Annotated in this window: 40 protein-coding genes (1 of these 40 running past the window's edge); 19 read left to right on the top strand and 21 right to left on the bottom strand. The window is 53.9% G+C overall.

Features of this window, described 5'->3' with window-relative positions; genetic code table 11:
* The 6 genes from Q4551_RS13110 to ccoN all read right to left on the bottom strand — a co-directional run.
* Positions 1 to 464, bottom strand: the 5' portion of a protein-coding gene (locus Q4551_RS13110; RefSeq protein WP_303434294.1) for a FixH family protein. 37 nt of this gene lie to the left of the window's left edge; the window shows 464 of its 501 coding nt (coding positions 1-464); its start codon is at positions 462 to 464; the stop codon falls past the left edge of the window.
* Positions 465 to 712: 248 nt separating this feature from the next.
* Positions 713 to 2,119: a cytochrome c oxidase accessory protein CcoG gene (gene ccoG / locus Q4551_RS13105; RefSeq protein ID WP_303434293.1), complete on the bottom strand. Its 1,407-nt coding sequence runs from the start codon at positions 2,117 to 2,119 to the stop codon at positions 713 to 715.
* A 219-nt stretch (positions 2,120 to 2,338) separates the two neighbouring features.
* Entirely contained in the window at positions 2,339 to 3,259 is a 921-nt protein-coding gene (gene ccoP, locus Q4551_RS13100) for a cytochrome-c oxidase, cbb3-type subunit III (RefSeq protein ID WP_303434292.1), read from the bottom strand.
* A 2-nt stretch (positions 3,260 to 3,261) separates the two neighbouring features.
* Positions 3,262 to 3,441 (bottom strand): cbb3-type cytochrome c oxidase subunit 3, encoded by a 180-nt coding sequence (locus tag Q4551_RS13095; RefSeq protein WP_303434291.1) that lies wholly within the window; start codon positions 3,439 to 3,441, stop codon positions 3,262 to 3,264.
* A gap of 4 nt (positions 3,442 to 3,445) precedes the next feature.
* Complete coding sequence (gene ccoO / locus Q4551_RS13090) at positions 3,446 to 4,051, bottom strand: cytochrome-c oxidase, cbb3-type subunit II (protein ID WP_303434304.1); 606 nt, start codon at positions 4,049 to 4,051, stop codon at positions 3,446 to 3,448.
* Between the two features lie 15 nt (positions 4,052 to 4,066).
* Complete coding sequence (ccoN, locus tag Q4551_RS13085; RefSeq protein WP_303434290.1) at positions 4,067 to 5,500, bottom strand: cytochrome-c oxidase, cbb3-type subunit I; 1,434 nt, start codon at positions 5,498 to 5,500, stop codon at positions 4,067 to 4,069.
* A 361-nt stretch (positions 5,501 to 5,861) separates the two neighbouring features.
* Here ccoN and Q4551_RS13080 point away from each other — a divergent pair, with 361 nt between their 5' ends.
* Positions 5,862 to 6,524 (top strand): alpha/beta fold hydrolase, encoded by a 663-nt coding sequence (locus Q4551_RS13080; RefSeq protein ID WP_303434289.1) that lies wholly within the window; start codon positions 5,862 to 5,864, stop codon positions 6,522 to 6,524.
* Between the two features lies 1 nt (position 6,525).
* Here the strand turns inward: Q4551_RS13080 and Q4551_RS13075 are convergent, their stop codons facing one another.
* The 4 genes from Q4551_RS13075 to Q4551_RS13060 form a co-directional block, all read right to left on the bottom strand.
* Positions 6,526 to 6,807: an antibiotic biosynthesis monooxygenase gene (locus Q4551_RS13075; RefSeq protein WP_303434288.1), complete on the bottom strand. Its 282-nt coding sequence runs from the start codon at positions 6,805 to 6,807 to the stop codon at positions 6,526 to 6,528.
* Between the two features lie 106 nt (positions 6,808 to 6,913).
* Positions 6,914 to 7,303, bottom strand: coding sequence for a roadblock/LC7 domain-containing protein (locus Q4551_RS13070; RefSeq protein ID WP_303434287.1), 390 nt, complete (start codon positions 7,301 to 7,303; stop codon positions 6,914 to 6,916).
* 68 nt (positions 7,304 to 7,371) lie between these two features.
* Positions 7,372 to 7,902: an ATP/GTP-binding protein gene (locus Q4551_RS13065; RefSeq protein WP_303434286.1), complete on the bottom strand. Its 531-nt coding sequence runs from the start codon at positions 7,900 to 7,902 to the stop codon at positions 7,372 to 7,374.
* A 193-nt stretch (positions 7,903 to 8,095) separates the two neighbouring features.
* Positions 8,096 to 9,793, bottom strand: a complete 1,698-nt coding sequence (locus tag Q4551_RS13060; RefSeq protein WP_303434285.1) for a beta-ketoacyl synthase — start codon at positions 9,791 to 9,793, stop codon at positions 8,096 to 8,098.
* Between the two features lie 117 nt (positions 9,794 to 9,910).
* Here Q4551_RS13060 and Q4551_RS13055 point away from each other — a divergent pair, with 117 nt between their 5' ends.
* From Q4551_RS13055 to Q4551_RS13035, 5 genes are all read left to right on the top strand, one after another.
* Positions 9,911 to 10,900 (top strand): GlxA family transcriptional regulator, encoded by a 990-nt coding sequence (locus Q4551_RS13055; RefSeq protein WP_303434284.1) that lies wholly within the window; start codon positions 9,911 to 9,913, stop codon positions 10,898 to 10,900.
* Positions 10,901 to 11,347: 447 nt separating this feature from the next.
* A complete protein-coding gene (aceE, locus tag Q4551_RS13050; protein ID WP_303434283.1) occupies positions 11,348 to 13,999 on the top strand; it encodes a pyruvate dehydrogenase (acetyl-transferring), homodimeric type in 2,652 nt (883 codons plus the stop codon).
* 14 nt (positions 14,000 to 14,013) lie between these two features.
* Positions 14,014 to 15,990, top strand: coding sequence for a pyruvate dehydrogenase complex dihydrolipoyllysine-residue acetyltransferase (gene aceF, locus Q4551_RS13045; RefSeq protein ID WP_303434282.1), 1,977 nt, complete (start codon positions 14,014 to 14,016; stop codon positions 15,988 to 15,990).
* Between the two features lie 282 nt (positions 15,991 to 16,272).
* Positions 16,273 to 16,536 carry a hypothetical protein gene (locus tag Q4551_RS13040; RefSeq protein WP_303434281.1) on the top strand — a complete coding sequence of 88 codons (264 nt, stop codon included), beginning with the start codon at positions 16,273 to 16,275 and terminating at the stop codon, positions 16,534 to 16,536.
* A 566-nt stretch (positions 16,537 to 17,102) separates the two neighbouring features.
* Entirely contained in the window at positions 17,103 to 19,142 is a 2,040-nt protein-coding gene (locus Q4551_RS13035) for an ATP-binding protein (RefSeq protein WP_303434280.1), read from the top strand.
* A 25-nt stretch (positions 19,143 to 19,167) separates the two neighbouring features.
* Here Q4551_RS13035 and Q4551_RS13030 read toward each other — a convergent pair whose 3' ends face one another.
* The gene (locus Q4551_RS13030) at positions 19,168 to 19,932 is read right to left on the bottom strand and encodes a GntR family transcriptional regulator (RefSeq protein ID WP_303434279.1); all 765 of its coding nucleotides are present in this window, start codon (positions 19,930 to 19,932) and stop codon (positions 19,168 to 19,170) included.
* A gap of 273 nt (positions 19,933 to 20,205) precedes the next feature.
* Between Q4551_RS13030 and Q4551_RS13025 the strand changes: the two genes are divergently transcribed.
* From Q4551_RS13025 to Q4551_RS13000, 6 genes are all read left to right on the top strand, one after another.
* A complete protein-coding gene (locus Q4551_RS13025) occupies positions 20,206 to 20,988 on the top strand; it encodes a (Fe-S)-binding protein (RefSeq protein ID WP_303434278.1) in 783 nt (260 codons plus the stop codon).
* Positions 20,985 to 22,538, top strand: a complete 1,554-nt coding sequence (locus Q4551_RS13020; RefSeq protein ID WP_303434277.1) for a LutB/LldF family L-lactate oxidation iron-sulfur protein — start codon at positions 20,985 to 20,987, stop codon at positions 22,536 to 22,538. The genes Q4551_RS13025 and Q4551_RS13020 overlap by 4 nt, the downstream gene beginning before the upstream one ends.
* A complete protein-coding gene (locus Q4551_RS13015) occupies positions 22,538 to 23,221 on the top strand; it encodes a lactate utilization protein C (protein ID WP_303434276.1) in 684 nt (227 codons plus the stop codon). The genes Q4551_RS13020 and Q4551_RS13015 overlap by 1 nt, the downstream gene beginning before the upstream one ends.
* 61 nt (positions 23,222 to 23,282) lie before the next feature.
* Positions 23,283 to 26,120 carry an FAD-binding and (Fe-S)-binding domain-containing protein gene (locus Q4551_RS13010; RefSeq protein ID WP_303434275.1) on the top strand — a complete coding sequence of 946 codons (2,838 nt, stop codon included), beginning with the start codon at positions 23,283 to 23,285 and terminating at the stop codon, positions 26,118 to 26,120.
* Positions 26,121 to 26,319: 199 nt separating this feature from the next.
* Positions 26,320 to 27,096 carry an SHOCT domain-containing protein gene (locus Q4551_RS13005; RefSeq protein WP_303434274.1) on the top strand — a complete coding sequence of 259 codons (777 nt, stop codon included), beginning with the start codon at positions 26,320 to 26,322 and terminating at the stop codon, positions 27,094 to 27,096.
* 234 nt (positions 27,097 to 27,330) lie between these two features.
* Positions 27,331 to 28,932, top strand: a complete 1,602-nt coding sequence (locus Q4551_RS13000) for a DUF4124 domain-containing protein (protein WP_303434273.1) — start codon at positions 27,331 to 27,333, stop codon at positions 28,930 to 28,932.
* 10 nt (positions 28,933 to 28,942) lie between these two features.
* Here the strand turns inward: Q4551_RS13000 and hrpB are convergent, their stop codons facing one another.
* Complete coding sequence (gene hrpB, locus Q4551_RS12995) at positions 28,943 to 31,591, bottom strand: ATP-dependent helicase HrpB (RefSeq protein WP_303434272.1); 2,649 nt, start codon at positions 31,589 to 31,591, stop codon at positions 28,943 to 28,945.
* 61 nt (positions 31,592 to 31,652) lie between these two features.
* Here hrpB and Q4551_RS12990 point away from each other — a divergent pair, with 61 nt between their 5' ends.
* From Q4551_RS12990 to Q4551_RS12980, 3 genes are all read left to right on the top strand, one after another.
* Entirely contained in the window at positions 31,653 to 31,835 is a 183-nt protein-coding gene (locus Q4551_RS12990; RefSeq protein ID WP_303434271.1) for a tRNA (uracil-5-)-methyltransferase, read from the top strand.
* 42 nt (positions 31,836 to 31,877) lie between these two features.
* Complete coding sequence (gene tusA, locus Q4551_RS12985) at positions 31,878 to 32,144, top strand: sulfurtransferase TusA (RefSeq protein WP_303434270.1); 267 nt, start codon at positions 31,878 to 31,880, stop codon at positions 32,142 to 32,144.
* A 792-nt stretch (positions 32,145 to 32,936) separates the two neighbouring features.
* On the top strand, positions 32,937 to 34,460 hold the full coding sequence (locus tag Q4551_RS12980; RefSeq protein ID WP_303434269.1) for a DUF3360 family protein: 1,524 nt from the start codon (positions 32,937 to 32,939) through the stop codon (positions 34,458 to 34,460).
* Between the two features lie 94 nt (positions 34,461 to 34,554).
* Here the strand turns inward: Q4551_RS12980 and Q4551_RS12975 are convergent, their stop codons facing one another.
* Both Q4551_RS12975 and Q4551_RS12970 read right to left on the bottom strand, forming a co-directional pair.
* Complete coding sequence (locus Q4551_RS12975) at positions 34,555 to 35,817, bottom strand: PQQ-dependent sugar dehydrogenase (protein ID WP_303434268.1); 1,263 nt, start codon at positions 35,815 to 35,817, stop codon at positions 34,555 to 34,557.
* A gap of 245 nt (positions 35,818 to 36,062) precedes the next feature.
* On the bottom strand, positions 36,063 to 38,777 hold the full coding sequence (locus Q4551_RS12970; RefSeq protein ID WP_303434267.1) for a DUF349 domain-containing protein: 2,715 nt from the start codon (positions 38,775 to 38,777) through the stop codon (positions 36,063 to 36,065).
* 283 nt (positions 38,778 to 39,060) lie between these two features.
* On the opposite strand from Q4551_RS12970, the gene sbcB reads away from it, so the two are divergent.
* Entirely contained in the window at positions 39,061 to 40,503 is a 1,443-nt protein-coding gene (gene sbcB, locus Q4551_RS12965; RefSeq protein ID WP_303434303.1) for an exodeoxyribonuclease I, read from the top strand.
* A 128-nt stretch (positions 40,504 to 40,631) separates the two neighbouring features.
* On the opposite strand, the gene Q4551_RS12960 is transcribed toward sbcB, so the two are convergent.
* From Q4551_RS12960 to Q4551_RS12930, 7 genes are all read right to left on the bottom strand, one after another.
* Positions 40,632 to 44,120 (bottom strand): glycoside hydrolase family 9 protein, encoded by a 3,489-nt coding sequence (locus tag Q4551_RS12960; RefSeq protein ID WP_303434266.1) that lies wholly within the window; start codon positions 44,118 to 44,120, stop codon positions 40,632 to 40,634.
* Between the two features lie 439 nt (positions 44,121 to 44,559).
* On the bottom strand, positions 44,560 to 45,234 hold the full coding sequence (locus Q4551_RS12955; RefSeq protein WP_303434265.1) for a response regulator transcription factor: 675 nt from the start codon (positions 45,232 to 45,234) through the stop codon (positions 44,560 to 44,562).
* On the bottom strand, positions 45,231 to 46,691 hold the full coding sequence (locus tag Q4551_RS12950; RefSeq protein ID WP_303434264.1) for a cache domain-containing protein: 1,461 nt from the start codon (positions 46,689 to 46,691) through the stop codon (positions 45,231 to 45,233). The genes Q4551_RS12955 and Q4551_RS12950 overlap by 4 nt, the downstream gene beginning before the upstream one ends.
* 16 nt (positions 46,692 to 46,707) lie before the next feature.
* Positions 46,708 to 48,000, bottom strand: a complete 1,293-nt coding sequence (locus Q4551_RS12945) for a TRAP transporter large permease subunit (RefSeq protein WP_303434263.1) — start codon at positions 47,998 to 48,000, stop codon at positions 46,708 to 46,710.
* Positions 47,997 to 48,527 carry a TRAP transporter small permease subunit gene (locus tag Q4551_RS12940; protein ID WP_368501400.1) on the bottom strand — a complete coding sequence of 177 codons (531 nt, stop codon included), beginning with the start codon at positions 48,525 to 48,527 and terminating at the stop codon, positions 47,997 to 47,999. Before Q4551_RS12940 ends, Q4551_RS12945 begins: the two co-directional genes overlap by 4 nt.
* 109 nt (positions 48,528 to 48,636) lie before the next feature.
* On the bottom strand, positions 48,637 to 49,719 hold the full coding sequence (locus tag Q4551_RS12935) for a TRAP transporter substrate-binding protein (RefSeq protein ID WP_303434262.1): 1,083 nt from the start codon (positions 49,717 to 49,719) through the stop codon (positions 48,637 to 48,639).
* Positions 49,720 to 50,181: 462 nt separating this feature from the next.
* On the bottom strand, positions 50,182 to 50,652 hold the full coding sequence (locus Q4551_RS12930) for an Lrp/AsnC family transcriptional regulator (RefSeq protein ID WP_303434261.1): 471 nt from the start codon (positions 50,650 to 50,652) through the stop codon (positions 50,182 to 50,184).
* Positions 50,653 to 51,119: 467 nt separating this feature from the next.
* Here Q4551_RS12930 and putP point away from each other — a divergent pair, with 467 nt between their 5' ends.
* The 3 genes from putP to Q4551_RS12915 form a co-directional block, all read left to right on the top strand.
* Positions 51,120 to 52,586, top strand: coding sequence for a sodium/proline symporter PutP (putP, locus tag Q4551_RS12925; protein ID WP_303434260.1), 1,467 nt, complete (start codon positions 51,120 to 51,122; stop codon positions 52,584 to 52,586).
* A gap of 456 nt (positions 52,587 to 53,042) precedes the next feature.
* A complete protein-coding gene (gene putA, locus Q4551_RS12920; RefSeq protein WP_303434259.1) occupies positions 53,043 to 56,717 on the top strand; it encodes a bifunctional proline dehydrogenase/L-glutamate gamma-semialdehyde dehydrogenase PutA in 3,675 nt (1,224 codons plus the stop codon).
* Between the two features lie 501 nt (positions 56,718 to 57,218).
* Positions 57,219 to 57,671 (top strand): hypothetical protein (locus Q4551_RS12915; RefSeq protein ID WP_303434258.1); only part of this gene is annotated, 453 nt, incomplete at its 3' end.

The raw sequence follows: 57,671 nt of genomic DNA, 5'->3' as shown, positions 1-57,671 counted from the left end.
AGCTGTTCTGTGGAGCGTATCCGCCAGCCCTGATCCGGGCTTTGTAACCAGACATAACGCCGGGATGGCAGTTGTATATCGGCGGCGGCAATATAAAGCCCGGGCTCTGTGCGCTGCAGAATGATTTCAAGGTCCCGCTCTTGCAGGGTTGGGTGGATCAGTTCCAGCAATAAGGTATCTGGCTCCTGCTCCAGCTGGCCGTCGAGAACCAGGCGGGCTTCATGATTGGCAAACACCAGACTGCTACGGATCTGCAGACGGCTGGCCTGATGGTCCATTTCGACATTTTCGGTATAGCTGACACCGTCTTTATAGTAGCTGTCGCTTACCAGTGAATCCTTGCTGCTGACCGCCAGGGTAATCATGACAACACCCCAGCAAACGGTAACGGCAGGAATTCCGGCAACCAGCCACATCAATGGCTCTTTGTACCAGGGTTGGGCTGGCTGGGTATCTGATTTCATAGTGCTCTCTGGGTCTGGACTGCTGGCAGGGTCTGTTTGGGTATGGTATTGCTTTTGAGTTCCACTGCCCGAAAAAAAAGCCGCCCAAGTGTAACCACTTGGACGGCGACTCTCTAGCAACTTTGTCATTCCCGTTGTCCGATCAATGGCAGAATTGGATGCAGTTGATCTAACAACAGGCTTTTGGAGTGACATTGCTGCGCCAGAATGGATTTTCTGGCGCAAGCCGATAGTCGCCTGATGGCTGACTAGGTTCTTGGTGCGATAAAGCGGCTTTCTTCACGGGCGACTTCTTCGCCGCTTTGTTGGTCTACCACAATAAACTCAATATTGGTTTTACTGGATGGTAATTTGGCGATTGCCGGGTCAATTTCAAGGTTGACGGAGATCTCGCGCAATTCGTTAACCCGAATGTTGTAGGTGTCCGGAGCATCCATGGTGGCGTTTGGCAGCCCTTCAACCTTGAGGAGATAGGTACGTGGTTGCTGCGACATATTCATCATTTTCAGGGTGTAGCTATTGGTGACGGTATCGTTCGGTGTAACGCGGTACAAGCTGCCGCGATCCCGGGCAATATCCAGTTCAAACGGCACCCGACTGGCAATGGCATAGACAAAGGCTCCCATCATCACCAACAACATAAAGGCATAACCCAGCAGTCTGGGGCGCATAAGGTGCGTTTTTTGGCCTTCCAGCTCATTTTCGGTGGTATAGCGTATCAACCCCTTGGGTTTGTTCAGCTTGTCCATAATGGAGTCGCAGGCGTCGATACAGAGCGCACAGCCAATACACTGGTATTGCAGACCATCACGAATATCAATGCCGGTAGGGCAGACCTGAACACAGAGGGAGCAGTCGACACAATCGCCCAGCTGGCTGGTGTCGGTCTCTTGCTTGGCTTTTTTGGTGCGTTTGCCCCGTGGCTCGCCACGGTTCAGGTCGTAGGATACGGCGAGAGTATCGGCATCGTACATAACAGACTGGAAACGAGCGTAAGGACACATGTAGATACACACTTGTTCACGCATCCAGCCAGCATTAATGTAGGTAGCCAGGGTGAAAAATGCGATCCAGAATATTTCCCAGCCATTGAGGTCGGCTGACAACATATCCGGTATCAATTCACGGATAGGAGAGAAGTAGCCAACAAAGGTGACCCCGGTAGCCAGTGCAACAAAGAGCCAGAGGGTGTGCTTGAGTGCTTTTTTACGCATTGTGCTGGGGGACATATTGCCCTTGTCCATCTTGATACGCTGGTTACGGCTGCCTTCAACCCGTTCTTCTATCCACATGAACAGGAACGACCAGGCTGACTGGGGGCAGGTGTAGCCACACCAGACCCTTCCTGCCAGGTTGGTGATGGTAAAGAGGCCAAAGGCTGCAATGATCAGTGCGAAGGACAACAGAATAAAATCCTGGGGCCAGAAGGTAACACCAAAGATATTGAATTGGCGTGCGGGCAAGTCGAAATAGACGGCCTGGCGACCGCCCCAGTTAATCCATACGGTGCCGTAGTATCCTAGCATTAATGCCCATAGGCTGTAGGTTCTCAGTTTCTGGAAAAAACCGATAATTTCCCGGACATATATTTTTTCACGCTTGGCGTACATGCTCTCGGTTTTCGGCGTGACGTCTTTGACAGGGATGTTACTCATGGCAGCTAATCACCTTGGTTGCTTGTGTTGGCTGGCGTAGCAGGTGGCGCCTCAAACGGGCACCTTCGGGAGCGTCAGCAAATCTATATAATGGTGTGATTATATAGTTCGTATACGGTTGATATATCTAAAAAAAGCGGCCAATGGCCGCTTTTTTCCTGTTCATTGTCACAACTCAACATCGTGTTGGTGTGAGAGGCTGGTTGCGACAATCATGAATCACTGGTGAGACAGTGAATACACGTAGGTAGCCAGCAGATGAATTTTGGCATCTGCATTGTCACCAAGGATTTCCTTGTGAGCTGGCATATTACCGTTACGACCATGACGCAAAGTCATTTCAATCTGTTTACTGGAACCACCATATAACCAGATTTCGTCGGTCAGGTTTGGCGCACCCATCATCTGGTTACCTTTACCATCAGCGCCGTGACAAATGGCACAGTTTTGCATGAACTTGGGCGCTGCTGCTTCCACCAGCGTTTCATCATGCTTCAGGCCGGACAGGCTACGTACATAGCTGACCATTTCGGTAACCCCTTCCTCGCCCAGAATCGCGATCCAGGCAGGCATGGCACCCTGGCGACCATTGGTAATGGTCTGGGTGATTTGTGCTGGAGCTCCACCGTACAACCAGTCATTGTCGGTCAGGTTGGGGAAGCCCAGTGCACCTTTGGCACCACTGCCGTGACAGACCGAGCAGTTGCTTTTGAACAGGCGTTGACCAGTTTGCAATGCATCATCGTTATGGATCAGTTCCTCAATCGGGGTCGATGAGTACTGGGCATAAAGAGGTGCAATTTCTTTCTCAAACGCCTGGACTTCGGCTTTCCACTGGTTTTCCTGGCTCCAGGCCACTTCTTGCCCGTCAACAGTAACGGTGAGGAAGCCCTTGTAGTTACCCAGGCCAAAAGAAGCCAGGTAGCCGAGACCAAAAATAATGGTGCCCCAGAACATGAACACCCACCAGCGAGGCAGAGGGTTATCAATTTCTTCAATGCCGTCGTAGCTATGACCGGTGGTCTGGTCGGTTTCTTCTTTGCGCATGCCGCGACTGGTGTACGTGATCAGCACACCACAGCTAATAATGGATCCCAATATGATGACGGAAATCCATACTTGCCAGAAAGTACTTAACATAATTACTTGCTCCGATCTTTATCGCCGTGCATGGGAAGGCCGTCGTCATCCTCAAGAAATGGAATATCTCCATCTTCTTCAAAACGTTTCCTCCGGCTGGAGCCATAGGCCCACCAGAAGATTGCCAGCATTGCAACCAGAGCAAAGATCGAACCTAGCCCGCGCACGTCGTTAATATCCATGGGATTACCGTTTAGTGATCACTGTGCCCAGCTGTTGCAGGTACGCAACCAGGGCTTCGATTTCAGGTTTGCCATTAACTGCCGCTTTAGCACCTTCGATGTCTTCATCTGTGTATGGCACGCCGACCATTCGCAGGGCTTTCATCTTTTTCGGTGTATCACGGCCATCAACCTTGTCTTCAAACAACCAGGGATAAGACGGCATGATGGACTCAGGTACAACGTCACGGGGGTTATACAAGTGAGCGCGGTGCCACTCGTTGGAATAACGTCCGCCAACACGAGCCAGGTCTGGACCAGTACGTTTGGAACCCCACAGGAACGGATGCTCATACACGGATTCGCCGGCCACAGAGTAAGGACCATAACGCTCGGTTTCAGCACGGAATGGACGAACCATCTGGGTGTGACATACATGGCAACCTTCACGGATGTAGATGTCGCGACCTTCCAGCTGCAGCGCATTTAATGGTTTCAGGCCTTCAACCGGTGTGTTGGTGTCTTTGGCGAAGAAGAGAGGAACAATTTCAACCAATCCACCCCAGCTAAGAGCGATGACGATCAGTATTACCATTAACGGCATACTTTGTTCGATAGTGTCGTGCTTAATCATCTGAATAACTCCTTACGCCTGAGCGATTGCCGTGGCGGCAATGTCTTTCTTGGCTGCACGAACCGTCATGTAGACGTTGTAAGCCATGATCAGCATGCCTGTCAGGAACAGGGCACCACCGATAACACGACCAACGTATCCAGGGTGTGACGCCGAGACGGACTCAACAAAGCTGAATGTCAGGGTACCGTCGGCGTTGACTGCACGCCACATCAGGCCTTGCATGATGCCGTTTACCCACATTGCAACAATGTAGAAAACCGTACCGATGGTCGCGAGCCAGAAGTGAGCATTGATCAGGGCAATGGAGTACATGTCACCTGCCTTGCGACCGAACATGATCGGAATCAGGTGGTACATGGCACCGATAGAAACCATGGCAACCCAACCGAGAGCACCGGAGTGCACGTGACCAATGGTCCAGTCGGTATTGTGGGACAGGGCGTTAACTGTTTTGATCGCCATCATCGGGCCTTCGAAGGTCGACATGCCGTAGAACGACAGGGAAACCACCAGGAAGCGCAGGATGGGGTCAGTACGCAGTTTGTGCCAGGCACCTGACAGCGTCATCATGCCGTTGATCATGCCGCCCCAGCTAGGAGCCAGCAGAATCAGGGACATGACCATGCCGGAGGTTTGTGCCCAGTCTGGCAGGGCAGAGTAGTGCAGGTGGTGAGCACCGGCCCATACGTAGATAGAAATCAGTGCCCAGAAATGCACGATGGACAGACGGTAGGAATATACCGGGCGGCCAGCCTGTTTGGGAACGAAGTAGTACATGATGCCGAGGAAGCCAGCAGTCAGGAAGAAACCTACCGCGTTGTGACCCCACCACCACTGCACCATGGCGTCAACGGTACCGGCGTAGAGAGAGTAGGACTTGGTCAGTGTGACTGGCACCGCCAGGTTGTTACCAATATACAGAATCGCAATCATGATCATGAAAGCCGCAAAGAACCAGTTGGCAACATAGATATGCTTTTCCTTGCGGATAGCCAGTGTGCCGAGGAAGTTCACCACGTAAGCAACCCAGACAATCGCTACCAGAATATCGATAGGCCATTCCAGCTCAGCGTATTCCTTGGTGGATGTCAGGCCCATCGGCAAGGTGATGGCAGCCAGTACAATGACGGTATTCCATCCCCAGAAGGTGAAGCTGGCCAGAGTGTCCGAAAACAACCGGGTACGACAGGTACGTTGCACAATGAAGTAAGACGTAGCGAAGAGGGCGCTACCGCCAAAGGCAAAAATAACCGCGTTGGTGTGTAATGGGCGTAAACGTCCAAAAGACAGCCATGGGGTATCGAAGTTAAGTGCGGGCCAAGCCAGCTGGGCAGCGATGAATACACCGGCTGTCATGCCAACTATGCCCCAGACAACCGTCATGATGGCAAATTGTCTTACCACCTTGTAGTTGTATTCGGGATGGTCGATTGCTGTGCTCATGATTGGATTCCAATAACAGCGTGGGATTGAGGGTTCTAAATTTTGGCGACACATTATCGGGTGGTTATTGCCGCTTTGCAATAAACGTCCGGCAACTGTCTGATATTTCAGGGATATAACATTCGCAGAATGTACCCTGATTGCCCATTGTAATTGAGAATTAATATCATTAAATGATATGGCCTGCTCGACTGTTATTCGGGCTGTTATCCGTTATAAATACCGGTAATACGGCGTTTATGGCGGTGTCGGTTATGATAAGGCGGGTGTCTTTCCTGATCTTGACTTAACGCAATGAAGCCAAAAACGATCACCAACGAGTAGCGGAAAATGGAACTTGAGACCAAAGTGGTAACACTAAATGACCGCTAAAAATTATGGCAAAACAGTAAAAAAACCGTCTGATCCGGTTGTTGTACTGGTTCATGGGGCGGGTGCAGGCCTTGATTCCGGTTTTTTGGTCGAGGCAAAAGCGGGTTTTGAAGCCCGGGGACTGACCGTTATCGGTGTTGAATTTGATTATATGATCCAGGCTCGGGCTGCGGGCAAGCGTCGTCCCCCGCCAGCAGTGGCCGGTCTGGTTGTGGAGTTGCGTGAGGTCGTTGAGGCGCTTGGGAAGCCAGTGGTGATTGTTGGTAAATCGATGGGCGGGCGTATTGCTTCCATGTTGGCGGCGTCTGATGGTATGCCAGCCAATGTATTGGCCGTCAGTGTACTGGGTTATCCCTTTCATCCAACAGGTAAACCGCACCAGCTCAGGGTCCAGCATTTTGAACAGATCCAGGTGCCCTTGATGATTTTCCAGGGCAGTCGGGATCCGTTTGGCCGAGCGGCGGAAATCCAGCCATTATTCGCTGCATCATCCTGGCCGGGCACTGTTGAGCTGCACTGGCTGGAGAGTGGGGATCATGATTTCCAGCCGACCAGGCGTTCGGGAAAAAGCCGCGAGGATTTGCTGGATGAAGCGCTGGACGCCACCGTGACATGGATGCAGCAGCGGCTTGCTGAACGCCTTGGGAGATAGCTCAGGCAGTCAGAATGCTGAACCGTTCTTCGCGCATCAGGATCGGCTGGATCGCAGCGATGACTCTTTTGCGTTCACTGGATATGGCCCAGGCTTCCCAGTCTCTCAGGCTTTTCCAGTTGGTAATAATAATGCGATGACGGCTATCCTTGGCGTCTTTGTAAGAGGCCCCGGAGACATAGCCCGGAGCTTCAAGGATGGCTTGCAGCGTTTGTTTGATGGCATCTTCATAGGTCGATTCCATATCGTCCGCGATACGACGATCGATAATAACCTTGATCATGTGGTGCTGTTCCTGAATCGGTTGGTTTTGCAGACACTAGTGCGATGGTGGTTACAAAGCAAGTCCGGACGCAGACTCTTTGGTTGGGTGGCTGCAGGGAATCGGGCTAGCCAAGCAGGTCATGCAGTGCATTGACTGCGGTGGATGTTTCTTGCAATACCATACCGAGATTGGCCGAAGGCGTTGTTGATACCGCCAGTACGGCGTTGAGGCCGATATGGGTCAATAGCATGACTCCCTGGCTGCCCATGACCATCACCTGATTCAGCTCGCCAATATCAACCTCCTGGGAGGCGCGTTCCGCCAATACCAGCAAGGAGGCGCTCATGGCAGCAAATATATCGCTGTCAATGCCCTTTCCCAGCGCTGAAGAAATGATCAGGCCATCGGTTGTCATGGCTGCGGTAGCCAATATGGCTCCCTCAGAGTTGGTAATCATGTCGCTTAAAACAGTAAAAATCTGTTTCGCTTCAGGATGAGGTGCTGCATCGTTCATTATTTAACTTCCTTCTGGGATCGGCGTCGTTTATCAGGGCTGAGTACCCGGCAAGGTTGGTCTTTCATTTACTTGAGGCCCAGTTCCAGAATCGAGAGCATGCTCATCAGCATGACTTCGACGTCTTCTGATTTACGGGCATCGACTTCATAGACGGGCGCATTGATGCCCATTTCCTGCAGTTTGTTGATGTAGGCTGACAGCGGTGGTGTGGCAGAAATATCCATACGGGTAATGCCGACTACCAGCGCGTTGTTATCGATGAATTTACGGAATGCATCGATATAAACCACCATGTCATCGATCGGGTTTTCTGACACGTTATCGATCAGTAATACCAGCCCCAGACCACCGACGGTCAGGACGTCCCACATAAAACTGAAACGTGTCTGGCCGGGAGTACCAAACAAGTGGACTTTTTCCCCACCAGGCAGATTGATAAGACCATAATCCATTGCCACCGTGGTGGTGTCTTTGCGTAATGCAACGTCATCGCTGGCCTTGGCTTCGGTTTTAACAACCGGTACATCGCTAATGGCGGCAATTGCGGTGGTTTTCCCCGCGCCTACTTGCCCGCCAAAGATAATCTTGTAGTCCATTTTTTTCTGTGGCCTGAGTATGTGAATCGGTCCGATAGTCTACTGATCATTTTCTTTCAGCAATGAGGTTTTTGCCGCAAATTTGTCAGATTTTGCCTGGCTGCTGGAGAATTCAGGGGCGGTTGCTCGCCAACCTTCCCCTGATCCAGGGCTTCTGTCCCGGGCAGAAAACCGTCACTGACGCCCGAAGGGGTCAGAGAGAGACAGGTTTGTCCCACCCGGAGATATAAATTTCCTCATCGCTGATGGTCAGGTCGTCCGGGCCTAACACCTGTTCACCGAAGTGATAACGTGGCCGGGTTTTACCTGCGATCGCATCCTTATCGTATTGGTACGCCGTTTCTACCACTAGTTCGTTACGATGCCAATAGCGGTTGATCTCGTTTGTGCTGTAGCGCTGTTCTATTAATTGCCGGGTATGGGCTGGGGATATAATCATGGCGGATGCATTGTTGCCACCAAAGCCCTTGGCATTGATAAAGGCCACTGGGAGTTCTGCCGGGTCAACCGGCTTGTCTTGCAAGACAAACTCGAGCTGCTGTTGGTGTACGTCGTCGGCAATGGTGTGTACGGTTTTGATGCCGGGAATCACGCCTTCGGACCAGGTACCCAGCGTTGCGGTGAGCTGATCTGCTGAGGCTGCAGCGAGGGAGTGGCCCACGTATGCCTTGACGGCTGTGATTGGCCAGTTTTCCAGTTTGAAGGCCCCGGCAAGCTGCTGGTAAATATGGGATTCCGTCACCCGGTTCTGCGGTGTGCTGCTGCCATGGGCATGGACAAAGCTGCCGTTGCGCAAGATATCATCACCGAGCAGGCGGCGGGCATTGGCGACGACTTTACCCATGGTCAGGTAGTTACCGATGCCCGGGTTGGAAATGGATTTTTTATAACCATCGGCATTGATCTGTACGTCACCGATGCTGCCATGGATATTCAGCCCCAGTTCCAGCGCCAATTTATCATCGGTCAGAATAAAAAACTGTGCCGATTCAGCCAGGGTAAAGCCACAGTTTTCACCAAATGGACGGCTGGCGCGGCGGAAGTCAGCGTCTTCGGTGTCTGCGACCTTGTCGAGATCCCGTAATTTGTGTTCGGACGCCAATGCCGTCATGGCGTTGTAGCCTTCGACGATTTCAGGCATCAGGGGGGCTTCTGAATTACCGACAATCACAATACGGCGCTTGCCGCTTTCGATATCGTCTTTGGCAAGGCGCAGGTTGTACAGGAAGGTGGCGCAAGCGGCGGTCATGCAGCCAGTGGTGCCCACGTTGCCAAGGACATAGGCGTTAATAAAGTCGGCGGGCATCTGGCTCATGCTCATGGCGCATTGCTTGGATGACGTGCGCTTGCCCAGTAATGCCGCTTGCATCATGCCGCCGTTGCCGGTCGCATCAGGCTGGCCCATGGAAGAACCGGCGTAAACAGCAATCTCATCAGGGCCTACCTGTTGGCACAGGGTTTCCCATTCAATGCCCAGCGATCCCAGTGCATCGGATGCGCCATAGACCGCCATTTGCAAGCCCCGGGGGTGGTGTAATGAGCGGTACAGAGTGGCCGGGTCAAAACCCAGTGGCAGTTGCCCGGCACTTTGTACCGGTAAGCGTTTGTGCGTCAGACGCCAGCAGGGGTTGCCTTCTTCATCTTTAAATGGTTTGTGGAAGGGCACGGCCTTGGCATCCCATGACACGTTGTCCCATTCGCGAACCAGTGTGCCGTTCAGAATAGTGTGCTCATCGCTGGTGGCCATCAGGCTGGCGAGGCTGGTGAGGGTTTGTTCGCGTTTGGCCCCTGTCAATGATTCAAAGATCATACGACGGAATGCGTGGTGGCCTGAACTGCGGCCTGCGGCGTTGATGCCGCCAAAGCCGGTGATGACTGCCAGATTTTTCATAGTTGAGACCCCTGGAAAATTTTCCCTATCTTAAGGGGATAGAAATTCGATCAAGTAGATTAATATAGACAAAAGATAAAACAATAATGCCATTTTCAATGATATGGGGGAGACACTTTGTTGCAACATGTGACGGTACTGCTGGTTGATCAGATGTTGGCCTCCAGTATTGCCATTCCGATTGAGATGCTGGAGGCCGTACGCGCCCGTTTGCAGGTCGCTCGTCAGGGTAATGTCAGCTTCCATATTGAGACCGGAGTTGCCAGGCCGGGCGATGTGGTGAGTCTGGGAGGACTCAAGCTTTGCCCGGACCGGGCGCTGGCGGATATTGAATCAACCAGTCTGGTGGTGGTGCCCGCCCTGTGGCGCAATCCGCGACGTGTCTTGCAGACACACGGCAGTGTGATTCGCTGGATTGCTGAGCAATACCGACAGGGGGCCAGTGTGATTTCCGTTGGCACCGGGGTTTGTCTGCTGGCTGCCAGTGGCATCCTTGATGGCAAGCCAGCCACCACCCATTGGCATTATCAGGATCGTTTTGCGGCTGATTACCCAGACGTTTTGTTGCAACGACAGCATTTGTTGACTCAGGCCGGGCGTATTTATTGCGCTGCCAGCGTTAACTCCGGGGCAGACATGGTGATTCATTTTATCGGTCAGACCTGGGGGCGGGATATGGCGTTACAGATTGAGCAGCAGTTTTCACCGGAGGTACGGCAGCCGTTTGAAAACCGGGTGTACTCTGACGGGGAAGACTCCCATCATGCTGATGAAAGTATTGCGCTGGTTCAGGGCTGGATGCGTCAGTACTTGCGGGAACCTTTTTCATTGGCCCAGCTCGCAGACAAGGCCGGTTTGAGTGAACGGCAATTCATGCGCCGCTTCAAACAGGTCGTGGGGGTGACACCGCTGGTGTACCAGCAAGCCATTCGCTGCCAGGCGGCGAGGGAATTGTTGCAGCACAGCAATTTATCGGTAGCGGATATCGCCCAGGAGTTGGGATTTGGTGACAGCAGTTACTTTATCAGGATCTTTCGTCGCCTGCAGGGACAAACACCCGGCGAGTTCCGTAAAAAAGTGCGCGGTAAATTATTTACCAGTAGTTAGTTGAAACGTGCCTGAAATATTATTCTGAAATCGATTCTGGTATCAAAATCACCTATAGTTTTGGGTGATTATCGTCATTTTCCATGCTTATAGTTCAGTGATCATGGGCTATTTAGAGCTGTATTTTGTTTTTTGATGTCGACTTATCCAGGATTGAAATAAACAACCCTTTTTGTAAAAAAATTACGAGAAGGCGTTGTTTTCTTGTTTGTGACACGGCAGACTGTCGCCCGTCACTTGGGATTGGTACTCTAGACTGACTGGGTATTACGACCAGAGACCAAGAATTTTCAGCCTGTAAAACAGCGTCCGTTGTCGTCACTTGCCCATACGTTCAAATACGTATAAAGAGACAGTAGACAAGACCAGATTTTAGGGGCTGCCAGGCTCACAAGGCCGTCACCCGCGCCTGATCCGGGCGCATGAATAAGAAGATGGGAGTTCCGTATGACACAAGATGTCGATATCTACGAAACACAAGAATGGCTCGACTCACTCCACGCTACCATTCGCCATGCTGGCCCCGAGCGCGCGGCTTTCCTGCTGAAGGCCATGTTTGACCACGCTTTGGCGAAAGGTGTCACCTTGCCAGCAGCGATCACCACACCGTATCGCAACACCATTCCGGTTGATAAAGAACGCCGTATGCCGGGCGACCTGTTTATGGAACGCCGCATCCGTTCGCTGGTTCGCTGGAATGCCCTGGCCATGGTAATGCGTGCCAACGACAACGATGAAGGCCTCGGTGGTCATATTGCCTCGTTCTCCTCAGCTGCCACCTTGTATGACATCGGTTTCAACTATTTCTTCCGTGGCAACGATGACGGCCATCTGGGTGATCTGATCTACTTCCAGGGTCACTCATCCCCTGGTATTTACGCCCGTTCCTACCTGGAAGGGCGTCTGGATGAACAACAGCTGGATAACTTCCGCCGCGAAGTCGACGGTGAAGGCCTGTCCTCCTATCCACACCCCTGGCTGATGCCGGATTACTGGCAGTTCCCGACGGTTTCCATGGGTCTTGGCCCGATTCAGGCGATTTATCAGGCGCACGTCATGCGTTACCTGTCTGCCCGTGATCTGGTTTCCCGTGGTGATCGTAAGGTATGGGCATTCCTGGGGGATGGCGAGTGTGACGAGCCGGAAACACTGGGTGCGATCTCACTGGCGGGCCGTGAACAACTGGAAAACCTGGTATTCGTGATCAACTGTAACCTGCAGCGCCTGGATGGACCGGTGCGCGGTAACGGTAAAATCATGCAAGAGCTGGAAGGCGTTTTCCGTGGCGCTGGCTGGAATACCATCAAGGTGGTGTGGGGACGTCATTGGGACGTTCTGCTGGAAAAAGACAAGACTGGCCTGCTGCAAAAACGCATGGATGAAGTCTGTGACGGCGAATTGCAGAATTATAAAGCCAACGGCGGCGCTTATACCCGCAAGCATTTCTTTGGCAAATATCCTGAGCTGCTGGAACTGGTTTCGGACATGTCTGATGAAGACATATTCAAGCTGAACCGTGGTGGACATGATCCGTTCAAGGTGTATGCCGCTTACGCAGAAGCCATGGCCAACAAAGGATCACCGACGGTGATTCTGGCTCAAACCGTCAAGGGTTATGGTTTGGGGGATGCCGGCGAAGCCGCCAACCCGACGCACTCAGTGAAGAAACTCGATAAGGACTCGCTGAAGCAATTCCGTGATCGTTTCGGTATTCCGTTGTCTGATGATGAGCTGACCAAGGTACCTTATTACCGTCCAGCACCAGACAGCCCTGAAATGAAATACATGAAAGAACGTCGCGACAAGCTCAACGGTGTTGTACCGTCACGCCGCGTCGATTTTGATGCTTTGAAAGTACCACCGCTGGAAGCCTTCAAGGGTCAGCTGACTGGCTCTGGTGAACGTGAACAATCGTCCACCATGGCGTTTGTGCGGGTACTGTCGCAGCTGGTGAAAGACAAGGAAGTCGGCAAGCGTATCGTACCGATTGTGCCGGATGAAGCGCGTACCTTTGGTATGGAAGGCATGTTCCGCCAGCTGGGTATTTACTCCTCAGCCGGGCAGAAATACACGCCTCACGATTCCAACCAGATCATGTACTACAAAGAAGACAAGAAAGGCCAGATCATGGAGGAAGGCATCAACGAAGCCGGTGCCATGTCTGCCTGGGTCGCGCTGGCAACTGCGTACAGCAACAGCAACTGCGCCATGGTGCCGTTCTACGTGTTCTACTCCATGTTCGGCTTCCAGCGTATTGGGGATCTGGCCTGGTTGGCGGGCGATATCCAGGCTCGTGGTTTCCTGATTGGTGCCACCGCTGGTCGTACCACGCTGAACGGTGAAGGTCTGCAGCACCAGGATGGTCACAGCCATCTGATGGCCCATACCATTCCCAACTGCAAATCCTATGATCCTACCTACAGCTTTGAAATGGCCGTTATTATCCAGGACGGCATGAAACGCATGTACGAAGACAAGGAAAACTGCTTCTACTACATCACCGCCATGAACGAAAACTACGTTCATCCGGCAATGCCTGTTGGTGCCGAGGAAGGCATTATCAAAGGCATGTACAAGCTGAAAGAAGGTAAAAAATCCGACGCTGCCCGGGTTCAGCTGATGGGGTCCGGTACCATCTTGCGTGAAGTGGAAGCCGCGGCTGACATTCTGCGTGAAGACTTTGGTGTTGAATCCGATATCTGGAGTGTGACCAGTGTGAACGAGCTGACCCGTGATGGTCAGGCCTGTGAACGCTACAACATGATCAACTCCGAGAAAGAAGCACGGGTACCTTACATTACCCAACAGCTGGCTGAGACAGATGGCCCGGTTATTCTTGCCACGGATTACATCAAGACCTATGGCGAGCAATTGCGCGGATACATACCCACAAGCTACAAAGTACTGGGAACCGATGGTTTCGGTCGCTCTGACACCCGTAAGAAACTGCGTCACTTCTTTGAAGTGGACCGTAGCTTCGTTGTTCTGGCAGCACTGACAGAATTGGCAAAACAAGGCAAGTTTGATGCTGCCGAGTTGCCAAAAGTCCGCGCCAAGATGGGTATTGATGAAAACAAAGCTGACCCAACCACGGTTTAACAGGAGGCTGACACATGAGCAAAGTGACTGTAGCAGTACCTGATATCGGTGGTGCTGAAAACGTAGATGTTATTGAAATTTCCGTAGCGATTGGTGATACCGTCACCGTCGACCAGGATCTGATCGTACTGGAAACCGACAAAGCGTCAATGGAAGTGCCTTGTCCACAAGCGGGCACCGTGGTTGAACTGTTGGTGAGCGTTGGTGACAAGATCAATGAAGGCGACGCGATTCTGGTACTGGAAACCGCGGCTGTGGAAAGCGCGCCCGCTGAAGCCCCGGCAGCTCCTGCCGCCATTGCTGAGCCAGCAGCGGCACCTGCTGCTGTCTCCACAGCGGCAGCAAGCACTGCCAGTCAGCGGATTGAATTGACCATCCCTGACCTCGGTGGTGCTGATGAAGTAACCCTGATTGAACTGTGTGTTGAGCCGGATACTGAGGTGGCGGCTGAGGACTCGCTGCTGGTGCTGGAAACCGACAAGGCGTCCATGGACGTACCGGCTCCGGAAGCGGGCAAGATTATTGAGTTCAAGGTCTCGGTAGATGACAAGGTCAAGGAAGGGGACGTGTACGCCGTGATGGAAGTCGCGGGTGCTGCTGCCCCGGCATCCACCGCCGTAGCTGAGCCTGCTGCCAGTGCGCCAGTCGCTGCTGTTGCACCGGTCGCAGCGCCTGCGGCACCAGCCGCTGAAATAGAACTGGCCTTGCCGGATCTGGGTGGCGCTGACGGTGTAACCGTGATCGAACTGTGTGTCGCTCCGGGTACCGCAGTGAGTGCAGAAGATTCACTGATTGTGCTGGAAACCGACAAGGCGTCCATGGATGTACCGGCTCCGGAAGATGGCATTCTGGTCGGCTTCAAGGTGAAAGAAGGCGATACCGTCAGTGAAGGCGATCTGTATGCTGTCTTCAAACCTGCGGCGGCCTCTGAGGCTGTGACTCCGGCTGCTGTGGCACCGGCTCCAGCAGCACCGGCCCCTGTGACTGCGGCACCTGTTGCGCCAGTGGCTGCTCCAGCAGTGTCACCGGTTTCGGAAAACGGTGCGGTTGCGGTTGAGGAAGAGACAGTCTCCAACGACATTTACGCTGGTCCTTCGTCCCGTCGCCTGGCGCGCCAGTTGGGTGTTGATCTGACCAAGGTGAAAGGCACCGGTATTCGTGGCCGTATCACCAAGGACGATATCCGCAGCTACGTCAAGAACGCCTTGCAGCGTACGGAACAGGCACCAGCTGCCAAAGCGGTGACTGGTGGCGCGGGTATCCCTGCGATCCCGGCGGTTGATTTCAGCCAGTTTGGCGATATCGACATGGTCAAGTTGAGCAAGATCAAGAAGGTGACGGCGGCCAATATGTCGCGTGCCTGGTTGAACGTACCGCACGTAACCCAGTTTGATGAAGCCGATATCACCGACCTGGAAGCATTCCGCAAGTCGATGAAAGCGGAAGCCGAGAAGGCCGGTATCAAACTGACGCCGATGCCATTCCTGATCAAGGCCGTGGCAATGGCATTACGGGCAGAGCCAAGCTTTAACGTATCATTGCATCATGACGGTGAGCACATGGTTCACAAGAACTATGTACACATTGGTATTGCCTGCGATACCCCGAATGGTCTGATGGTACCGGTACTGCGTGATGCCGATAAAAAAGGCATCTACCAGATTGCCAAAGAAGCCAACGAACTGATCAAGGCTGCTCGGGATGGCAAGTTGAAACCTCGCGATATGCAAGGTGGCTGCTTCACTATCTCCAGTCTGGGTGCCATGGGTGGAACAGCCTTCACTCCGATTGTGAATGCACCGGAAGTAGCGATTCTTGGGGTTTCCAAGGCGCAGATGAAACCGGTCTGGAACGGCCAGGAATTTGTGCCACGTAATATGCTGCCGCTGGCGGTGTCGTACGATCACCGTGCCATTAACGGTGCGGACTGTGGTCGTTTCTTCACCACTCTGGTGGCAATGATTGCGGATATCCGTCGGGTTCTGCTGTAAATTCTTCACCTCGCGTGTGAAGTGGAAGCAAGCCGGTCCTTGGCCGGTTTGTTTCGAAGAGCCAATCATTTGGGGGTTGGCTCTGTCAGGTTCCAGCGGTGTTACGCTTGCTGTGGACTGTCTGTTTACCGGCCACCTGGCCGGTTTTTTTATGCCTTTCTTATCGTAATGAGCCATTCAGATGCTGGCCGTTTTCCACTATTTGTTTCATTTCCTGACATCGGATGACAACTGGATTGGTAAAATAAAGGCTCATTGACAGCGTATTGGAGAAAGCTTCTGATGAAGGATGTGACGGTTATTATGCTGGTGTTGTGCGCTACAGGTAGTGTGGCGTTTGCTGATGAGGGAACATATGGCAATCAAAGCCGCCAGCAGAAACGTTTTGCTGCCCTTGATACTGATTCAGATGGCGTTATTTCCAAAGCGGAGGCCGAAGAGGCTCCTCGCCTGGCCAAGAATTTTGATGAAATGGATAAAGATGGCGATGGCTTCCTGACATTAGAGGAAATCAAAGCCGGCTTTTCGCTGCTGCGGAAAAGCTGATCGTAGTGGAGAAGTGCTTTTAAAGCAGTGTTCTGAGGAGTTGTTGCCAGATCACTGCTATAGCCCGCCTTTAACCCGCCTTTAACCCGCCTTTGTGGCTGGGCTACCCGAACCAGGAATTCTGGTGTCTATATTCTGCAGATGCTGTCTCAGATCATAATCAATGCCAATGACGCTAGATGACAATTCTTTCTGATGAAAGGCTGTATCGTCATCGTGCATCCCCTTGTCTGGCCAATAAACACCAGCCTGTTACCTTTCATGCCCTGTTCTGGAGTGGTGGAGGGCTTCCTGTTCCAAACATCCCGTCTATTATCATTTGCCATTGCGTAATAAACCCGACAGTCAAGAGAAGACAGGGTAAAACCCCTGGCGCGTTGGGATCTCTTAATAGCTCACAATAGTGCCGTGATAGCCTTGTTGTTGGGAATGGCTGCAAATTGTGTTTAGTGCGCTAGTCTTAACGGGTAGGATAGACTGGTTTCGTTATTTCCCGGAGCGCCATGCGCAAGTATCTTCTTCTCCCTGTTTCGCTATTAATCGGCTTGGGTCTGGTCTTTCTGTATATGGACCGGTTACTTATCGCAGAGCAACAGGCATCCGAGACCATTATAGCCAAGACTCGTGTCAGCGAGGTAAGCAGCCGATTATCTGCGGTGGTTAACCAGCATTTACAACTGGCTTACGGGCTAATGGCTTTTGTGCATGTGCGGCCGAATTTTACCGAACGCGAGTTTGAGATTTTTGCGCTCAACAGCCAACGGGCGGCTGACAGTGTGATGAGTTTGCAGTTGGCACCCAATGGTGTCATTACTTACATGACCAATAAAAACGACCACGGCAAGGCGCTGGGTTACGACCTGATGAAAGATCCGATCCGTAGCCCGCTGATCAAACAGGGCATCAATGAGCGTCGTTATATTATTGCCGGGCCATCTCCCTTGTTAACCGGAAGAAAGGCAATTATTGCCCGTATGCCGATTTTTTTATCCGACGGTAGCGACGATTCTTTCTGGGGCTTCTCGACGATTCTGCTTGATATTGATCAGCTGCTGCTGGATGCCGGTTTATCGAAGCAGGAATACTGGCTGGATTTTGCCGTGCGCGGCAAGGATGGATTGGGAGCTGACGGCGATGTCTTTTTTGGCGACCCTGATGTTTTTGAGCGTGATCCGGTACTGGCGACGGTGTTATTGCCAGGCGGTTCCTGGCAAATCGGTGCCAGCCGGGCCGAGGGCTACCACCACTTGCCGATGCAACGAATCATCTTGTGGCTGGTGTTTTTCCTTGTTGCACCCTTTTTAAGTTGGCTGCTCTGGGATTTGATGCACAAGCCCGAGGAGCTCAAGCGTGAAGTGGCGGTCGCCACTGCGGAATTACAAGAAGCGTGTGCTCAGGGTGAAGTGGCCTTGTCGGAAGCCGAAGTCGCCAACCAGGCCAAGTCTGAATTTCTGGCCAATATGAGCCATGAGCTACGCACCCCGTTAAATGCCATTCTTGGTTTCACCACACTGATCGATGCGTGTACCAACGATTCCGATGTGCATCGTTACGCTAACCAGACGCTGACCTCATCGCGGCATTTATTGGCGTTGGTTAATGATATTCTCGATTTTTCCAGAATCCAGGCCGTGGGTGTCGAAATAGAATCGAAACCCTTTCTGTTGCGGCCGATGATGGATTCCGTGCTGGGGAGTCTGAAAGCGCTGGTGAGCGAGAAGCCGGTCAGAGTGTTGTTGAGTATCGATGAAGGCGTGCCGGAGCAAGTTTGTGGGGATGAACTGAGGCTGACCCAGGTATTGATGAATTTTGCCAGTAACGCCGCAAAATTTACCGCTACCGGGACGATAACACTGGCAGTGCAATTGATCCGCTGTAGCGCCGACGAAGTGCGCCTCCGGCTTTTGGTGACGGATACCGGACGTGGTATCCCGGCGGATAAGCTGGCCCTTATTTTTGAGCAGTTCCAGCAAGTGGATGGCTCAGACACGCGCCATTATGGAGGCACTGGTTTGGGCCTGAGTATTACCCGGGCGCTGGTTGAAGCCATGCACGGTGAATTGCTGGTGAGTAGTGATGAAGGGAAAGGCAGTGAGTTTGGGGTGTCGCTGACACTGGCCTTGCCGAGTGAACCCGCAGAGTCATCAGCGTCGGCTGCACCGGGGTTGTCCAATGCCCAGGTCCGTCACGAAGAAGATGAAGGCCCGGCGGTACCGGAGCATTTGCTGCTGCACGGGATTCACGTTCTGGTGGTTGATGACAACGTGGTCAATCGCAAGCTGGCCTGCGAAATGTTACGTCGCCGCGGTGCGTCGATGACGTGTGCCAGCGATGGGCAGGAAGCCATTGATATGCTGCTGGATGGTTCAGATGCTATCGATGTGGTGCTAATGGATATTCAAATGCCAGTGTTGGGGGGCTTGGAAGCGACCCGGTTATTGCGTGAGAAATACCAGGTCCGGACACCCGTGATTGGCTTGTCGGCCAATGCCTCGGCACAGGATGAACGTATCAGTCTGGATGCCGGGATGGACGCTTACTTGAGCAAGCCATTCAAGCTGCCAGAGCTGGTGGCGCGGATACTGGCGTTGGTGAAACCTGTCTGACTATCCGAGCCGGGCTGTATTGCGGTTAACGAATCATGGAAAAACGCCGCAGCGAGCGTTGGGCATGGCTTTCAAAACGACTGCTTTGCTGCAACGCCTCTTCCACAAATACCAGGTGGCTATTGACCGCCTGACGGGCGCAATCTTCATTGCGGTTAATCACCGCATCTTTCAGGGCCTCGTGCTGCAAACGAATGGCATCGCGGCGGCCTTCCTCGGTATACAAGTAGGTCAGGTTGGCAGCAATGGTCTGTTTGAACAGGCTGAGTAATGCCCGCATCGAATGTAGTAGCACCGCATTATGTGATGCTTCGGCAATGGATAAATGAAAACGCCAGTCGAGCTCCGCTTCGGCTTTGGCTCCCAGGCGGGCATTATGACCATCGAGCCATTCCTGATAGCGGCGGTTGATAATCGCGTGATCCGACTCCGTGGCTCGCAGCGCGGCGTAATGGGCGGCGACTTCTTCCAGGGCGTGACGATATTCGAGCAGGTCGTAATTGAATTCCGGGTGGCTCTGGAACAGCTCCAGCAAGGGGTCGGACAGCGACCGGCCGATACTATCGGCCACATAGGTACCGCCACCCTGGCGACGAGTAACCAGCCCCTTGGTATCCAGTTTGTTGAGAGCTTCTCGCACAGAAGGGCGGGAAACCTCAAAACGGGCAGCCAGCTCCCGCTCTGTCGGCATCTTTTTCCCTGGCTCCAGACTGCCTTCAATAATCATGCCTTCGAGTTCGGCAGCAATCATATCGGAAATTTTCTGGCTTTTGATACGGCTCGGGGTCATCAGGACTCCTGTTGGAATTCGGGCCAATCGATGGATGAGGCGCATTCCGGGCACTCCTTGGCCAGCTCATACATTGACCAGCCCAAGTGATATGCGGTAACTTACGCAATAACATTTGGGTAATTGGTAAGACCAATTTAACCAAGAACAATAAAAACTGCAAGACACCTGTACAAATACCTTTGTACAAACCGCTACCGTGGAGTCGTTATGACCATTACTTCTTCACCCATACAGAGAACCTGCCCGGCCAAGCCGACGCAGGTTTATTTGATGGGTACCTGCCTCGTTGACAGCTTTTTTCCGCACGCCGGAATGGATGCCATTACGGTGCTGCGCCAACTGGGCGTTGAGGTCGTTTTTCCTCAAGGCCAAACCTGCTGCGGCCAGCCCGCCTGGAATTCGGGCTACGAAGACGAAGCCCGTGCCGTGGCTCGTCAACAACTGGCGGCGTTTGAGGCCGATATCCCGGTGGTGGTGATGATGGGGTCCTGTGCGGGTATGGTGCACCTGGAATATCCAGACCTGTTTGCCGGACACCCTGAAGAAGCCCAGGCCAGGGCGCTGGCTGCCCGAACGTATGAGTTCAGTGAATTTATGATCAATGTCCTGGGGCTGGATAACGAGATCCTGAGCATCGCCCAACCGCCTTCAGCCGACCAGCCGACCCGGACAGTGGCCTTGCATACCTCCTGTTCTTCGCGCCGCGGAATGGGGGTTGCGGCACAACATATGGCGCTGGCCACCTGCCTGCCCGGAGTGACCGTGGTGGAGCCAGAGCGGGTGACGGAATGCTGTGGTTTTGGTGGTACCTTTGCCGTTAAGCAGGCCGATATTTCGGCCGCCATGGCGGAAGACAAAGCGCTGGCCATGGACGCCACCGGCGCGGATGTGATTACCAGTGCCGACTGTGGTTGCATGATGAATATCGGCGGCACACTGGACCGACTGGCAGAGCAGGGGAAAGCCCGCTCAATACCCACACAACATCTGGCGACGCTGGTAAAAGAAGCCCTGACCGGTTACGCCGCTGCAACCAGTGGAGACCCGTCATGAGTACACCCACTTCAACCCCATCGTTTATTGAACTGACAACGATCGTTGACCAGGAAGATCACGACTTTGCCGATATGCAGTCCCGGCACTTCAAGGCGCGGGCAAAAATGTCGCTGGAAAACGATACCTTGCGGGCCAGTTTCCGGGGCGCCAGCGATTTTCTGATGGGAAAACGCAAAAGCGTCTTCCCGGACGATCAGGAACTGGAAGCACTGCGAGACCGTGGTGAAGCCGCACGTCAACGCAGTCTGGCCAACTTGCCCGACTTGCTGGAGCAGCTGGAAACCAACCTGGTGGCCAATGGTATCCAGGTGCACTGGGCCGAGACTGCGGACGAAGCCAACCGTATTATTCACGGCATCCTGGACGCCAATCAGGCGCGTACCGTGGTAAAAGGCAAATCGATGGTCAGTGAAGAAATTGAACTGAACCATTACCTCGAAGCCCGCGGTATTGAATGTCTGGAAAGTGATATGGGCGAGTATCTGGTGCAGCTGGCCCATGAAGCACCGTCCCATATCGTGATGCCAGTGATTCACAAAAACAAACAGCAAATTGCCCGCTTGATGCACACCCGAGCCACCACACCCGATGGCGAGGCAGTGCCATACAGTGAAGACGTGGATGATCTGATCGGTAATGCCAGGGCCATTCTGCGGCAGAAATTCCAGCGGGCTGATGCCGGGATTTCCGGCGTCAATATGGCCATCGCAGAAACCGGCACCCTGCTGCTGGTTGAAAACGAAGGCAACGGCCGTATGTGTACCACCGCACCGCCGTTACATATTGCCGTGACCGGTATCGAAAAAGTGGTGCAGGGGCTGAGTGATGTCCCCGAACTGCTGACACTGTTACCCCGTTCCGCCACTGGCCAGCTGATTACCACCTACGTCAATATGATTTCCGGCCCTCGTCAAAAGGGTGAGCTGGATGGCCCGGAACAGGTGCATCTGGTACTGGTGGATAACGGCCGTTCGAAAATGTTTAACCACCCGAATTTGCAACCAACGTTACAGTGTATTCGTTGTGGTGCCTGTATGAACCATTGTCCGGTGTATGCCCGCGTCGGTGGCCATGCCTATGGCTCGACATACCCGGGGCCGATTGGTCAGGTGGTCACGCCACAGCTGGGTTCTGCCGGAGGCCTGGCCGCCAATGGCGATATGATCAATGCCTGCTCGCTGAACGGTGCCTGTGGTGAAGCCTGTCCGGTGCGTATTCCGTTGCCGGACCTGATTCGTAACTTGCGTGCTGAAGCGGTTGCTCCGGTAGCCACCCAGCAAAATGGTCAACCCCATGTTAATGGGACCGGCAGTCAGCGTTCACTGGGCGAAAGCCTGATCTGGCAAGGCTGGAGTCTGGTACACAAGGTGCCGTTTTTATACCGCAGCAGCACCCGGGTAATGACCCGTGGCCGTGGCCTGATGCCCGGTAAGCTGGCTCCCTGGACCAATACCCGGTCGATGCCCAAACCGGCCGCCCGGAGTTTGCACGAGTTGGCCCGAGCGGCCGACATTCCATCGGTAGTTACTTCAGAGGAGCAACACTGATGTCTTCCAGAAATACCATTCTTGCCCGCCTGCGTCAGGGTCAGGCCAATCAGGCAAGCGCTGCCAGTCGCACCGATTTACCACCCATGCCACGGCTGGACAAAGCAGCATGGCGCAGCCGTTTTATTGAACTGCTGGAAAGTAATCACGCCGATGTGGTGCCCTGTAGCGAAGACGACTGGCAGCAACAGCTGGCCGAGGTACTGCAACAGCAGCAGGTGACATCCTTGTGTCTGGGCAACAGCCCGGCCAATCGTGAACTGGCAGACGAGTTGACAAGCCGTGTTGCAACGCTGTTTGTGCAATTGTTTGACGACGCGGTTGCTGCTCCTGCCGACAGCGGCATGCGCCAGCAGCTGTTTGAACAGCTGGATGCCGGATTCAGTCGCGCCAGCGCCGCCCTGGCAGAAACCGGTTCACTGGTGCTGGCGACTGGCCCGGAAGAACCACGGACCGTCTCGCTGGTGCCACCATTAAGTCTTGTACTGGTACGGCAGAGTACTCTGGTGGCCAATTTTTCTGCATTGATCGAACAGCCACGCTGGCAAGGGAAACTGCCGACCAATTGGTTGCTGATATCAGGGCCAAGCAAAACGGCGGATATCCAGCAAACACTGGCCTATGGCGCTCATGGCCCAAAACAACTGGTGGTCTTGCTGCTGGATGACAGTACCGGCGCCTGAGCGGTTTTTCCTCTTGAATTTGATGTGGCTGGTGCCCGTGCGCCAGCTCGAAGGACACTTTATGAAACCCGAATACAGTCTGTTTCTGAGCGATCTGGCTCACATTATCAATGTTGAACGGATCGTCACCGATCCGTTACGTACGTTGGCACTGGGTACTGACGCCAGTTTTTATCGCCTGATACCGCAGGCCGTGGTAATGGTCGAAACCGAGCAGGAAGTCATCGACCTGTTGTTGCTGGCCGGGAAACACAAGGTGCATGTGACCTTCCGGGCGGCGGGTACCAGTTTGTCTGGTCAGGCCGTTACTGACGGTATTCTGGTACGCCTGGCCCCCACCTGGAACGGCATGGAAGTACTGGAAGAAGGGGGCAAGTTGCGGGTACAGCCCGGAGTGATCGGTGCCCATGCCAACCGTAAGTTGGCCCCGTTCCAGCGTAAGATTGGCCCTGATCCTGCCTCCATCAATGCCTGTAAAATCGGCGGTATTGTGGCCAACAACGCATCCGGTATGTGTTGTGGCACGGCGCAGAATACCTATCAAACCATTGAATCCATGCGCCTGGTCCTGGCTGATGGCACGGTGCTGGATACCGCGGACCCGGAGTCTCGCACGGCTTTTATGGCCAACAAGCCCGAGCTGATCGAAGCACTGGTATCGCTGCATCAACAGGTGAGCAGTAACGCTGAGTTAAAAGCCCGTATTCAAAAGAAATTTTCGATCAAGAACACCACCGGCTACAGCCTGAATGCCCTGGTTGATTACCACGATCCCATCGATATCCTGATGCATCTGATGGTGGGGTCGGAAGGGACGCTTGGTTTTGTTTCGGAAGTGGTTTATCGCACCGTGGAAGAACACGCGCACAAAGCCTCCGCCTTGCTGATGTTTGCCGATATCGAAAAAACCAGCCATGCGGTGACGGCGTTGGCTACCAGCCCAGTGGCTGCCGTCGAATTGATTGACCGGGCCGGGTTACGCTCCGTACAGGACAAACCCGGCATGCCGGACTATATGGCTTCCCTGAGTGATGACGTTGCCGCACTGCTGGTCGAAGTACGTGCCACCACCGAACATGAGCTGGAGCATAAGCTGGCCGATGTGCTGGCCGCGTTGTCCGACTTCGATACCCTGCACGGTAAAGCCTTTACCACCGACCCGGCCACGTGTCAGCTGTACTGGAATATCCGTAAAGGCATGTTCCCGGCGGTGGGTGCCATGCGTGAAAAAGGCACCACGGTGATTATTGAGGATGTCGCCTTTCCGGTTGAATCCCTGGCTCCGGCGGTACTGGAACTGCAGAGCCTGTTCAAGAAATACCACTACGATGAAGCCATTATTTTTGGTCACGCCCTGGCGGGTAACCTGCACTTTGTTTTTACCCAGAACTTTACCGATCCGGCAGAAATCCAGCGTTATGCGGACTTTATGGATGAAGTGTGCGTGCTGGTGGTCGGGCGTTACGATGGCTCGCTCAAAGCCGAGCACGGCACCGGGCGGAATATGGCCCCGTTTGTGGAGCTGGAGTGGGGGGCACAAGCGTATGACCTGATGTGGCAAATCAAACACGCCCTGGACCCGGACATGCGCTTGAATCCAGGGGTAATCCTGACCCGCAACCTGCGTGCCCATATTGAAGACCTGAAACCGATCCCGGAAGCCCATGACCTGATCGACAAATGCATCGAATGTGGTTTCTGTGAGCCGGTGTGCCCATCCAAAAACCTGACCCTGACCCCACGGCAGCGTATTGTGGTGATGCGCGAGCTGAGCCGTCTGGATCGTGCCGGGCATGATATCAGCAGCGATCCCCGTTTCCGCGAAGTGCAGGCAGAGTACCAGTATCAAGGTATAGATACCTGTGCCGCCGATGGCCTGTGCAGTCTGGCCTGCCCGGTAGATATCAATACCGGTGACCTGAGTCGCTATTTGCGCAGTGAACGGAATCAGCGTTATCAAGGTCGGGCCAACTGGGTGGCCGGGCATTTTGACACCATCGCCAATACCACCCGTACTGGCCTCAAACTGGTGGATATTACCCGTGGTGTGATCGGCGACAAGGCACTGGCGAGCGTCAGCAAGGTGGCCTCTGCTGTGAGCATGAAAGCCTTGCCGCTATGGCACGATGCCATGCCACAAGCCAGCCACAGTGCCAAACCCATTGCACCGGCAGTGGCAGATGCCGACCTGGTGTATTTCCCCAGTTGCGCCAGCCGGAATATGGGCCCGGCGAAGCAGGATCAGGACCAGCGCAGCTTGCAGCAAGTCACGTTGGCGCTGGCAGCAAAGGCAGGCGTGACCCTGACCCAGTTGCCAGACCAGCAATCATTCTGTTGTGGCATGCCGCTGGAAAGCAAAGGCATGTTCGAGCAGGCCGATGCCATGCGTGATCAGCTGAATCAGGCCTTATTGACCATCAGCGACAACGGCCGTATACCGGTACTGATCGATACCAGCCCTTGTGTTTTCCGTATGAGTCAGCAGCTTGATGAACGTATCCAGTTACTGGACCCGGTAAACTTTGCCAATCAGTACCTGGTGCCGCAGCTGGACATTGAACCGGTAGACGACGCCGTGGCAGTACACGTGACCTGTTCCACCACCAAGCAAGGCCTGGGTAACGAGCTGATCGCTCTGGCCAGACATTGCTCAACCCAAGTCGTGGTACCGGAAGATATTACCTGCTGTGGTTTTGCCGGCGACAAGGGCTTTATGATGCCGGAACTGAATGCCTCGGCGCTGGCTCCGCTCAAGAGGCAGGTGAAAGACTGCAAAGAAGGGGTGTCTACCAGTCGTACCTGTGAAATTGGTCTGGCCCGGCATGGCGAGATTCCTTATCACTCGCTGTTCTATTTGCTCGACCGGGTCAGCAGCGCCAAAGCAGCGGTTGCGTCCTAGCGGATGTGAGGCGGATGTAATCGTTGCTGGCCACTCCTGCTTCAGCGGAATTTTCCTGTCAAGAAACTCCGCTGGGGCACTTATTCGATATGTTTGAGTTCTGGTTAAAAAATGTTCAGAATTTCTGTAAATATCGGACATTCTCGCCATAGATGCTGTATTGTGGCGACCAATGTACGTCATGCAGCAGGAGGATATTATGAGTAAATTAACAGGCTATGGTCAGGGTGTTGTAAACGACCTGTCCAGCCGCTATGGACTGTCCAGTGACGCGGTTATTTGCATGATTCAGGCTGTTATCAATGGTAACGGCACCATGGCTCAATTCAACTGTCCGGAATTGGGCGGTGGCGGCCAGTGGATGAGTGGTGGCATGACCATGGTGGGCGATATGTTCAACAATGGCCTGAAAAACACCGTCAATAATCTGTGTAGTGAAATTGCCTCGATTCTGGGTAATGGCCAGATGATCTTTGAACAGCCGGCAGCGGGCCAAGGTGGTTTCCAGTCTGGAAACTGGTGGCCGTCTGAACTGGGTAACCCGTCGTCATCCGGTTCACAAAACAATATCCGTTATGCGATTTTCCCCCATTGTCAGCGTCTGGCACTCGACTCCAATGGTCAGGTGAGTGTTTACGATACCCAACAGCACCAGATCGGTGGTGTCAGCCAGCAGCAGGGTGGTGGTAATTCACTGACCTTCAGCAGCCAGTTCGGTACCGTGTATCTGACCAGCTTGCCGATTGTGTCGGGTCATAACCCGTTTATCAGTCAAGCGCCAGAGCCGGCACAGCCAGCACCCCAGCCAGTACAAAATACTCAACCGCCAGCACAGCACAATAACCAGAATACCAACACTGGTAACCGGGATGATGTGTTTGCGGCACTGGAAAAACTGGCCAGCCTGAGAGATATGGGAATTCTGTCGGAACAGGAATTTTCCAATAAAAAATCCGAGTTGTTGCAACGTCTGTAGTGCGTCTGTAGTACGTTTGTGGCCAGAGGGCAGTCGTATTGCTGGCTAACCCGGCGGGCGGGCATTTTTATCACTGGTGATAACAATGCCCGCTGCCTTGGGGTTCATCGTCACGGTGCGTACTGCCCGCACGGATACGACAATGCTGTCTTATCCTTCCCAATGTGAAAAAGCCAACACCTTTCTGACAGAAATTCTATTACTATCGGTAGCCTGAATAATACGGGAGCCATCATGAACCTTGTCTGGATTGCGCTGTTGTTGTCGTGCCTGATAGGGTCACAGGCTGTGGCCGAAGTCTATCAATGGGTCGACAGCGATGGCCGTCGCCACTTCTCCGATCGTGCACCGTCCGGGCGTAATACCCATAACCCGGCTGAGCAATCGCTTTCCCGGTCATCTTCCCAGGCTACGTCCATAGGGGTCTCTGCACTTGAAGGTATTTCCAGTCGTGACTACCAGCATTTACGCAAGCTGCTGCGGGCGCGTCAGTTCGGGATTCTGAATACCCGGCTGGAAAAATACCATCAGATTCTGGCGGAGGATATCAGCACGGAATCCCAAGTCCGGGCAATCTACCAGGTGTTTGATATGGGCAAGCCGGGGCTGGAACACTATTTTAACGACTGGGTACGTACCTACCCGAATCTGGAATTTCCTTATCTCGCCCGTGCTACTTACCTGACCGGATTGGGCTGGGACAGCTACGAGCAAAACCGGACACATCGCTCCGATGAACAGGCCGAGGCTATCCGGAAGTATTTTTATGCGTCGTTGACGGATATCGATGCTGCCTTGCGGGTGAACCCGCGTTCGGGTCTGGCCTATAGCCTGTTGATTGGTGCAGCGGTAGCGCTGGGAGATGACGAGCAGCATCAGCTTTACTTGCAGCGGGCAGCAGAGGAAATACCGGCATCCCTGTTGGTTGCCAGTACCGAATTGGGGTTCATGACTCCGCGTTGGGGTGGTTCCAAGGCCAGAATGCGGGCCTATGCCAACCGTGTGATCGTGCATCAGAGCAGTAACCCGGCACTGTCGGTATTACCCGGTTATGTGGAGGCACTGCTGGCGGAAGCCCAGCTTGGACGTCAGCAGTATGCTGCTGCCGAAGCCGGTTTTACTCGTGCCCTGAAATACGGACACGTCGCCAGTTTTTATCGCCATCGGGCGGAAGCCCGTATGGCCATGAAACGTTATTCTGCTGCTCTGGATGACTTTGCCCAGGCATTACGCCTGGAGTCTGCGGATGCCGACAGTTATTTGGGGCGAGCACAAATTTATGGCAGCTTGCGGCAATACCGCAATGCCGCCGCGGAGCTGGCTTATGCCACTGAAATTGATCCGGAATCGCCGGGGATACACAGGTACCGCACGCAGTTGCTGACCAGCCTGACCGGGTTGGGGATTCGTGCCCGCACGCGGGGACAGTTGGAGGAGTCGCTGGACTTTCTTGGCAAGGCATTGATGCTTGATCCGGCCGATGCGGTGGCCAGCTATCAACGAGCCGTCACCTGGATGGAGATGGGCAAGATGGCCAACTCGGAAAGTGACGCCAGTGTGGCTTTGGCAGCAGACAGTGCCCGCCCCGAATGGTTTGTGCTGATGGATAACTTACTGGCCCGCCGCCAGCGCTGGCAAGATATGATCGAACTCTGGGATGATTATATCGACCGGTTCGGGGAGACGCAGGATGCCCTGCTGGCCCGGGCCAACGCTTATGTTGGCAAGCAGGAATACCAGTCAGCCATGGCCGATGCCAACCGGGCCGCGGTGCTGGGCGCGCCAGCGGCGGCTGGCATGATCAGCAAGGTAGAGTCGTTACTGGCAACACATTGACGGAAAGTGTTCAGGAAGATTGGCTCTGGCGCCGGGCCAGGGCTGCTTTGGTCAGGGCTGTTGCCTCGGCGCTGAGTGGATCTTCCGGCCAGGGGTGCTTGGGGTAGCGGCCACGCATTTCCTTACGTACCTCGGCATAGCCATGACGCCAGAAGTGAGGTAAGTCCTGGGTCACTTGTAATGGTTTCCGGCCCGGTGACAACAAATGGATCTTTAACGCCATTTGGCCGTTTAACACCGCGGGTTGCTGCGGATAACCAAACATTTCCTGTAACTTGACTGCCAATACCGGCGGTGTCTCAGTGTAATCAATACGAATACGGGAGCCGCTGGCCACCCGCCAGTGTGTCGGAGCCAGCTGTTCCAGCTGCTGCTGTTGCGGCCAGTCGAGCAGGCTGGTCAGCAAGGTCACCAAATTCAGCTGCTGTAGCTGCCGTTCATGGCGGCAGTTATCCAGAAACGGTAACAACCAGTCATCCAGGCGCGCCAGTAAACCCTGGTCGGACACATCCGGCCAATCTCCCGCAGCGGAACCCTGTTTCTGGGAGTGGCTGGAGGAATGGCCGCTATGGTACTGGTGTAACAACTGCAAGCGCTGACGTAATTGCACCGCGTCGTCTGTCCAGTTGAGATTGGCCAACCGCTGCTGTACCCGGCTGTCGGAATTGACCGATGGACAAAAATAATCCCGCCAGGCCTGACGCCATTGCTCAGGGCCCAGTGTCTCCAGGGTGCGCCGCCGCCAGATCAGTTCACCGATCTTGTGTTGCTCTTCTGCCAGCAAACGGCCCTGGGATTGCCATTGCACCACGGTGTGGTGCGACAGCCAGTGAGGGTGGTCGCTCAGCAGGTCTGCCAATTCGGCCTCATCAATGGCAATGGCGAGGCGTATCCGGTGGCTGCTGGCACCGGACAGATCAAGAATCACCAGCCAGGGGCAACCGGCCAGATCCGAGTCTGGCGATAGTTCGGCACCCGTGCCGTTGGCCATCAGATAGCGTAATGCCTTGTTGTTGTTGGCTTTGCTGGAGTGGCCGGTCGATTGATTACGACAGCGGGCGAGGCGCTCCGGGAATGCCAGTAATGCCCAGCGTGCCAGACTGGCCTGATGACTGGCGCTTGCTGTGGCGGTGGTAATTGTGGTGGCGGCAGTAGTTGCGGTGGCGGTAGTCTGGCCAGACAAGCCCCGGAGCCAGCGCTGGGCCAGCGGGGCCACGCGTTGCTGCCACAAGGAAGTTGAGCGGCTGGCATGCCATAGCCGTTCAACATCATCACTGCGGCGTTGTTTGTGCGGCCATTCTTGCAGCAGGGCGATTAACTCGGCCGCGTCGCGAGCTTGTCCTTGTTTATGGGCCGTTATCAGTGCCGATGCCCAGCGCGGTTCGATACCGACACGGGCACACTGGTGTCCGTGTTCCGTCAGTCTCTGGCTATCGATACTGGCCAGGTACCCCAGGCGACACAACAGCGCCCGAGCCTGATTCAGCGCGGCAAGCGGCGGAGGGTCAAGCCAGAGCAAGTCGTCAGCGTCGGCTCCCCATAACAACAGCTCCAGCAGCAGTGGTGCCAGATCGGCGGTTAATAGCTCGGCTTCAATATGGCGTGGCCGCCGTGAGTGGGTACTTTCCGGCCACAGCCGGTAGCAGTAACCGGCTTGCTGTCGCCCGGCACGGCCCATTCGTTGGGTGGCTGAAGCCTGGCTGATATCGCGCGTGGTGAGCTCACTGAGACCATTGGCCGGACTGAATACCATGCGCCGTTCAAGACCGCTGTCGATCACGCCGGTGACGCCATTCAGGGTCAGAGAGCTCTCGGCGATATTGGTCGCCAATAATATTTTACGTTGACCCTCTGGCACATCCGCCAGAGCCCGCTTTTGTTCCTGTTCGCTGAGCTGGCCATGAAGTGGCAGGATATGAAGGTGGTTATCTGGCAGGTCATGTCGCTTCAGCTCATCATGCAGCCGCCGGATATCCGCCACACCGGGCAAAAACACCAATAGATGGCCATGGCTGTGCTGTAAGGCTTCATGAATAACCCGGCTGGCGTGATGACTGAGGTATTCGTTGGCTGACGCAGCTGGCCGGTAGGCCAGCGTGACAGGAAACCCCTGGCCCGGGCAATGAAGCAGGGGAGCCTGCAGTTGCCGGGACAAGGCATCGGTATCCAGCGTGGCTGACATTACCAGCAACTTGAGATCCGGGCGTAACAGCTGCTGGCATTGATGCGCCAGTGCCAATGCCAGGTCACTGTTCAGGTGACGTTCGTGGAATTCATCAAAAATAACCAGACCAACGCCGGTCAGCTCGGGGTCATCCTGCAGCATTCGGGTGAGAATGCCCTCTGTTACAATCACAATACGGGTACGAGCAGATTCCTTGTTGTCGAGCCGTACCCGGTAACCGACCCGCTCACCGACAGCCTCGCCCAGTTGACGGGCCATAAAGACGGCGGCGTTACGGGCTGCCAGTCGCCGCGGTTCGAGCATGATGATCTGTTGCCCGGCCAGCCAGGGCGCATCCATCAGCGCCAGCGGCACACGAGTGGTCTTACCCGCACCGGGTTCGGCAGTCAGCAGCAGGGCGGGGTGGTCGGCCAGTTGTGCAGAGATATTGGCGAGCTGGGTATCAACAGGAAAGGCAGGACGGCAAGGATTCATTGGTATAATTACGAGTCTATAGCTAGCATTCAAGTATATACCGGTCAGGAGGTAAGCCGTTATGGCAAGTGAGACTGTGGTTGATTTTGCTGCTGCCAGTGAAAAGCACCGCCATCAACGTGATCACCGCGACAAGGAAGCCAGGGTTGAAGCGATTCGGGAACGCTTTGAACAGGCGTTACCGACTCGTAAAACACCGGTCAAGGACTATTTACGTAAAAAGCGCGCCAAGAAAAAGCGCTGACCCCATCACATGATTTACTGATTTGATTGCCAGGAGAGACCTTTGAGTTCGTCAGACACTACCCCACATTTACCGATTCAGCATCAACTGGACACCCGCGGCCTGTTTTGCCCGGAGCCGGTGATGATGTTGCATAACCTGATGAACGATGCTGCCCTGGGGGACTGTATCGAAATATTGGCAACCGACCCCTCGACGCAGCGGGATTTCACCCGTTTTTGCGGGTTTCTGGAGCAGGAGATGTTGCTGCAAGAAGACCTTGACGGGGTGTACCGTTTTATTATTCGCAAGGTCTCTGATACCGCCTGATCAGCTTCTGGTTATATTGAGCGATTGGACGTACTGGACGTACATGGCTGGTGCCGGTGCCTGTGCCGGTGCGCCGTTCCGGGCTGGCCCCGGAATCCACGCGAATTAATCAAGCCGCTGGCGTCGGTGCCGCCAACCTCAAAATACCTGCATACGCCTCTCTTGTGACGATAGCGCCAATTAGCCACGCAATTGGCGCTGATAATCATTTTCCCTCTTGCTTATCCAGCTAATACTAACTGACAGGTGTGACAAAAAGCGTAGCCAACAACACGCTTGCAACGGCTCTGAGGCCCCTGATTTGAGGCTTGATTGATGAGTCTGGAGACTATAAGTGTTGGCTCATATGGAACTATCCCTGTTTTGAGGGGTGTTTTTATACCCTGCCAGCGGTCAGGCAGGTTGATGATTGGGGCTAATATGGCAATCCAGGCAGTAGAGAGTAATAAGTTGACTTGAATCAATGGTTTGGCGTCTTGATGCGTGCTAAAGGCTTCATTTTGAGCCAAAAAAGGCTCTTTTGGGTGGATTCAAGGTTTTTGTCTCAAGGGATATGTCTTTGTGGCGGGGGAGTTCGGCGGTCTGTGAGCGCTGAAACAGCGTCATTTTGGGGCTGGGAGCAGCTGAATATTGGCGTCAATAGCCCTGTCTACAGCGAAGTCCATAATTATAAAAGCACTACATTTGCCTAATCGCAATTTCCAGATTCCTGGTCTATTCTACGCGGCACCATCCACTTGCTTTAACCAACCGTATTTTATTTTGCGTAGCAACTATGTTGCTGGAGAAATCATGACCGCGACACCGAAAGATAAAGATAATAGTCCACCAGGTGCAGGGCAGAAAACAGATACTCAAGCCGTTTCTGGTAGCTATCAAGAGCTGCACAAACCCAGCTCTGAGTTTAATAGCCGAGAAGAGTACCTTGAGCATGAGTTGCAAATCATGCAGCCCAAACGCTGGCGTCCAAACTTGCCTTTCCGGGATTATCGTTTCGAGTTTGAAGATACGATCCCGGCCATGGCCGCGACCATTGGTAAAGTGGTTATGGTTGCCGCGATTGCCGCCACGTTTGCTGGCCCGTTAGGGTTGGGTGAATCGTTTATTCTAGAGAATGTTCGTTACGAGCTTCTTATTGTTTCTGTTTTTATTTTATTGTTCTCCGGCTTTATTTTACCGACCGCCAACCTGGCCGGTACCCATGGCCCCTTGATTCCGTTAATCCCTATTGTTGTGGCAGCAGGGGGGCACCCGATGGCTTTCGGGCTATTGATTGGTGCCTTTGGTCTGATCCTCGCCATCAGTAAAGGGGGGAGCCTGATGGCACGGCTGACCAGTAAGGGCGTGTGTGGTGGCCTGCTGTTGTATCTGGGTTTTATCGGCACTATCTCGCAGGTGAAAAAACTGTTTGCCTGGGCGGAAGCCATTGATATGACGCATATCGCCTTTATTGTGATTCTGGCGACTATTTTGCTGTATGCCTTGTTGGAACACTTCCAGAAACGCTGGTTGGCGGTACCGCTGAGCTGCTTCCTGGGTGGTGGTGCAGCATTTGCTCTGGGCGCACCATTTGAATTTCATACCGCGCCTGGTCTGCCACATATGGACCCGATGTACTGGTGGGGTGAAAGTACTGGCTGGATGCTGGGTTTGCCAACCGTGGAAAGCTTTATTGTGGTCTTGCCGTTTGCCATTCTGGCGGTTGCCATGTGGTCTCCTGACTTCCTGGGGCATCAGGTCTTCCAGAAAATCAGCTACCCGCAACGTACTGAAAAAGTGCAGATGAACATTGATGACACCATGATGAGCGCATCTGCCCGACAAACCTTCGGCTCCCTGTTGGGTGGTGCCAACTTTGCTTCTTCGTGGGGTACTTATATTGTGCCTGCGGCGATTGCCAAGCGTCCGATTCCTGCTGGCGCCATTTTAACGGCCCTGTTCTGTATCATTGCTGGAATCTGGGGTTATCCGATGGACCTGGCGATCTGGCAGCCGGTGCTGTGTGTGGCCTTGATTGTGGGTGTCTTTATTCCACTGCTGGAAGCCGGTATGGAAATGACCCGTGAAGGTAAAACCACCCAGTCCGCTGCGATCGTGGTTTTTGCTTCATCACTGGTGAACCCTGCCTTTGGCTGGTCTTTGACCATGCTGCTCGATAACCTGGGCTTGATCGGTTGTAAGGAACGTAGCTCGGAATTAAGCCATATGAGCCGCTGGATCATCCCGTTGATCATGTTTGTACTGCTGACCAGTGTGATGGCAATGGTAGGTATGCTGCCTGGTATCCCGGCCTTGATGTCAGACTTCCAGCACTAATGGCATGACGACATAGTCCGTCTATGACTCAATGACGGACGAATAAAGCGGCAAGTGCATCAGGATGCCTTGCCGCTTTGCTGTTTTCAGGGGGTTATGATTCTGATATCGGCCGCAAGCGGATCAGTTTGCCGTTATCGTCGTCAGTGATCAGATACAACCAACCATCCGGCCCTTGTGTGACGTCGCGAATACGTTGGTCAAGGCCAGGAATATCCAGACGCTCTTCTGCGATTACCTGTTTGCCGTCCAGCTCCAGCCGGACCAGTTGACGAAATTTCAGCGAGCCAATAAAGACATCTCCCTGCCAGTCAGGAAAAACCTCACCGCTATAAAATGCCATGCCGGAAGGTGCGATTGAAGGCACCCAGTAGTACAGCGGCTGTTCCATCCCTTCCTTATGGGTACCTTCACCAATACTGCCGCCAACGTATTCCTTGCCGTAAGTAATAACAGGCCAGCCATAATTACGGCCTGGCATGATCAGGTTGAGTTCGTCGCCGCCTTTGGGGCCGTGTTCATGTATCCATAATTCGCCGCTGTTGGGGTTAATCGCCGCACCTTGCGGATTACGATGGCCATAACTCCAGATCTCGGCCCTGACACCGGCTTGATCAACAAAAGGGTTGTCTGCTGGTGTTGTACCGTCGGCATTCAGGCGAATGATTTTACCGAGGTGGTTGTCCAGGTTCTGCGCTTCATCCCGGGGGAAATAGCGTTCCCCCAATGTAATATACAAATAACCCTGTGGATCGAAGGTCAGCCGTGAACCGAAGTGGGAGCGGGATACATACTTGGGTGCTTGCCGGAACAGCACTGTCTGCTGCGTCAGGTGATAACGATGATGGCCATCATCAACCAGGGTGGCGCGCATCACCGCGGTCGAGTTGGTCATCAGGTTGCCCGGCTCGGCGTAGCTGAAATAGACCTGGCCATCGTGCCAGGCAACATCGAGTAATCCGCCCTGTCCCCCGGTCGATACTTCCGGGACACCGGCAATGGCCGGGCTGAGCAAATACTGTGGCTGGCCATCCTGAATCGTATGGCGGGCGATACGTAGCTGGCCCGAACGTTCACTGATCAGGAGCGTATTGGCATCGATAAAATCCATTGCCCAAGGGTGGTTCAGGCCTGAGATTATTACCTCGGGGATAAAACTTCCTTGCTGGGAATGGATAACCGCCAATGGCGAGGGGGTGAAGGATTGTGGGGCCGGGAGTGGGTCTGCAGCGAGTGCTGAGTTGGCGCAACCGCTGATCAGTAGCAGTCGCAGGGTTGCTGTCAGCAGACCGGGAAAAATACCGGATTGGCCAGGGATTAGAGTCGTTGTGCTGCGGCGTATTGGGGAAGCGGCCATGCAGTACTCTCCGGGTGGTGTATTGGAGTGGTGCTGTGATTATGTTTTCAGCAGAACAGCCTGAACAGTAGCGGATGGCGCTGAACAAAGTAAGGGGACAAAGCGGTTGGTGGCAATCGTGGCAGGGCAGCCGAGGGAGAGGGGATAACTATCAAGGCAAGGCCAACGCCTCATCGTACACCAGCGCGAGTGGCGCTCAAGCCACTGACTCTGAAGTACGATGAAAGTTGCCGGGAGCCAGCCAACTAGCCAATACTGGCTTTCAGTGCCTGGATAAAGCGCTGTTGCTGAGCCGTGCCAGCGGGTGTTGCAAGCCATTCCAGCACCAGGGCGAGGCGTTCGTCACTGTGGCCGATACTTTGGCCCATGGCTTGCGCCAGCCGCTGTACCTGCAGTTGCATCCGGCGGCCTTGATCCGCTGCCGGAGACTCCAGTCCGCTGATAACTTCCATACGAATACACAGGTCTCGGGCGGCGTCGGTATCGATCGCAACCGGGGTATCCTGATCCTGCTGCCAACGTTGCTCAAACGCGGCGAGCGGGTAGCCATCCGGGAGTTGATCGGCATCGTGCCAGAGGCTTTCATTGTGATCTGCCAGTGCTTGCAAGCGATCCAGCAAACCTTGCCAGCGTTGACGTTCTTCGGCCTGTGATTGTGCCACCTGACGGTCGTCCAGTTGCGCCGCGATGTCAGCCAGCTGTTTGCGCAGGCGCTGGTGGGCAGAGCGTGGCAGTTCGATCGCCGCAAACTGTTGCTCGTACTGCTGGAATTGCTCAAGCACGTCAGCAGCCGACAGGGTGCTGGCTGGCAAGGCGGCAGCCTGATTGACCAGCTCTTCTGCTTCAATGACCCTGTTGTTCAGCTCCGCCTTGCGCTCGTTACGTTGCTCGTCCAGACGGGCAAATACGGCATCACACTGGCTGCGGAATTGACGCCAGTACTTCTGGTCTGGTGCGCGTGGTGTGATGCCAATTTCTTTCCACTGCTGTTGCAGTTCCTTGACGCGCTCTACCACGTCGGTCAGATCTTCTTCTTCGGCCAGGTCGGCAGCGGCTTCAACCAGGGCGGCCTTGGCTGCCAGGTTGCGGTCGTATTCTGCCTTGAGGTGGCTGTAAATGGCGTCGCAAGCGGCGCGGAAATGTTCCTGGGTGTGCTTGTGTGCAGCTCGATCCACCGGCGAGTAGCCGCGGAACACTTCCCGAGCGGTCTCGAGGGTTTTTTGCACGACTTTCCAGTCGGCCTGATCCCAGTCGAGATTGGCTTCGTAATGGCGCAGTTCCTCGATCAGCTGGTTGCGTCGTTCAACGTTGACTTCCCGTTGACGAGCGACGTCGGCAAACCAGGCGCGGCAAGGTTCAAAGGCTTTGTCGCCAGCTGCCTGAAAACGATCCCACAAGGCTTTGTCGGGCTGGGAAGAGTTGAGTGTTTTCCACTCGTCCTGCAGCACCTGGATCTTGTCGGCGAGGACATCAGGGCTGATATCGGCATCGATCAGGGCTTCCATCGACTCACACAGAGCTTCTTTTTTGGGGGTTGTGACAAACCCTTGCCAGTCGCGCATTTCGTTGAGTCTGGCAGCCAGGCTCTTGATGCGGTTCTGAAAGTTATAGGCGGCTTTGCCATCTACCTGGCGCAGGCTCTGATGCACCTGGCCGTAGAGCTTGCCAGCGTCTTTCAGGTGGCCGTTGTCGATGTGTTGTTCCAGTTTGTCGAGCTGGCGCTGCAGGGTATCCATACGCGCGGTTTGCTGGTTTTCCAGTTCCGTCAGACGGATTTCAGCGATCTGGCGTTTGCCTGAGAGAGCCGCCAGCCACTCGGGTGCTTCCAGCTGTGATGGCCACTTCAATTGGGCTTGCCATTTTTTACCGCTCTGGATTACCTGTTGCAGGCCGCGCATGTCGGCAGGCAAGTCTTTTTCCAGCCACTGGGACAACTCTTGCTGTTTGGCGCTGACCTGCTCCAGAGTGGCTTGCAGGGCTAACGCCTGTTGCATGGTGTTCTCGAATGAACGCAAGGCGTCGGCGTCGGCCTTGTGATCGGTCTGTGTGGCGCGCCAGCGTTCATCAATGGCTTGCAGTTGTTGCTTCAGCGCTTCCGGATCGGTACTTGAAGGGGCGGCTGCCAGGGCGTCGTTCAGCTCTGAGACCAGTTGTTGCTGGGCTGCCAGGGCTTCGGCCTGACGCTGCTGCTCTTCGGCCTGACGCTGTTCCTCCGCGGCGTGTTGTTCCAGAATCCGGCTCGCGTCAAGCAATGCGGATTCGAGCGTGTGTCGCTGCTCATCGGTCAGGCTGTCGTTAAGTGCTTGCTGCTGGCGCTGTATGACTTGCAAGCGACCGTTAAAGTCGGGGCCATAACCTACCCGGTTCAGGTAAGCGGCCTGTTCCAGCAAATAGGTGATTTGCTGCTTGCGGGCGGCAATGGCTTCCTGGTTGGCTTTGGCAGCGGCCAGGCGTTCCTTGCACAGGCGATAGACGGCTTTATCTTTCGCTTGGGCAAATTCCAGCAGTTGCTGTAACAGGGCGTGTTGATCGATGCCTTCGGCAGCGGCCAGACGTACTTTGGCGACCGGGTGTTCGCGAGCAATTACCAGGCGTTCGTTCTGGTCAGAGATCCGGGCAATGGCATCGAGACGTAATTGCTGGTCTTTGGTCAGCCCGGCAATACGTACCAGTGTGGCGCTGTGGGTGATGCTGTTGAGGTCTGCCGATGATGGCAGCAGCAGGTTCAGCCAGTGTTCCCGGGTGGTATCCCGAACATCCGGCAGGTTGTGCCCCAGCAGGCTTTCCAGCAGGGCCTCGTCACGAATGCGTACCACCGCGGCCTTGCGCAATGCCTCGTCAGGCTCTGTGTCGATAAAGCTGATGAGTTGCTCGGCAGCCATTTCGGCCAACGCCTGGCGTCGAACATCCGGGTTGGAATGTTGCCATTTTGGTTTCAGAAACTTCTTGAATAAAGACATCGAGCTGATCCGTCCAACCTGTCACAAAGGAAAAAAGCGTGGCCATTGTACAGTGCGCGGCATTTTAAGGAAGTCTGGCACGACTTAATCGCACCGGAGGATTGTCCTGCACTGTATTGTGACTCGTGGTGTGAACGTGATTGTTACACAGAAGCCGGGAGAAGTGGTGCCGCTATCGCAACCAGAGCCGGGTGCATTGCGTCAGGGTAAGCATGTTATCATCGGCGTTTATTTGGCCAGCCAGTATGACCCGGATCTGGGGTGGCAAGAGCAGGAGAATCATGTGAGTAGCATTGTCTGGTATGACTACGAAACCTTTGGTGCCAGTCCGGCGTGGGATCGTCCGGCGCAGTTTGCTGCGATTCGTACCGACGAAGACCTGAACGAGATTGAGCCTCCGGTCGAGATTTTTTGCAAACAGAGCGATGACTATTTACCGCACCCGCAAGCGGTGCTGATTACTGGTATTACCCCCCAGGACTGCCAGCAGAAAGGTCTGCCAGAAGTTGAGTTTATTGATCAGATCAACAGGGTTTTTTCGGTACCGGGTACTTGCAGTGCGGGTTATAACAGCATTCGATTTGATGACGAGTTCACTCGTTACACGTTATATCGCAACTTTTTTGATCCCTACGCCCGTGAGTGGCAAGGGGGGAATTCCCGTTGGGATTTGCTGGATGTTGTTCGCTGTGCCTATGCCTTGCGTCCGGAAGGAATCGAATGGCCACAACACGAAGATGGCCGGATCAGTTTCAAACTGGAGCACCTGACAGCCGCCAATGGCCTCGATCACGGCAAGGCCCACGATGCGGTATCGGATGTGCGGGCAACCATTGCACTGGCACGATTGATTCGTGATAAACAACCAAAATTATACCGTTATCTTTTTGGCTTGCGTCGTAAACAAGCGGTTGCAGATCTGATTGATGTGGTGCAACACAAGCCTCTGGTACATATTTCGGGCATGTTTCCGGTTGAACAGGGCTGTATGGCGGTTGTAGTGCCCTTGTGTATGCATCCTAAAAACAAAAACAGTGTGATTGTTTTTGATCTGCATCAAGACCCAACTCCTTTGTTTGAACTGACCGCTGAAGAGATACAGCAGCGAGTGTTCAGTAAAGCGGCAGATTTGCCAGAGGGGGTCGAACGGTTGCCATTAAAAGAGATACATCTGAACAAGTCTCCGGTGGTTGCTCCGGCCAAAACCCTTACGCCTGATCAGGCTGAACGCTGGAACCTGAGTGGTGATACCTTGCGTAAGCATCTGGGTATGATCAAGCAGGGTGCCGACCTTACCAGCAAGCTGCAGCAGGTGTTTGACAGTCGTTCGTTTGCGGCCGCCAGCGATGTGGATGCACAGCTGTACGATGGCTTTTTCTCGCCAGCGGATCGTAATCTGATGAACCAGCTGCATGACGCCTCGCCGTGGGATTTATCCGGCTTCCAGAAGCTCTTCAAAGATCGCCGCGGTGATGAGATGTTATTCCGTTATCGCGCCAGAAACTTTCCGGATACGCTGGAGGGGGATGATCGGCAACGCTGGGAAACAGTACGTCGTGAACGGCTGTTTCATACCAACCCAGCCTGTCAGGCGCTGAACTTCGAGCAATTTGCCCAGGAATTAAAACGGGCTGCGGAACAGGTGATTGAAGATTCCCGCAAGCAACAGTGGATGCAGGATTTGCAGCTTTACGCCGAATCAATTTATCCGCTGGATTACGACTGATTCGGCATGGTTGATGAAAAACCCGGCGTCAGATTCCAGATGCAGGTTGGACACTGGGAAAACTGAATAAAAAAAGCCCTCGAAGAGTTACCTCTCCGAGGGCTTTTTATTCACCAGGTCGGCCCGGATTATTGGCAGATAGCGCCAGTAATGACGGCACTGGGGGTTGAACTGCCTGCTTTGTCACCCTGGAATCCAAAGGAAACCGTCGCTCCTGGAGCAATGCTGCTGTTCCAGGAAAGAGGCGTTGCAGTGATCGGGCCACTGCCGCTGTAGTTGGCATTCCAGCCGTTGGTCATGGTGCTGCCATCCGTGAACGTCCAGCTGACTTCCCAGCCGTTGATGGTGCTGTCGCTGGTATTGGTCAGGTCGATACGGCCGGTGTAACCGCTGTTCCATTCGCTTTCAATGGTGAAACTGCAGGCGGCCAGACCAGTGCCGGTATCTGTTCCTGTATCCGTGTCAGTGTCCGTTCCTGTATCCGTTCCTGTATCCGTTCCTGTATCCGTTCCTGTATCCGTTCCTGTATCCGTGCCCGCCGCCGCATCGCTGCAACCGTTAGAGCTGAAGTTGCCGTCATGTTCCAGCTGGAAACCAAAGCTGTAGGTCGCAGCCGCTGCCAGGTTGCTGCCGCTGGCAATGATGTTATTGCCACTGAGGGTAACGCTGGCTCCCCAGCTATTGGTGATGCCAGTGACACCACTGACCGGGAGGATCACGCTCCAGTCAGCCTCGCTGTCGCCCAGGTTGGTGACAACAATATTGTTAAGGACTGCGCCGGTATTCCACTGGTCGATGCTACCAATGCTGCAGTCAACACTGCCAGGTTGGGCTTCGGCGACCGTTACTGTTTGTGTTGACGTATCACTGTCTTCCCCATCACTGACGGTCAGGGTGATATCGTAACTGCCGGCGCTGTTGTACTCATGACTGGCCGTCAGTCCGGTTGCTGTATTGCCATCACCCAGATCCCATTGGTAGGTCAGGGTGTCATCATCGTCATCGGTCGATGCACTGGCATCCAGGCTGATGCTCAGAAAGCTGTTGCTGACACTGAACGCAGCAACTGGCACGTTATTGGGTGGTGCAACGACGGCATTGAGTGTCAGCGTGGTGCTGGCTCCGGTCGCCGCGCCGCTGATATCGAGGCCAGTCAGGGTCACACTAAAGCTGCCGGTGCTCGATGGCGCGGTCAGGGTGACCGAACCGCTGCTGTTGGCACTGGCCACCGGGTTGCCGTTGAGTGTGATCTCGACAGAATTGACATTGGACATGTCGAAGGTCAGCACAAAATCACTGCCTTGAACAATGTCGCTGCCATTACTCGGCGTGCTGATGCTGACGGCAGGCACAATGGGTTCTGCCACTGTCAGGCTGACGCTGGCCGGGTCGGAGCTGGCACCCTGATCATCAATCACAACATAGGTAAAGCTGTCGCTGCCAAAATAGCCGCTGGCGGGGGTGTAACTGGCGATGCCGGAAGTGATGGTGACGCTGCCGTGGGCTGGTGCGGTATCCACTTGATAGTCACTGATGGTGCCATCTTCGTCACTGCCACTGAGGCTGATGGTAACGGCCGTTTCATACGGCGTGGTGGCACTGGTGGCCTCGGCCGTCGGGGTGCAGTTGATGCCGGTATCAACACCGCAAGCCGGTGTGGGTTCCGTCCCCCAGACCAATTCGCCATCGTCATACAGGGCGATTTGAGGGGCATTGGCCAGCGTGCTGCTGTAATCGTCCCAGGATGGGTCAGCGCTGTTGTCCCAGTCGCTGTTGTCGGTATCGGTGGGCAGTGATAGACGGAATTGCACTTCTTTCTGTTCGTCAGACTGGCCACCTGGAAAAATATCAATCCCGGCAAACGAAATGTCGACGTAGTAAATATTGTCTGCCGGGTCGCCCCAGGCGGTCAGCGGGCTGATGCTGCTGGCCTGACTGTAAGCGGCGGATACGGTGATATCGCTGGCGCTGTATCCTGCGGCTATCTCGTGATTAAGATCAACCCAGTAACGCATGGTGAGGTTATTGCTGATCCGGGCTGGCCAGGCGGAGCGGTTGTGGACTGTGGTTGCCAGCTCAATAAAACGTGGGCCGCTGGCGTTGACCTTGGCTTCAACAAAAAACTCGGTATCACGAGTTTCTGCGGCAGGAAATTCGCTATCAGGAATAGGGTCGCCGCCAAAATCCAGATAAAGCCGTGCCAGTGCCGAGGTAAAACCGGCGTTATAGTCGGTAGCGACTTCGTTGGAAATGTAATCGCTGCGGTCATCGCTATAACCGTCACCGCTGGCAGGGCCACCCACCAACGCGCCGATCAACAGGTGGCGACTTTGGCTTGGGCTGCTGATGTCATCTGCCCAGCTGCCATGAGCCGTACGATGGTGCGGGTTGAGTGGGCCGGTGGAGCTCAGGCCAATCTGGTAGGGGTGGCCCATCGGGTTGTCACCGAGCAGGTATTCCAGCTGGCTGGTGGCGAAGTTGTAGTAGCTGCTGATACGGCTGTTGGATGGCTCAATGCTGCGGAGGTAGTCGGAATACACCAGTGCCACCCAGGCGGTGTTGGCGGCGTAACGAGTCGCGCCCCATTGATCCAGTTGCGCCAGGCCACCGGAGGTATAGGGAACCTGCTCGCCGTTGTAGCCAGTGCTCCAGTAATCAAGCCAGCGTTCGGCATCGGCCCGGTATTGGCTGTCGCCAGTCAGCTGCGCCAGTAAAACGTAGGAGCCGTAGGATTTGTCATCCCAGGCTTGCGTCCACTTGTAGGCTTTATTGCTGCTTTGGCCTTCGGTACCGAGTTGATTGTAGTCGCTTTGGGCGTTGTTCAGATAGGTGCTGTCGCCGGTCGCCTTGTAGAGCCAGGCGGCAGACCAGACCAGTTCATCCTGATAGCCACTCCAGGAGTTGTAGAAGGATTGGGCATCGGTAATGCAGTCGGAATATTTGCCCTGGAATTGCCGGGCAAAAGTATACAGTTGTTCGGCATGGGTCAGCAGGGTGGTGGAGTAGGCCGGGTCATCGCTGGCAAACACCATGGCGATTGCAGCCAATGCCGCCGCGGTTTCACCGGCGAGGTCGGAACCGGGGCAGGATTCGGTAATGGCATATGAGGGCCGGGTCGCGGCAGCACCAGAGGTGGCGTGCATGACTTCTGCCGGTCCCCACCAGGCATGATCGCTGGAACCGGTTCCAACCTGACCATACAGGACGTTAGGGGACGGATGGGCATTCACAAAATAATCGGCAACAAATCGCAGGTTGTTCTTGATGTGGACCATTTGGCCCGATTGGGTATAAGCTGATGGGTTTTCAATCACACCCCAGGCCAGCATGGTGGCCGAGGCGGCCATGGGCAGGCCAAATTTGACATGGTCACCGGCGTCAAACCAGCCACCGGTCAGGTTAACGCTGTTGTCGGCACCGTCGTTGGGGGTTGAGTCACCACGCCACTCGACCCGGTTCCAGGCGGGCAGCTCACCTGCTTGTTGTGCTTCGTAGAAATAAATGGATTTTTGCAGGGCTTCGCCGTAGTTGGGGGTGGCGTAAGCGTGTGTTCCGAGTGACGCGATGGCGAGCGATAACAGTGTTTTCCTCAACCCTGAAAGCGTTGTATGAGTCATGGGCCATATCTCCTGTGGACCGTTTGGCTGATGGGGCCAAATATAGGTGGCCAGCATAGTCGGCAGCCAAGATGCTGGATGTGCGACAAGTCACGAACCTGATTGTTGGGCAATTTGTTTGCCATAGAGGCCAAGACCTGGCGATACCGTCTGGTTGTGTCGAGTGCAGCGCTGCTGTTTATCCCGCTGTTTATGCCACCTTGAGTCTTGATGAAAAAACAGACACTAAAGACTCTATGAGAATAGTAAGGTATCGGGGGAAGACAAGGTATCGGGTATCGAGTTCGTTTTGTGGGTTGCCTGGCAGCGAATGACACCGGCAAATGGGGAATGGATAGATAACGTCGGTCAAAGCCGGTGGGCACCGGCGTTATTGGCACCCGCTGGATGTTTGTAGCGGATGAATGGCGGTGCCCAGGACTGAGGACTGGAACAGGAATTAAACCGGTTTGCCAATACCGTTATCGAGAGCGTAACGGATCAGTCCGGCAGAATTGTTAATGCCCAGCTTTTGCTTGATCTTGAGGCGATGGGCTTCGACCGTGCGCACGGAAATATTCAGCTGACCGGCAATTTCCTTGTTGCCCATCCCCTCCGTCAGTAGTGATAACACGTCGGTTTCCCGTGGGCTGAGTGCCTGATGACCCTGGCTGTTGGTGTTTCGTGCCGGGGCAGTACCAAATTCGCTGAACAGGGTTTTGGCCACGCTGGAGCTGAAGTAGGTGCCTCCCTGAAAGACGGTTTGGACTGCCAGTAGCAGTTCTTCGGTGGGGACGTCTTTCAAGACGTAACCGGCGGCACCGGCTTGCACGGCCTTGAGGATATATTCCCGGTTGTCGTGCATGGTGACAATCAATAAGCGAATTTCCGGAAAGCGTTGCCGAAATGACTCACAGGCTTCCAGCCCTCCCATAACGGGCATGGAGATATCCAGCAAAACCACGTCGGGCCCTAACAGGGCAGCTTGCTCCAGCGCTTGCTGGCCGTTGCTGACATCGGCAAGGACTTCAATCAGATGCTCGCTTTCCAGACTGACCTTCAGGCCTTCGCGCACCATGGGGTGATCGTCCGCGATCAATAGGCGAATGGGCGGGCGGGCGCGTGTGGTGTTCATTTCGATTCCTTACTGAGTTCGGGGTCCCTTGCCAAGCCTGGCTCCGGATTAAGCAAAAACGCTGCTTTTATGAGTGTACCTTTGCTGCGTCGACTACGGACACTAAACTTTCCTCCTAATAGCTCGACCCGTTCGCGCATATTCATCAAGCCAACGCCACTGCTGTCTTCATCACTGGCAAAGCCACATCCGTTGTCGCCCATGGTCAGCACCAGCTGTTGGGCGCTGGCGGTCAGGCTCAAGCTGACCTGGGTGGCCTGGGCGTGTTTGTGAATATTGGTCAGAGCTTCCTGCACGAGCCGGTAAACGGTCATTTCGATGGCGTCTGGCAGGCGTTCCCGTGGTAGCCGGATGCGGCGACGGGTGGTGATGTCCGATTGTTCTTCCAGTTCATCCAACAGGCCGTGCAAGGCCGCTTCCAGACCGAGATCATCAAGTAAAACCGGCAGCAGGTTGTGGGAGATGCGGCGCACTTCCTGGATGGCGATGTCCAGTTGTTCGACCGCCTTGGTCTGGTGCTCGAGTGCCTGGCGCTCAGGCCATTGCTTGTTGGCCAGATTCAGCCGCAACTTGGCCGAGACCAGCAGCTGGTTGATGCCATCGTGTAACTCGCGGGCAAAATGACGACGCTGAATAACCTGAAAGGAGACAAAGCGGTTGGCGAGTTGTTGTAAATGTTGGTCGGCCAGTTGGGTTGTATGCATGTTGACCAGTGTGACGATAAGCACCACGGTTGTCAGTGTCACAATCAGCAAAATGGTTGATGCCCAGAAACTTTTGCGCACATTATTGGCGACCTTTTGCTCCATCAAGGCGATTTCCTTGGCGATGTCGTCGACGTACAAGCCGGTACCCATCATCCAGCCCAGTGCCGGAATCTGTATGACGTAACCGAGTTTGTTGACGTCGTTACCGTCGGTGGGTTTACGCCAGAGGTATTGGTAGAACCCACCACCGGATTCGGCAATATCGAGCAGGTCCCGAATAACAAATTGACCGTTTTCATCCTGCAGGTCGATCAGGTCCTGTCCTTCCAGATGGGGTTGGGTAGGGTGGACAATATTGGTGCCAGCTTGGGTGTAAACAAAGAAATAGCCGTCACTGCCATAGCGCATGCCACGTAGCTGATGCTTGATCCGGTATTCGGCGCTGGAGCGTTCCATACCGTTCTCGAGTTGTTCGAGTGTGGGGGATATCGAGTTCATGGCCAGTAGCGTGTAATTCTTGAGTGCCTCGCGGCGGCCGGCCATCAGGTTTTCTTCAAAAACAGCGACTTGCTGGTAAGCCAGTTCCTTGGCTTGGCGTTGATACAGCCAGCTGATCGTTAATGACAGGGCGATCAAGGGCAAGACCGTCAGTAACAGGATTTTTGCTTTGAGTGACAGGTTCACCGTAATGTCGATTCTTGTTGTTGTGAAGTGATAACGACAGCCCATGCTGGCGCATGGGCTGTCCAATGTTATCCGGGAACGGCTAGTCGATCAGACCGTAAAACTCCGGAAACATCATGATAGACACTACCAGGCCTACCTGCATCACAATAAAAGGCAAAACCCCTTTATAGATGTCTGTTGTTTGCACCTGTGGAGGCGCGACCCCTTTGAGATAAAAGAGCGCGAACCCGAACGGCGGTGTCAGGAAGCTGGTTTGCAGGTTCATGGCAATCAGAATGGCAAACCACAGTGGAGCGATCCCCAGGGCATCTGCAACCGGCGCCAGAATCGGCACAATGATGAAACTGATTTCAACAAAGTCGATAAAGAAGCCAAGAATCAGAATAGCGATCATCGACAGGATCAGGAACCCGAGTTGTCCACCAGGCAGGCTGGTCAGGATTTCTTCAACAATGTAGTCACCACCGGTGTAGGTGAAGGCCATGCTGAACGCTGTTGCACCCAGCAGAATCGCGAAAACCATTGCCGTGATCTTGACGGTTTCCTGCGCCGACTGGTACAGCATTTTCCAGCTGAACTGGCCGTAAACAGTGGCCAGGAAGATGGCACCAATGCCACCCAATGCAGACGATTCTGTCGGGGTTGCGATACCGGCAAAGATTGATCCCAGTACCACCAGAATCAGCGCCAATGGCGGAATAATGGCAATAATCGCCTGGGTATACATCTGGGCCTGGGTGGTGCCATCGTCTTCGACAGGCAACGCAGGCGCGGCTTCTGGCTTGAGGAAGGAATAAACCAGAATATAGAGAATATAAATGCCAATCAGCATGAAGCCGGGCATGACTGCTGCCTGGAACAGATCGCCGACAGGAATCCCCATCACGTCACCGAGAATGATCAGGATGATGGACGGCGGGATGATTTGTCCCAATGTACCTGACGCACAAATGGTGCCGCAGGCGAGGGATTTATCGTAGTTGTATTTCAGCATTACAGGCAGTGAGATCAGGCCCATGGCGACAACGGAAGCACCGACCACACCGGTTGAGGCTGCCAACAGCGCCCCTACCAGAACCGTCGAAATCGCCAGGCCACCACGGACGCGTCCAAACAGCTTGCCCATGGCTTCGAGCAATTGCTCCGCCAACTTGGTGCGCTGCAGCACGATGCCCATAAAGATAAACAGCGGAACCGCCATCAGCGTGACGTTTTCCATAATGCTTTGAATGCGGAATGGCATGAAGGCAAACATGTCCGGGCCTTCGGCAATCACACCAAAAATCAGTGCTACACCACCAAAGGTAAAAGCCACAGGGAAGCCAAACATCAGCATCAGCAGGGCCACAACAAACATTACAATACCAATCACAGTGCAGCCTCCTTGTGGTGCTCGTGTTTGACGCCGCGCAACTCATTGATTGAGGTGAGTATCATGCCAACACCTGAAATGGCGGTGGCAAAAAAGGCCACGGGAATAACGGATTTGATGATCCAGCGAGCAGGCAAACCACCGGGGTCTCCTGAGGTTTCACCCAGTTCCCACGCTTCGTGGGCAAAGCCGATGCCGTAGTAACCGACCAACAGGCAGAACGGCAGTAATAACAATAAGCCGCCAGCAATATCGATACAGTTTTTCTTTGGCATGGACAGGCGTTCATACACCAGGTCAACACGGACATGGCCTTCGGCTCTCAGAGTGTAGGGAACGGCCAGCATGAACATGGCTGCAAACAAGTGCCATTCCATCTCCTGAGAACCGATATAAACAACGTTTAGCGCGTAGCGCAGGACAACGTCGATAAAGACGTTCACCAACATGATCAGAAACAGTACGGCGGATATCGTACCGAGCAGATCGGAAAAGCGATTAATCGCTCGCTCAAGCCGAACCAACATAATTTTCTCCCTTGGGGTACTGGAGGGAACAGAGCAGAGGGTGACTCTGCTCCAGCAAGCCAACGGTCGGGGTTAACCCGGTTGTTGACTTGCATGAATCACCGCAGGCTTATTGGCCGACAGAGACGCTGTTCAGGTAGGCCTTGTCGGAAATATCCGTCCAGGCACGTGCTTTTTTCATGTAGTTGGCTTGGGAATCAAGAATTTCCTTGGCCAGTGGGTCTTCAGCCGCTTTTTCTGTCAGCAGTTTGTCGTTGGCTTTGCGCATGGCAGCCATGACATCAGCAGGGAAGGTTTTGATTTTGACGTTCGGGTATTCAGAGTTGATCACGTCCAGGTTAATGGCGGATTCGTGGTAAGACTGAATGTACATTTCATAAGATGCGGCACGCATGGAAACACGCAGGATTTCTTGCAGATCTTCTGGCAGTTTGTCCCAGGTGCGCTTGTTAACCAAAAATTGCAGCTCAGTGGCTGGTTCATGCCAACCGGTGTAGTAGTACGGTGCAATTTTGTGGAAACCCATACGCAAGTCCAGTGATGGACCTACCCATTCCAGAGCGTCGATGGTACGACGTTCAAGTGCGGTGTACAGCTCACCTGGTGGAATGTTGGTTGGGCTGACGCCCAGTTCTGCCAGAACTTCACCGGCGAAACCGGGTACGCGCATTTTCAGACCTTTCAGGTCATCAAGGGAGTTGATTTCTTTCTGGAACCAGCCGCCCATCTGATTACCGGTGTTACCACCCGGGAAACTCATCAGACCAAACTTGCTGTATACCTTGTCCATCAGTTGCATGCCGCCGCCGTAGTAGAACCAGGCGTATTGCTCAGGTGCGGTCATGCCGAAAGGCATGGTTGTGAAATACAGGGTGTTGGGGACCTTGCCTTTCCAATAATAGGACGCTGAGTGCCCCATATCGTATTGTCCGGCACGGACCATATCGAAAACACCAAACGGTGCTTTGTGCTTGTTGGCTGAGTCGATGGTGATTTGCAAACGGCCATTGGACATTTTCTCTGCCATGGCTGCCATGTTGCGTGGAGAATCACCAAAAATAGGGAAGTTGGCACCCCAGGTTTCGGCCATTTTCAAACGGTAAACCTTGTCTGCTGCCTGGGCACCAGAGGCGACAACCAGACCACAGAATCCGGCCAGCAGGCCGCGCTTCAGTTTCGATAATTTGAGCATCTTGTTGTTATCCTTTTTTATAGTCCGTCGGAACGACGTCGAGGTGGCAACTGCCTGCACGACCATCAATCGTCTCGTGGAGGCAGTATAGTCGTTGCAGATGATTGTTTCGGCTATTCGTTGGACTGCGGGGGTTGCTGGTGTTTTTACTATATTGGTGATTATTGGTAGGTAAATTATCTTGGTGTAACTACGTAAGTAGTATGCGAATGTGACCGGAAGGACAGCACAAAATCAGCGTAAAAAACAGCTTCAAAGTCCCATTGTTATTGGGTTTTCCATGCTTTGGCGCAATGAGCTTGCGACAAGTTGGGTATTGCTGTTTATAGGAATAAAAGTTCAGTAAATATCGTGTACTACTTTAGGCTTATGTTGGGGGTGGGTTGGCCTGTCTGGCCCTTTCATCAGGAGAACCAGCAAGACGCTGGCCCCGATTTACCGATTGAGGTCCTGATGTCGATGTCAAATCAGCTTGGATTCAATGTCCTTGACGTTTTCCATCACAACAAAAGTACTGGTCTGGGTGACGTAAGGCAGGGAAGAAATTTTTTCTCCCAACACGGCGCGATAGGATTCCATGTCGGAAGTGCGGACTTTTAACAGATAGTCAAAGGTCGCGGCGGTCATATGGCATTGCTCGATTTCAGGGATGGTACGCACGGCATCATTAAAGGCTTTGAGCGCACTGGTGCGAGTATCGCTGAGCGACACTTGCACAAAGGCAACGTATTTGGTGCCAAGTTTCTTTTGATCAAGCAATGCCATGTAACCGAGAATGTACCCTTGTTCTTCGAGCCGTTTCATACGGATTTGACAGGGAGTTTTGGATAATCCAATCAGCGAAGCCAGCTCGGTTACGGTGATTCGGCCGTTTTTCTGCAGCTCGCGAAGGATGGCCATATCGAGCTTGTCAAGATTTTCTTGAGAATCCATGAAGTTTTGATGTCCTTGTCGGGCAGTAATGGGTCATTTACAGGAACGGGAAAGAGCCATTGTAGTGGGAAATGATGCGTATTTTGTTCTAAATAAAACAATAATATTAGAGAAATTATCTCAACCTATTGGTTTTGATTAACAATTATGCCTTTCTGATTATGCACTGACATGGTGCTTTTGCGTGTTGGGGATGATTATGTTGCACGCTGGTGATGCATCGGTGAAATTATCTTTACACGCATAAAACTTGGTCGAAATGCAGTTTAAAAAACAAATTTAAAAACAAATAGACCATGAAATATTAAAAAACAGCCAATTCGACCACTGGCTCTGCTTTAGGCTTTATTTCCCATGGGCTCGAACCTGACAGTATTGGCTGGATAAGGTGAGATGTCTCTCTGCAAGAGCGGTATCTTCTTGATGCGATACCTCAATTAATAGCAAACAATGAAAGAGGACGATCCATGGTTACTTTGACGTTTATCGTGTATCTGGCAGTCATGCTGGGTATCGGCATTATTGCTTATCGACGCACTCAAGACTTGTCGGATTATGTATTGGGTGGCCGTAATCTCGGGCCAATTCCCAGTGCCCTGAGTGCTGGCGCCTCGGATATGAGTGGCTGGCTGTTGCTGGGTTTGCCAGGCTACGCCATGAGTGCAGGTTATGGTGCGTTTTGGTTGGCAGGTGGACTGCTGATTGGCACCTGGGCCAACTGGTTGCTGGTTGCCCAGCGTCTGCGGGTTTATTCCCAGCGAGCCGGTGATGCGCTGACCTTGCCGGCTTTTTTTGAAAAGCGGTTTGAAGATAAAAGCCATACCTTGCGGGTAGTGTCTGCGATTTTTGTGCTGGTGTTTTTCCTGTTTTACACCAGTTCCGGCCTGGTGGCAGGAGGCAAACTGTTTGAAACCGTATTCGGCCTGGATTATCAGCTGGCGGTTGTGCTGGGGGCTGTGGCAGTGATTTCCTACACCATGTTTGGTGGCTTTCTGGCGGTGTCCTGGACGGATGTCGTGCAAGGCTTGCTGATGGTCGGGGCGATGGTTCTGGTACCTGTGATTGCCCTGTCCGAGATGGGCGGCATATCGGCAACCTTCGACAAGATAGCCAATAGCAACCCCGAATTGCTGGATGCGTTCACCAATGCAGACGGCACACCGATTACCCTGATTGGTACCCTGTCATTGATTGGCTGGGGTTTTGGCTATTTTGGCCAGCCGCATATTCTGGCGCGTTTCAAAGGCATCAAAAGCAAGGATCATGTACCGGCAGCCCGTCGCATTGCTGTTGCCTGGACCGGGGTGGCGATGATCGGTTCGATGGCCATCGGGCTGTTTGCCGTGGCTTATCTGAAAACAGGTCTGGGAGACAATGAAACGGTCTTTATGGTGATGGTGGATGCCATCTTCCATCCGCTGGTTGCCGGTGTTCTGCTGGCCGCTATTCTGGCGGCGATCATGAGTACGGCGGATTCCCAGTTGCTGGTGTCTTCTTCAGCATTGGCGGAAGACTTCTACAAAGCGCTGTTTCATAAAGACGCCAGTTCCGAACAGTTGGTAAAAGTCGGACGTTTTGCGGTTGTGGGTATTGCCGTTATCGCTACTGTTCTGGCGTTAAATCCGGAATCCGGAGTGTTGGATCTGGTGTCTTATGCCTGGGCAGGTTTTGGTGCAGCCTTTGGTCCGGCCTTGATCTTGTCGTTGTATTGGAAACGGATGACGCGTCAGGGTGCGCTGGCTGGCATTGTTGTCGGCGGTATTACCGTGGTGGTCTGGAAACAGCTGGAAGGTGGCTGGTTTGATTTGTACGAAATCATCCCTGGTATTCTGCTGGCGACCCTTGCAGTGGTGGTTGCTTCCATGGCGACCCGCGAGCCAGAGGATTCAATCCAGCAGAAGTTTGATGATGTGGTGACGGAAGTTCGTAGCTGATTTTTGTGGTTGAGGTTGCCGGGGCTAACAGAGCCCAGTGAAGGCGACGTATTATGGTCGTCTTCAACGGTACGACCGGCATGGTGCAATGGTCAGGGAAGGAACCTGGCCTTGTGCTGCGGGTATTCTCTTGTTGATCTCTGTTTCACTTCGACTGCAAAGTCTGCTGTCTCTCCGCCGTACCTGTTGCGGGTCTCTTCCCGGTCATTCCCGGCAGCTTTGTCAGCTGCTCTTCTTATGTCTTTCTCCATCGTTTTTCGGGGTCTATGGGAGTGATTCACTGGTTTTTTCTTCTTAGTGATTTTCTACTTATATTGACTGTTTTTTATTGTTCTTTTTCTTGTTTTTTACTAAAAATTAGTCTTAAAGTGATGTTTATTAATATATTTTAGGAAAAAATAAACACAAAAATGCGGCATATTCAGCTTAATGTTTTGTATCCATGAGGGCTGTAACATGAGTGCCAATATCCCTGCCATTCGCGACGCGATTCGCGATCATTATTTAATGGATGAACGTCAGGCGCTGACTGAACTGGTCACCGATAGCCGTTTGTCTGCGCCACTGCGCCAGGAAATTTCAGCTGATGCGGCTGCCTTGGTGCGAGCGGTCCGCAGCCGCAAGCGTTCCACCATGATGGAGAATTTTCTGGCGGAATACGGCCTGACCACTCGAGAAGGGGTGGCGCTGATGTGCCTGGCCGAAGCGCTGTTGCGTGTGCCGGATGCATTTACCATCGATCAGTTGATTGAAGATAAGGTGGCTCCGGGGCAATGGAGTGAGCATCTGGGGCAGTCCCGCTCTGGTCTGGTGAATTCTTCTACCTGGGCGCTGATGCTGACTGGCAAACTGATTTCGCCAACAGGGGCGGAAGGCTTGCGGTCAACGTTGCGAGGTCTGGTGAAACGGCTGGGAGAGCCGGTGATTCGGGTGGCCGTGGCGCAAGCCATGAAAGAATTGGGTCGCCAGTTTGTGCTGGGCAGTCATATCCGTAATGCCACCGAACGGGCACGCAAGCTGGAAAGTCAGGGCTACACCTATTCCTACGACATGCTGGGCGAAGCGGCTCGTACCGCAGACGATGCCAAAGCCTACTTCGATGCTTATAGCCAGGCTATCGCTGCTTTAGCAGCTTCTTGTACCGGCGCAACGATGGCTGAAAACCCCGGCATATCGGTGAAGCTGTCGGCCCTGCATCCTCGTTATGAATTTGCCAAACGGGAGCGGGTCATGATTGAGCTGGTGGCACGTACCCGCGAACTGGCACGTCAGGCCAAACAGCACAATATGGGATTCAATATTGATGCGGAAGAAGCTGATCGGCTGGATCTGTCGCTGGATGTGATTGTCGCAGTGCTGGAAGATCCGCAACTGGCCGGTTGGGATGGCTTTGGGGTTGTCGTACAGGCGTTCGGCCAGAGAGCGCCGCATGTGATTGATTTCCTCTATGCCCAGGCGCAACGGCTGAACCGGCGCATCATGGTGCGATTGGTGAAAGGCGCCTATTGGGATGCCGAAATCAAACGGGCCCAGACCTTGGGGTTGGCAGGATTTCCGGTGTACACCCGTAAGGCACATGCCGATGTCTCCTACCTGTGTTGTGCCGAAAAGCTCTTGGGCATGACCGATCATATCTATCCCCAGTTTGCGACCCATAACGCCCATTCAGTAGCGGCAGTCTTGCGGATTGCCCAGCACGTCGGCAAGCATCAGTTTGAACTGCAGCGACTGCATGGTATGGGAGAAGCACTTCATGATGAAGTCTTGAAGCGCGAAGGCACCCGCTGTCGTATTTACGCCCCGGTGGGCGAACATCGCGATTTGCTGGCCTACCTCGTGCGGCGTTTGCTGGAAAACGGAGCCAACAGCTCGTTTGTTAATCAGATTGTCGATACCCGCATTACACCTGAGGTGATTGCCCGGGACCCCTTTGATATCGCAGCGGTGTGGCATGACCCCAAACCCAGCAGCTTGATTGTTGCGCCGTCACAATTATTTGGTGATCAGCGCCAGAACGCCAAGGGCTGGGACGTGACCGATGTGGTCGAGGTTGAGAAAATTCTTGCCGCCCGTGCTGCCTTTGCGACCAGCCAGTGGCAAGCCATACCCATGGTCGCCGCTGACACAGCAGCCAAGGAGAGTACAGAAAGCGCTGCATGCTCATCGGTCATCAACCCGGCTCAACCCAATGATGTTGTCGGGCAGGTCACTGCCGCCAGTCCCGCTGATATCGAGTCGGCGATTGTTGCCGCAGTGGCAGCAGCCCCGCGTTGGGCAGCGGTTCCGGTGGCGCAGCGGGCAGCCTTGCTGAACCGGGTGGCTGACCAGTATGAACAGCATGCAGTGGAGCTGTTTGCACTGGTACAGCGAGAAGCTGGCAAAACCCTGCTGGATGCCGTGGGCGAAGTACGCGAGGCCGTGGATTTCGCCCGTTATTACGCCGATCAGGCACAGCAACTGGACGACCGCTTGACCGCCAGGGGGGAGGAGGTCAACGCCCGTGGTGTGATCAGCTGTATTTCTCCCTGGAACTTCCCTCTGGCAATTTTTACCGGACAGGTGTTAGCTGCCATTGCTGCCGGGAATACAGTACTGGCAAAACCCGCCGACCAGACCCCGCTGATTGCGGCGCGGGCGGTAGCCTTGATGCATGACGCCGGTATCCCACTGGACGTGGTGCAACTGTTGCCGGGCTCGGGGCGGGATGTTGGTGCACCATTGACCGCGGATGCCCGTATTCAAGGCGTGTGTTTTACCGGTTCTACCGCAACGGCTCAAACCATCAACCGGGCAATGGCGAGTGCGATGTCTGCAGAAGCGCCGCTTATTGCCGAAACCGGCGGTCTGAATGCCATGATCGTCGACTCAACTGCACTGCCGGAACAGGTTGTACGCGACATACTGGCATCGGCATTCCAGAGTGCCGGTCAGCGATGCTCAGCACTCCGGATCGTATATTTACAGGAAGATATTGCCGACCATTTGCTGCATATGTTGTACGGCGCCATGGACGAACTGGCACTGGGAGATCCCTGGTTGTTATCAACGGACATTGGCCCTGTGATTGATGACGCTGCTCGCAACAAAATCAATCAATACCTGGATGAACATGCCGCTGCCGGACGACTATTGAAGCGTATGACAGTGCCAGAGCAGGGGCGATTTGTGGCTCCGGCGGTGGTCAACGTCAATGGAATTGCCGATATGCCAGAAGAGATTTTTGGTCCTGTACTGCATGTGGCGAGATTCAGGGGAGAGGATGCGGAACAGGTTGTTGACGCAATTAATGCACGTGGATTTGGCCTGACTTTTGGTTTGCATACCCGTATGGATTCCCGGGTTAATGCCTTGTCCCGTCGTATTCGTGTGGGTAATACCTACGTCAACCGCAACCAGATTGGTGCTGTGGTGGGGTCTCAGCCATTTGGTGGTGAAGGGTTGTCGGGGACAGGTCCAAAAGCCGGTGGGCCGCATTATGTTGAACGTTTTATCGCACCGTCTTCTGCGCGAGAAGTGCTGGCTATCGATCACGCCACCATCACCGCGGCGACGTTGCAACAAGCATTGGATGATGTCGCCGGGCAAGGATTTGCTGCCGCCAGGCAACACGCCGAACCATTATCGCAGCAGATTAATGACAGCTTTGCTGCCCTGGGTATTCAGGTCGTACTGGAAGATCCGTCGACACTTGAACTCCCCGGACCAACGGGTGAACTCAATCGGTTATCGTTGCATCCTCGTGGTGTGATGCTGTGCCTTGGGCCAACGCTGGCGCGGGCTCTGCATCAGGCGGCGCTGGCATTGGCTTGTGGTAATCGGGTGGTTGTTATAGCACCGGGTGCCGAACAAGCCGTCGCATCGTTACGCGGACACGAGTGGCCGGTGGTTGCGCTCGATGGCGCATTGCAAGCGGCTGCACTAACGCCAGTAAAAGGCATTGATGCGGTTGTTTGTGCTGGTCAGGAAGAGTACATGCGAGCGTGTCGTATCGCACTGGCGCAACGGGAAGGAGCCTTGCTGCCCCTGATTGATGACGATAAAAACAGCCATCGTTACCAGCTTGAACGGCATATCTGTATCGATACTACCGCTGCTGGTGGCAATGCCAGCCTGATAGCGGCTGCGGAATAGCCATATCAATATGGTCATCGGCCTGACAAAGTCAGGTGGGTGACCATTGTCTGAAGTCTGCTGGTGCTGGGTGTCTCCACTCACTGGCCGATCCTCCATATACCGATCCTCCATATAAAAATGGAAGACAGCGAGAGATATTCAAAGCAGTGGATTATTTGCGGCAGATTTGTTGCTGTTTTGTGCTAACGGGTGACACTGAGTCTAATCGTGGCCGATCGAATAACGAATAAATATTCGCTGAGGTCTGACCAGCATAAAATACGGGGGGCATTTATTTATTGATACCAAATCAGTCTTTGACTGATGAGATAATTTTTCCTGTTTTTTATACTGCTTCTTAAATTATTTCTAAATTACTTCGATATTTTAGACCTATTTGGCATCTTAGTGCTTTGCTAGTTGCTGAGTATGGACGCCTGAGTTTCTTAATGATAGAAGTGGCCGCTATTTCCAAGGATGAGCTCTGGGTGGCCACCCTATTAAACAAGGAATGATTACATGCCGATTTATCGCGTAGCCGTTTTTAACCCTCTTAATGACTATGCTGGTCAAGTGTATAACGGTGATGAACCGGCTGTGGTGTCAGCCCAGTCCGGTTTCTATTACGTGCTGTTGCAGGATGGGGCATTGATCACGCCGGCCGCAATGGGAATACGGCGCAAGGGTAAAGACCTGGAGATCGAGGTGGATGGTGATGTGGTGGCGCGCATCGATGACTTCTTTGTGACCCCCGGGTTTGGGGGGCTGGTACTGTCACCCGAAGCTGAGCCTGGCAGAATGATCCGGATGGAGGTGCTGTCAGAGCAGGAACTGGCGGGCAGCAGCGAGTCTTATATTGTCGTGGAAGAGCCGGTTCACTGGTTCGCGGGCGCACCAGGGGCGTCAGCAGAAAGCGGCACGTCCGATTGGGGCTGGATCGCAGCGACATTGGGTATAGTCGGAGCAATCACC

It is taken from the genome of Oceanobacter sp. 5_MG-2023, assembly GCF_030548165.1.
Taxonomy (GTDB): Bacteria; Pseudomonadota; Gammaproteobacteria; order Pseudomonadales; family Oceanobacteraceae; genus Oceanobacter.
The sequence above is the reverse complement of the archived record's forward strand: the minus strand, read 5'-3'. Positions and strand labels throughout refer to the sequence as shown.

Excerpts from the sequence above, each read along its gene's own strand:
- ccoP (WP_303434292.1), bottom strand. The coding sequence starts at position 3,259 with ATGTTAAGTACTTTCTGGCAAGTATGGATTTCCGTCATCATATTGGGA.
- Q4551_RS13080 (WP_303434289.1), top strand. The coding sequence starts at position 5,862 with ATGACCGCTAAAAATTATGGCAAAACAGTAAAAAAACCGTCTGATCCG.
- Q4551_RS13025 (WP_303434278.1), top strand. The coding sequence starts at position 20,206 with ATGGGTACCTGCCTCGTTGACAGCTTTTTTCCGCACGCCGGAATGGAT.
- Q4551_RS12955 (WP_303434265.1), bottom strand. The coding sequence starts at position 45,234 with ATGAACACCACACGCGCCCGCCCGCCCATTCGCCTATTGATCGCGGAC.
- Q4551_RS12930 (WP_303434261.1), bottom strand. The coding sequence starts at position 50,652 with ATGGATTCTCAAGAAAATCTTGACAAGCTCGATATGGCCATCCTTCGC.
- Q4551_RS12960 (WP_303434266.1), bottom strand. The coding sequence starts at position 44,120 with ATGACTCATACAACGCTTTCAGGGTTGAGGAAAACACTGTTATCGCTC.
- Q4551_RS13095 (WP_303434291.1), bottom strand. The coding sequence starts at position 3,441 with ATGGATATTAACGACGTGCGCGGGCTAGGTTCGATCTTTGCTCTGGTT.
- Q4551_RS13075 (WP_303434288.1), bottom strand. The coding sequence starts at position 6,807 with ATGATCAAGGTTATTATCGATCGTCGTATCGCGGACGATATGGAATCG.
- Q4551_RS13065 (WP_303434286.1), bottom strand. The coding sequence starts at position 7,902 with ATGGACTACAAGATTATCTTTGGCGGGCAAGTAGGCGCGGGGAAAACC.
- Q4551_RS13020 (WP_303434277.1), top strand. The coding sequence starts at position 20,985 with ATGAGTACACCCACTTCAACCCCATCGTTTATTGAACTGACAACGATC.
- Q4551_RS12975 (WP_303434268.1), bottom strand. The coding sequence starts at position 35,817 with ATGGCCGCTTCCCCAATACGCCGCAGCACAACGACTCTAATCCCTGGC.
- Q4551_RS12935 (WP_303434262.1), bottom strand. The coding sequence starts at position 49,719 with ATGCTCAAATTATCGAAACTGAAGCGCGGCCTGCTGGCCGGATTCTGT.
- aceE (WP_303434283.1), top strand. The coding sequence starts at position 11,348 with ATGACACAAGATGTCGATATCTACGAAACACAAGAATGGCTCGACTCA.
- Q4551_RS13035 (WP_303434280.1), top strand. The coding sequence starts at position 17,103 with ATGGACCGGTTACTTATCGCAGAGCAACAGGCATCCGAGACCATTATA.
- Q4551_RS12970 (WP_303434267.1), bottom strand. The coding sequence starts at position 38,777 with ATGTCTTTATTCAAGAAGTTTCTGAAACCAAAATGGCAACATTCCAAC.
- ccoG (WP_303434293.1), bottom strand. The coding sequence starts at position 2,119 with ATGAGTAACATCCCTGTCAAAGACGTCACGCCGAAAACCGAGAGCATG.
- putP (WP_303434260.1), top strand. The coding sequence starts at position 51,120 with ATGGTTACTTTGACGTTTATCGTGTATCTGGCAGTCATGCTGGGTATC.
- Q4551_RS12940 (WP_368501400.1), bottom strand. The coding sequence starts at position 48,527 with ATGTTGGTTCGGCTTGAGCGAGCGATTAATCGCTTTTCCGATCTGCTC.
- aceF (WP_303434282.1), top strand. The coding sequence starts at position 14,014 with ATGAGCAAAGTGACTGTAGCAGTACCTGATATCGGTGGTGCTGAAAAC.
- Q4551_RS13060 (WP_303434285.1), bottom strand. The coding sequence starts at position 9,793 with ATGAAAAATCTGGCAGTCATCACCGGCTTTGGCGGCATCAACGCCGCA.
- hrpB (WP_303434272.1), bottom strand. The coding sequence starts at position 31,591 with ATGAATCCTTGCCGTCCTGCCTTTCCTGTTGATACCCAGCTCGCCAAT.
- Q4551_RS13030 (WP_303434279.1), bottom strand. The coding sequence starts at position 19,932 with ATGACCCCGAGCCGTATCAAAAGCCAGAAAATTTCCGATATGATTGCT.
- Q4551_RS13000 (WP_303434273.1), top strand. The coding sequence starts at position 27,331 with ATGAACCTTGTCTGGATTGCGCTGTTGTTGTCGTGCCTGATAGGGTCA.
- Q4551_RS13005 (WP_303434274.1), top strand. The coding sequence starts at position 26,320 with ATGAGTAAATTAACAGGCTATGGTCAGGGTGTTGTAAACGACCTGTCC.
- putA (WP_303434259.1), top strand. The coding sequence starts at position 53,043 with ATGAGTGCCAATATCCCTGCCATTCGCGACGCGATTCGCGATCATTAT.
- Q4551_RS13010 (WP_303434275.1), top strand. The coding sequence starts at position 23,283 with ATGAAACCCGAATACAGTCTGTTTCTGAGCGATCTGGCTCACATTATC.
- Q4551_RS13070 (WP_303434287.1), bottom strand. The coding sequence starts at position 7,303 with ATGAACGATGCAGCACCTCATCCTGAAGCGAAACAGATTTTTACTGTT.
- Q4551_RS12990 (WP_303434271.1), top strand. The coding sequence starts at position 31,653 with ATGGCAAGTGAGACTGTGGTTGATTTTGCTGCTGCCAGTGAAAAGCAC.
- Q4551_RS13015 (WP_303434276.1), top strand. The coding sequence starts at position 22,538 with ATGTCTTCCAGAAATACCATTCTTGCCCGCCTGCGTCAGGGTCAGGCC.
- Q4551_RS12980 (WP_303434269.1), top strand. The coding sequence starts at position 32,937 with ATGACCGCGACACCGAAAGATAAAGATAATAGTCCACCAGGTGCAGGG.
- Q4551_RS13040 (WP_303434281.1), top strand. The coding sequence starts at position 16,273 with ATGAAGGATGTGACGGTTATTATGCTGGTGTTGTGCGCTACAGGTAGT.
- ccoN (WP_303434290.1), bottom strand. The coding sequence starts at position 5,500 with ATGAGCACAGCAATCGACCATCCCGAATACAACTACAAGGTGGTAAGA.